This is a genomic window from Mycobacterium sp. DBP42 (genome assembly GCF_005924235.1).
Classification (GTDB): Bacteria; Actinomycetota; Actinomycetes; order Mycobacteriales; family Mycobacteriaceae; genus Mycobacterium; species Mycobacterium syngnathidarum.
Genome location: NZ_VCMY01000007.1, coordinates 110,237 through 165,431, shown reverse-complemented (window position 1 = coordinate 165,431; position 55,195 = coordinate 110,237). Strand labels below are relative to the sequence as shown.

Below are 55,195 nucleotides of genomic sequence, written 5' to 3'. Positions count from 1 at the left end.
GGTGTGATGTCGGCGACATCGACGTAGAACTGCTGGTACCAGCGGCGCATCTGGTAGACGGCGCCGTCCTCCTCGACCAGCAGCGGGTTGTCGATACGGGTCTTGTGCTTCCAGATCTCCACGTCCTGCAGGAAGCCCTGGCTGACGCCGTCGGTCATCGCGTCGGCCAGTTTCTGGGTGGTCTTGTCGTCCATACCCTTGGGCTTTTCGACGATGACGCCCCACTGCAGCATGAACGAGTCCTGGGTCACCGGGTAGTGGCAGTTGATCAGGATCGACTCGGCCTTGTAGCCGGCGTAGTTGTTGTGCAGCCAGTTGATCATGAACGACGGCCCGAAGTAGGAGGCTTCGGAATCCAGGTGCGACTCGCCGTACTGGGTCCCCATGCCGCCGATGTCCTGGCGGCCGACGTTGTGCAGGTACTGCGAGGCGATGTGGCCCTCGAAGACGTTCTTGAAGTACGTCGGCAGACCGAAGTGGATGTAGAAGAAGTGTGCCATGTCGGTGACGTTGTCGATGATCTCGCGGCAGTTGCTGCCCTCGATCAGCATCGAGTTCCACTGCCACTCGGTCCACTCGTCGCTCGCGGCTTCGGGGATCTCGGGAACGCGCACCTCGGGCTGCGGGTCATTGCCTTCGTGGTCATGCCACACGAACAACAGGCCGCCGCGCACGTCGGTGTGCCAAGCCCGGGTGCGGGCCAGGCGCGGGGTGCGCTTGGCGTAGGGGACGAGCTTGCACTTGCCGTCGCCGCCCCAGCGCCAGTCGTGGAACGGGCAGGCCACCTCGTCACCCTTGATGGTTCCCTGCGACAGGTCACCGCCCATGTGCCGGCAGTAGCCGTCGAGAATCTTCACCTCGCCCTTGGAGTCGGCGAAAACCACCAGTTTGGTGCCGAACGCCTCCACGGAATGCGGCTGACCGTCAACGAAATTCTTGACCGGTCCCAGGCAGTGCCAACCCCGCGCGTAGCGGTCTGGCAGGGCGCCGGTGTCGATCTCTCTGATGCCGGCATGTTCGGTAGTCACGGTGGGCCTCCCGTATCGGTGCTCTTAACTAGAACACGTTACAGTTTTTTGAGCCCGGATGGCAATAATTCAGGCGTGACCTGCGGCATACCCGCCGTGAACGGGACTTACTCCCGCTCCGGAAGGCCAATTTTCAAGGCGATCTGTTGCATCCGACCAACGGCGGCCACCGTCTGTGGCGAGACCGGGTCGTCCGGATTGCTGTCGAACTCCAGGCGCACCACTGCGCGCCCCTGGGTGTACATCAGCAGCGTCACGGCCTTCTTGCCGTCGGGCGCCATGCCCGATATCACGGTGCCGTTGGTCCCCACCGGAACCGGTTGCGGCTGGCCCCCGGTCACCATGGTGCTGACTGCCGCGGAGGCTTGCTTCAACGTTGCCGATGCGGTCGCCACATCGGGGTAGATCAAGATCGTGTCGGCGATGGCCCGGGTGTCGTCGGCGTTGACGAACAGCGCGCTGGCACCTTCCTGCCCGTCCGGATTGACCTTGCTGGTGCGGGCGGTGAACACCTCCGGCGGAATGCTGACGTCCTCCGCCTGTAGCAACAGGTAGCTGTAGTCGGAGGCCTGCGATTTCGGCGTTTTCGATGCCGTGGCCGATGGCGAGGTGGACGGCGTGGCAACCCACGGCGTACTCGGCGAATCGCCGGTAGGCGAGCACGCGACCACCGTGCTGACGATGGCTGCAGCAAGGCCGGTGGAAATCAAGAACCTGGGGTGGTTTGTTGTCGTGAGCGACATAGTTACTGTTCAGGGTACGCGTCGCCGCGCCGGGACCGGTTTCCTGCGGTATATGTGGACGATGCCGCTGTATTCGTTCGAGGGCCGGGCGCCCGTGATCGACCCGAGCGCATTCGTCGCCCCGACGGCAACGTTGATCGGCAACGTCACGATCGAGGCCGGTGCCTCGGTGTGGTTCAACGCCGTGTTGCGGGGCGACTTCGCCCCGATCGTCATCCGCGAGGGCGCCAACGTCCAGGACGGTTCGGTGCTGCACGCGCCACCGGGGATCCCGGTCGACATCGGCCCGGGTGCAACGGTTGCCCACATGTGCGTGGTGCACGGTGCACACGTGGGCGAGGACGCGCTGATCGCCAACCACTGCACGGTGCTCGACGGGGCGGTGATCGGCCGGCGCAGCCTGATCGCGGCGCACTCACTGGTGGTCGGGGGCACCAAGATTCCCGACGAGGTACTGGTCACCGGAGCGCCTGCCAAGATCCGAGGACCCATCGCAGGCACCGGTGCGCAGGTATGGGTGCAGACCAACCCGGCGGCATACCGGGAGCTGGCCCAGCGTTACCTCACGGGTCTCGCCGAACTCTAGCCGTCGAGCTTTTCGGCGCTCGCGCGGTCCACTTCCCAGTAGGCCCGCAGGGCCACGAGTTGTCCCGCGTCGTTCGCCCGGTAGGTGAAGACACCCGGGGTGGTGATGCGGTGCCCGCCCATCGTGGTCACGATGCTGCCGACGTTGGCTTCCTCGCTGCCGCACTGGAACGTGTCGACGAACTTGAACTCGAGGTTGTCGGTCGGGGCGATCGCCTTGTCCCAGAACGCCGCGATGGCTTCTTTGCCCCGGTGGCCCTTGCCCTCGGGATCGAAGAAGGACGGCCCGATGGGATCCTGCACGATCGCGTCGTCGGCGAAATTGGCCAGCCAGGCTTGCTTGTCCCGGGCAGCCACCGCGTCCCGGGACCGCTTGCCCGCCAGGTGAGCTGGGTGTTCAGGATCGGTGATGGTCATCTCAGTCCTGCCATCCGGAGTGGATATAGGTGTCGGCGAACCGTTTCAGTGAATCCTGCTTCTTCTCCAGCGGGGCGTCGAAGCCCAGACCCTCGAGCATCCACGGAATGACGATGTTGTCCGTGATGCCGGCCTGTGCCAGCTCACGGTGCCCGTCGAGATCGAACTTGTCGATGCACACCGCCTGGAACTCGAACGGTTCATCGGCCCGGCCGTATTCGGCCCGCAGCTTGTTGATCGTCGTCACTGTCTCAGCCAGCTGTGTGCACGTCATCATCGCGCTGGTCCAGCCGTCACCGGCCCGAGCCGCCCGCTTGAGTGCGACCGGGGTGTGCCCGCCGACGTAGAACGGGACGGGCTTCGACGGAGCCGGGCTCATCTGCAAGCGCTCGAAATCGTAGAACTCGCCGTGGAATTCGACCATGCCGCCGCCGAGCACGAGCCTGAGCACCTCGATCATCTCGTCGACACGGGCGCCGCGCTTTGCGAACGGCACCCCGCACCACTCGAATTCCTCTGGTGCCCAGCCGATCCCGATGCCGAACCCGAACCGGTTGTCGGTGAGGTTGGCCACCGAACCGACCTGGCGGGCCAGAAGCAGCGGGTTACGCGACCCGAGCTTCATCACGTTGGTGTAGAAGCGCAGCGTCGTGGTGACCGCCCCCATCGAGGCCGCCGCGATCAGCGGGTCAACCCACGGCGTCTCGGCGTTCCACATCCGCGAACCATCCGGGGTGTACGGGTAGTCCGCGGCCTGCTTCTCCATGTAGAACAGCGAGTCCGGCAGCGCGATCGAATCGAATCCGACCTCCTCTGCGGTGCGGGCCAATCCGGTCAGATGCTCCAGTGGCCCCATGGCCACGCTGAGCGTGTACTTCATGCGGGCTGTCATTTGTCAGCCGGCTTGTCAGCCGAGACGACCCACATCGAGTAGTACTGCGCGCCACCGCCGTAGGCATGGCCCAGCGCCTTGCGGGCGCCCTCGACCTGATGATCGCCGGCCTTGCCCATCACCTGGATCGCCGATTCGGCGAACCGGATCATGCCGGACGCGCCGATCGGGTTCGAGCTGAGCACACCGCCGGAGGCGTTGAACGGGATCTTCCCGCCGATCGCGGTCTCGCCGGCTTCGGTGAGTTTCCAGCCCTCGCCTTCGGCGGCAAAACCGAGGTTCTCCAACCACATCGGCTCGAACCAGGAGAACGGTACGTACACCTCGGCCACATCGATCTCGTCGATCGGGCTGGTGATCCCGGCATCGCGCCACAACGCCGCCGCCGCGTCCCGGCCTGCCTGCGGGTTCACCTGGTCGCGCCCGGAGTAGGCCAACGGTTCGGTGCGCAGCGCGGTGGCGTGGATCCAGGCCACCGGGTGACCGTCGGCAACCCGTGCGTCGGAGGCCGCCTCGTCGCCGATCACCATGGCCGCGGCACCGTCGGATGACGGGCAGGTCTCATCGAACCGGATCGGGTCCCACAGCATCTGCGAGGCCATCACCTTTTCCAGTGTGATGTCGGGCTGGTGCAGGTGGGCCAGGGGGTTCTTGGCGCCGTTGATCCGGTCCTTGACCGCGACCATCGCGCCGATGTGGTTCGGAGCGCCGGAGCGGCGGATGTAGGCCCGCACGTGCGGCGCGAAGTAGCCGCCCGCGCCCGCGCCGACCGGCTTGGTGAATGGAACCGGAATACTCAACGCCCACATGGCGTTCGACTCCGACTGCTTCTCCCACGCCATCGTCAGCACCCGGCGGTACTTGCCGGACTTGACCAGGCTCGCGGCGACGATCGCGGTCGAACCACCCACGGAACCAGCGGTGTGGACGCGGATCAGCGGCTTGTTGGTGGCGCCCGTGGCATCGGCCATGAACAGCTCGGGCATCATGACGCCCTCGAAGAAGTCCGGCGCCTTGCCGACCACCACGGCGTCGATGTCGGCCATGGTGCAACCGGAATCGGCGAGCGCCTTGTCGATCGCCTCGCGCACCAGCCCGTTCATCGACACGTCGTGCCGTTTGGCGACGTACTTGGTCTGCCCGGTGCCGAGTACCGCTGCTTTGTTAGCCATGCTCAGGCTCCTCTGCTCTTCACGCAGGCGCTCATCGCCCGCCCTCCAGGACCGCGACCAGATTCTGTTGCAGCGCAGCGCCACTGGTGGCGTGCGCCAGCACGCGCCCGGCAGAGCCGGAGAAGATGTGCTGCGCGGCGAAACCGATGCGCTCCAGGCCGGCCGAGAACATCGGGTTGGCGGCCAACGCGCCACCGGAGGGGTTGACCTTCGTGCTTTCACCCAGCCCGATCGCCTCGGTGAGGATCAACTGCTGGTGGGTGAACGGGGCGTAGATCTCGGCGACCTCGATCGAGCTCACGTCACCGCCGGTGGCGGCCTGAGCCGACGCGGCAGTCGAGGTCGAGACCGTCAGATCGCGCGCACCGAGCACCGGGGTCTCGATGCGGTGCTCGAATCCGGTGATCCAGGCCGGGTTTTCGCGCAGTTCGCGGGCCCGGTCGCCGGCTGCCAGGACGATCGCCGAGGCACCGTCGGTGATCGGGGCGATGTCGTGGCGGCGCAGTGGTTCGGCGAAGTACGGACGGTCCAGCAATTCGCTGATGCTGCCGGTGACCTGCTCACGGTCGATGCGGCCACCCGCGGCATACGAGTCCAGGGCCACCTGAGCCATCTGCTCGGCGGTCCATTTACCGGCATCCAGACCGAACCGGGCCTGAAGTCCGGCCAGCGACACCGCATCCGGCCACAGCGGCGCGACGGTGTAGGGGTCGGTCTGCAGGGCCAGCACCCGGCGCAGCACACCCGCCGAAGACTTGCCGAAGCCGTAGACCAACGCGGTGTCCACCTCGCCGGTCAGGATCTTGATGTAAGCCTCGTACAGCGCCCAGGCCGCATCCATCTCGACATGCGATTCGTTGATCGGCGGAACCGCGCCGATCGAGTCGATCGCCGAGATGAACGAGAAGGCCCGGCCGGCAAGGTAATCGGAGGAACCCGAGCACCAGAAACCGATATCGGTCTGCTGGAGACCGAGCTCTTCGTAGAGGCTTGCAAAACACGGCATCAGCATCTCGACGCCGTTGGTGGTGCCATCAGTACGGCGCACATGCGGCGCATGCGCGAAACCGACGACGGCTACTTCACGAGAAGACATGTGGTCCCTTTACAGGTGGTGCTTGTAGCTGTCGTAGTCGGCGTCGGGCTCGCCCGTCGGCCGGAAGTGTGAGATGTTGTCGATGCCGAGATCCCATTCCTCCTGGGGCTTCCACACCGCTTCGACCCGCATGCCCATCCGCACCTCGGACGCATCGATGTCGGTGACCAGATGCAGGAACGGGATGTCGGCGCCGTCGAGCAGCACGTATGCCGCGACATATGGCGGCTTGATGCGCTGGCCGGCGAACGGGATGTTGATGATCGCGAAGGTGGTGACCGTGCCCTTGTCCACCAGCTCGACGAACTGGTCGAGTTCCCGGCCGGTGGCCGGATCGGCTTCCTTGGGCGGGAAGTACACCTTGCCGGTGTCGCCGGAGCGCGCGCCGAGCAGCTTGCCGTCGCGCAGGCCGCGCAGATAGGTGCTCTCCGGACGCGAAGCGGTGTGCTGGATCTCGATGGCCGACGGGACCACCAACATGGTGACCGGGTCACGGTCGTCGGCCGCCACGGCGGGGACGTCCTCGGCGGTTTCGCCGGGGACGAAGTACGCGATGTCGGTGATCGCACCCACCGGCTCGTCGACCCAGTGCACGTGCACGCGGGCCCCGGTGGTCAGCTCACCTTCGGCGACGTCCACGGCATGCAGCAGCGGTGTGTCGGCGCCGTCGAGCTTGATCAACGCCCAGGCGAACGGCCGGTCCAGCGGCTGCCCTTCGAGGGGTTCGGGTTGCCAGGTCCAGGACATCACGGTCCCGGTGCTGGAGACGGGTACGACCTCGGTCAACGCCTCATAGGTGACCGGGTCATACTCAGCGGGTGGCACATGCACGCGTCCGTCGGACCCGCGCACGCCGACGATCCGGCGCTCACGCAGGGCAGTGAAGAACTGGCTGAGCAGCGGACCGACTGAACGGGTGTAGTCAAACGACAGTTTCAGTGGCGCGGAAAGTGGCGGCTCACGGTGATCTGTCGAGGCCGGGCGGCTTTGGCTGGCTGTCACACATCGAGTAGAACAGGTTCTAACAATCGTGGCAAGGACACGTGGGAAGGCAATCTAAATGAAGCTCGGTCTGCAACTCGGGTACTGGGGCGCGCAGCCGCCCACCAACCACGCCGAACTCGTGGCCGCGGCCGAGGCGGAGGGCTTCGACACCGTCTTCACCGCAGAGGCCTGGGGCTCGGACGCTTACACCCCGCTCGCTTGGTGGGGGCGGGAAACGACCCGCATGCGCCTGGGCACGTCGGTCATCCAACTCTCGGCCCGTACGCCCACCGCGTGCGCGATGGCCGCGCTGACGCTGGACCACCTCTCCGGTGGCCGCCACATCCTCGGCCTAGGGGTGTCCGGCCCGCAGGTGGTCGAGGGCTGGTACGGCGCGAAGTTTCCCAAGCCGCTGGCCCGCACCCGCGAGTACATCGACATCTTGCGCCAGGTATGGGCGCGCGAGGCTCCGGTCCACAGTGACGGCCCGCACTACCCGCTGCCGTTGACCGGTGAGGGTACGACCGGCTTGGGAAAGAACCTCAAGCCCATCACGCATCCGCTGCGTGCCGACATCCCCGTGATGCTGGGCGCCGAGGGGCCCAAGAACGTCGCGTTGGCGGCCGAGATCGCCGATGGCTGGCTGCCGATCTTCTACTCGCCGCGCATCGCCGGCATGTACAACGAGTGGCTCGACGAGGGATTCGCCCGCCCCGGCGCCCGGCGTACCCGCGAGACCTTCGAGATCTGTGCCACCGCGCAGGTGGTGGTGACCGACGACCGGCCGGCGATCATGGAGTTGATGAAGCCCCATCTGGCGCTGTACATGGGCGGAATGGGTGCCGAGGACACCAACTTCCACGCCGACGTGTACCGCCGGATGGGATATGCCGAGGTCGTCGATGACGTCACGAAGCTGTTCCGCAGTGACCGGAAAGACGAGGCCGCCAAGATCATCCCCGACGAACTGGTCGACGACTCCGCGATCGTGGGGAACCTCGACTACGTCAAGGAGCAGATCAAGGCGTGGGAGGCCGCTGGCGTCACCATGATGGTCGTGGGTGCCCGCTCCGCCGAGCAGATCAAGGACCTCGCGGGTCTCGTCTGAAACCCGACTAGACACTTTCTTGCAACCTGTCTACTCGAGGTTCTAGATTTATGGCGTGAGTCACAGTGCCTCCGCCTCCGGGCCCTCGCAACACACCGTCGCCGGCTCCGTGCTGACGATGCCGGTGCAGATCCGTACCGCCGAGCAGCACATGGCGATGTTCTCGGTGGACGCCGATGCCGCGCAGCGCATGATCGAGTACAGCGGCATGCGCGTATACCGGCATCGACCACGCCGCGCGATCGTGGTGCTGATGCTGATGCGCTACATCGACGGCGATCTGGGCCCGTACCTGGAGTACGGCACCAACGTCATGGTGAACCGGCCGGGAGCCGAAGGTTCGGGGCTGCGCGGCATGGGCTCGGCCGGTGCCCTCGTGCATCACCTCCCGGTCGACGGGGAGTTCACGCTGCAGGCCGGCCGCCAAATTTGGGGTTATCCGAAAGTCCTGGCGGACTTCACCGTTCATGAGGGCAAGCCGTACGGGTTCGAGGTGAATATCGACGGCCGGCTGGCGGTCGGGATGGAATTCAAGCCCGGCCTGCCGGTGCCGTCGGCATTGACCGCCAGGCCTCAGGTGCAGTCCACCTTCTCCTGTCTCGACGGGGTGCTGCGCGAAACCGAAGGCCAGATGCGGCTTTCCGGCGTGCGCTACCGGCCGGGCGGAGCCCGGATCCGGCTCGGTGACCATCCGTACGCCGCAGAACTCGCGGAGCTGGGCCTGCCCAAGCGGGCGATGCTGTCCAGCTCGGCCCGCAATGTGCAGATGACGTTCGCTGACGCCAAGGAGATTTCGTGACCCAGGTCCTTCCCTCTACCAAGCCTGATGTCGACCTGGCCGACGGGAGGTTCTACTCCGACGGCGGCGCGCGCGAGGCTTACCGCTGGATGCGGGCCAACGAGCCGGTGTTCCGCGACCGCAACGGCCAGGCAGCCGCGACGACGTATCAGGCCGTCCTCGATGCCGAACGCGCGCCGGAGCTGTTCTCCAGTGCCGGCGGCATCCGTCCGGACCAGCCCGGCATGCCGTACATGATCGACATGGACGATCCGGCCCACCTGCTGCGGCGCAAGCTGGTCAACTCCGGCTTCACTCGTAAGCGGGTCATGGACAAGGTGCCGTCGATCGTGACCCTGTGCGACACCCTGATCGACGCGGTGTGTGAACGCGGGGAATGCGACTTCGTCCGCGACATCGCCGCGCCACTGCCGATGGCGGTGATCGGCGACATGCTCGGGGTGCTGCCCAGTGAACGCGAAATGCTGCTGAAGTGGTCCGACGACCTGGTGTGCGGGCTTTCGTCGCACGTGGACGAGACCGTGATCCAGAACCTCATGGACACCTTCGCCGCCTATACCGCGTTCACCAAGGAAGAGATCACCAAGCGGCGGGCCAATCCATCCGACGACCTGTTCTCGATCCTGGTCAACGCTGAGGTCGAGGGTCAGCGCATGAGCGATGACGAGATCGTCTTCGAGACGCTGCTGATCCTGATCGGCGGCGACGAGACCACTCGGCACACGTTGTCGGGCGGCACCGAACAACTGCTGCGCCATCGCGATCAGTGGGAAGCGCTCGTCGCGAACGGAGAGGCGCTGCCCGGCGCGATCGAGGAGATGCTGCGCTGGACCTCGCCGGTGAAAAACATGTGCCGCACGCTGACTGCCGACACGACGTTCCACGGAACCGACCTCAAGGCCGGCGAGAAGATCATGCTGATGTTCGAGTCGGCCAACTTCGACGAAGCGGTCTTCGGGGATCCCGATGAATTCCGGATCGACCGGAACCCCAACAGCCACTTGGCTTTCGGCTTCGGCACCCACTTCTGCCTGGGTAACCAGCTGGCCCGCCTGGAGCTGCGGCTGATGCTCGAGCGCCTGCTGGTCCGGCTGCCCGACCTGCGGCTGGCCGAGGCTGCAGAGGTGCCGCTGAGGCCCGCGAACTTCGTCAGCGGACCCGAGGCCATGCCCGTGGTGTTCACCCCGACGGCGCCGATCGGGTCGTAGGTGATCGGGCTCTAGGAAGGCCGCTCGACGCCCTCCGGCGGTCCGATCAGCGCCGGTGTGCGGTCACCAGCCACGCCGGTAGCTGTGCCCGGCCGTCCGAGCCGATCGTCACATTGCGGTACTCGAAACCGGCCGGCAGGCGCCGTGGCGCATTGACCCGCGCCCTCGCCGGCCTCACCGCATCGACGGTGAGGTGTTCGCCGACAATGTCGCGAAGCTCTCGCTCGGTGAACGATCGTGGACCGAATTCGGCATCGGGAGGAAAGGCGTCGCTGGCGAATACCAGGGAAAAGAAATTACCGCCTCGCTTCAGGGACCGCGCCGACGATCGCAGGTAACGAGCCCTATGTTGCTGCGGCAAACAGTGGAGCACCAGTCCGTCGATCACGGTGTTGAAGTATTCTTCGAAACCTGTGGATTTGCTCAAATCGGCTGTGCTGAAGCTGGCATTCAATCCACTTCGTGATGCGGCTCGCCGGGCTTTGGCGATGGCGTCCCTGGACAGGTCCAGCCCGATCACTTCATAGCCGAGCGCGGCAAGACTCAGTGTCGTCACGCCAACCCCGCACCCGGAGTCGAGGACCGGGCTCGCTAGCCGGCCCTGTCGATGAAGGGCGCTTATTTCCGGCTGCATTTCCCCGATATTCCAGCCAGGTTCACCCGGGGCGTAGTCGGCCTCGCCGCGGTAAATCTCATCCCAGTCCACGGAATTTACATTGAAAGTAGGCATATTGCCGATGGTACTCGCGCGGGACTTTCCAATTCCCACTCGACTTTCAACGATGGTGAAATTCGGAATTGCGAATAATACTACCGGCGGCTGAATGGGGGCGCTGAAGAATATATCGAAATCCTGAGGCAATCCCGATAAATGGTTGAGTTTGTTCGGGTAATGGTGGCGTGGGCCCGTCGGCACGGCGATGTGGCGATCGTCATCAGTGGCATCTGGCTGAATCGTTTCCGGCGTGACATGATCCGGCCCGGTAGGCGAGTAAGGCCGGATTCTGACCTAAGTGCGGGCGTCGGTCAGGTGCCAGATCGTGGCCGCGCCGTCCTGCCCACTCGTCGCTGCGACTGTGTACTCCTATGTGCCAGCTAGGTATTCGCTGTGCAACCTGTACACGGGGTTCGCATAGGTCATCTAATTATACAGCCTCGCGACATCGGGGGATGTGACGCGACGATTAGAGGAGTGCACGTGATGGCACGACATTTGACTGGGCGAAGCGTGTTGAGCGGAGTGGTGCTGGGTGGGGCGTTGTTGGCCGGAGCCGTCGGAATAGCCGGTCAGGCCAGTGCGGCGCCGGTCCCAGCGCCCACGAGCGTTCAGGTTGGGGGACCGGCTCCGCTGTCCTCATTCCCTGCTCCGCCCTTGCGGCCGTGGGGCCCGCCACCGCCGCCGCCGGGGCATTGGGGACCGCCCCCGCCCGGACATTGGCGCTGAGAGCCTGAGATGAACCGAGGCCCTGCTCGAAATATCGAGCAGGGCCTCGGTTTTGCCGTGCGGGAGCCGATGACAACGCTGAAGATTGCGGCTTGATGCCGACCGAAATCTTCAGCGCAACGTCGTCCGGCGCTACTTCATCTGGAAGACGGGCGCACGCTTCTCCTTGAAAGCCAGCGGGCCCTCCTTGGCGTCCTGGGACAGGAACACCGGGATGCCGTTGGCGGTGTCGGGCTTGAACGCCTCGTTCTCGTGCATGCCCTCGGTCTCGCGGATGGTCTTGAGGATGGCCTGCACGGCCAGCGGGCCGTTGTTGTTGATCACCTCGGCGATCTCCAGGGCCTTCTCCAGTGCGGTGCCGTCCGGCACGACGTGACCGATCAGGCCGTACTCGAGGGCCTGGGCGGCGGTGATGTGCCGTCCGGTCAGCAGCATGTCGCACGCGATGGTGTAGGGAATCTGGCGCACGAGGCGCACAGCCGAGCCACCCATCGGGTACAGGCTCCACTTGGCTTCGGAGATACCGAACTTGGCACTCTCGCCCGCGACGCGGATATCGGTGCCCTGCAGGATCTCGGTCCCGCCGGCGATGGCCGGGCCCTCGACCGCGGCGATCAGCGGCTTGGTGAGCCGGCGGCCCTTGAGTAGACCATCGATGCGCGACGGGTCGTAGCTGCCGTCCTTGAACGAGTCGCCCGGCGGCTTCTTGGTTGCCCCCTTGAGGTCCATGCCCGCGCAGAAGTACCCGCCGGCACCGGTGAGGATGCAGGTGCGGATCTCCGGATCGTTGTCGACGCGGTCCCAGGCGGCCACCATGATCGAGAGCATCTCGGTGGAAAGGGCGTTGCGCGCCTCCGGCCGGTTCAGCGTCAGGATCAGAGTGTGTCCGCGCTGCTCAATGAGGGCATCGGGCCCTTTTTCGGTATCGCTCACGAGTGTCAGCTCCTATGCATTTTCAACCCAGACTTGTCTCGAAATGTAACACGTTCTAGTTTAGGTTCTGTGGCTCTGAATATTGCTGATCTTGCCGAGCACGCCATCGACGCTGTGCCGGACCGTGTCGCGCTGATTTGTGGCGAGGAGCAGTTGACCTATGGCCAACTGGAGGAGAAGGCCAACCGCCTGGCTCACTACCTGATTTCCCAGGGCGTCAAGAAGGACGACAAAGTCGGCCTGTACTGCCGCAATCGCCTCGAGATCGTGATCGGGATGCTGGGCATCGTGAAGGCCGGCGCAATCCTGGTCAACGTCAACTTCCGTTACGTCGAGGGCGAGTTGAAGTACCTCTTCGACAACTCCGACATGGTCGCGCTGATCCACGAGCGTCGCTATGCCGATCGCGTGGCCAACGTGCTTCCGGAGACGCCGTTGCTGAAGACCGTTCTGGTCGTGGAGGACGGAACCGACGACGACTACCAGCGTTACGGTGGCGTCGCCTTCGAGGATGCGCTGGCCCAAGGCTCGCCCGAGCGTGACTTCGGCCCGCGCAGCGCCGACGACATCTACCTGCTCTACACCGGCGGCACCACCGGATTCCCCAAGGGCGTCATGTGGCGTCACGAGGACATCTACCGGGTGTTGTTCGGCGGCACGGACTTCGCCACCGGCGAGCCCGTGGCCGACGAGTACGACCTGTCCAAGCAGGCGGTCGCCAACCCGCCGATGGTCCGGCTGCCCATCCCGCCGATGATCCACGGCGCGACACAGTCGGCTACCTGGATGGCGTTGTTCACCGGCCACACCGTGGTGCTGATGCCGGAATTCGACGCCGACGCCGCGTGGCGGCTGATCCACGAGCACAAGGTGAACCTGCTGTTCTTCACCGGTGACGCGATGGCACGGCCGTTGCTCGACGCACTTATCGCCCACCAGGACGCCGGCAACGAATACGACCTGTCCAGCCTGTTCCTGCTTGCCAGCACCGCAGCCCTGTTCTCGACGAGCCTCAAGGAAAAGTTCCTCGAACTGCTGCCCAACCGGATCATCACCGACTCGATCGGCTCCTCGGAGACCGGCTTCGGCGGTACCTCGGTGGTCGCCAAGGGCCAGTCGCACACCGGCGGCCCGCGCGTCACCATCGACAAGAACACCAAGGTGCTCGACGAGGACGGCAATGAGGTGGTCCCGGGTTCAGGGGTGCGCGGCATTCTCGCCAAGTGCGGCCACATCCCGGTCGGCTACTTCAAGGACGAGAAGAAGACCGCCGAGACGTTCCGGACCTACAACGGCGTCCGCTACGCCATCCCCGGTGACTACGCCGAGGTCGAGGCTGACGGCAGCGTGACCATGCTGGGCCGTGGCTCGGTATCGATCAACAGCGGCGGCGAGAAGATCTACCCCGAAGAGGTCGAGGCAGCGCTCAAGGGACACCCGGACGTGTTCGACGCGCTCGTGGTCGGGGTTCCTGACGAGCGCTTCGGTCAGCATGTGGCAGCCGTCGTGCAGCCGCGCGAGGGGGCGCGCCCGACCCTGGCCGAGCTCGATACCTTCGTGCGCAGCGAGATCGCGGGCTACAAGGTGCCGCGCAGCCTGTGGTTGGTCGACGAGGTCAAGCGCTCGCCGGCGGGCAAGCCCGACTACCGGTGGGCCAAGGACACCACCGAGGAGCGGGCCGCCGATGACGTGCACGCGAATCATGTTGGAGCGAAATGATGAAGACCGATCTCTGCGAGAGGTTCGGGATCGAATACCCGATCTTCGTGTTCACCCCGTCGGAGAAGGTGGCCGCCGCGGTCAGCAAGGCCGGCGGTCTGGGCGTGCTGGGTTGCGTGCGATTCAACGACGCCGACGACCTCGAAGAGGTTCTGCAGTGGATGGACGCCAACACCGACGGTAAGCCGTACGGCGTCGACGTGGTGATGCCGGCCAAGATCCCGACCGAGGGCACGGCCGTCGACATCAACAAACTCATCCCGCAGAGCCACCGCGACTTCGTCGCGAAAACCCTTGCCGATCTCGGAGTTCCGCCGCTGCCGCAGGACGAGGAGCGCAACGAGGGTGTGCTGGGCTGGCTGCACTCGGTGGCCCGCAGCCACGTCGACGTCGCCCTCAAGCATCCGATCAAGCTGATCGCCAACGCGCTTGGTTCGCCACCCAACGACGTCATCGAACAGGCGCACGCCGCAGGTGTTCCGGTGGCCGCGCTGGCCGGCAGCGCCAAGCACGCGCTGCGCCACGTCGAGAACGGCGTGGACATCGTCGTGGCCCAGGGCCACGAGGCCGGTGGGCACACCGGCGAGATCGGGTCCATGGTGCTGTGGCCGGAAATCGTTGATGCCCTTGACGGCAAGGCCCCGGTGCTGGCTGCCGGCGGTATCGGCACCGGCAAGCAGGTGGCGGCCGCTCTGGCGCTGGGAGCCTCGGGTGTGTGGATGGGCTCGGCCTTCCTGACCGCGGCCGAGTACGACCTGGGCCACCGGCTGCCTGGCGGCACCTCCACGATCCAGGAGGCGCTGCTCAAGGCGACCACGGCTGACACCGTGCGCCGCAAGATCTACACCGGTAAGCCGGCCCGGTTGCTCAAGACCAAGTGGACCGACGCCTGGGATGCCCCGGACGCACCGGAGCCGCTGCCCATGCCGCTGCAGAACATCCTTGTCAGCGAGGCCCACCAGCGGATGAACGAATCCGACAACCCCGACACCGTATCCATGCCGGTCGGACAGATCGTGGGCCGGATGAACAAGATTCGCCCCGTGGCCGACATCATGGCCGAATTGGTGAGCGGTTTCGAGGCGGCGACCAAGCGCCTGGACGGCATCGCCGGAAGCTGAGTCTTCGCGCAGGCTCGACGACGTCGAGGCTCGGTATGGTTGGACCGGTGAACGAAGCACAGGCGCTGGCAGCGAACCGGGACAACTGGGACGACCGGGCCGATGTGCATGCCCAATCCGAGATGTATGACGTTCCAGGGTTTCTCGCCGACCCCACCGATATCTCCTGGGTGGTGCGCAATGACCTTGAGGTGCTCGCGCCGCACCTGCCGGAGAGCGGGGTGAGCGACCGTTCGCTGCTGCATCTGCAGTGCCATATCGGCACCGACACCATCTCCTGGGCGCGGCTCGGAGCCCGTGATGTGCACGGAGTAGACCTCTCGCCCAACTCGCTGCGGCACGCGGCCCGGATCGCCGAGGCCGACGGCCGCCGTGACATCACCTGGGTCGAGGGCGACGCGCGGTTCGCCTCGACGCTGATCCGGCGACGCTTCGAAATCGTGGTGACCAGTACCGGAACCATCGTGTGGCTGCCGGAACTCGCGAATTGGGCTCGGTCGATCCATGACCTGCTCGAGCCGGGTGGAGTGTTCATGATCCGCGACGACCATCCGCTCCTGAGTGCCATGGACTGCGAGCCGTGGGACGTCACCGACGACTATCTCAGTGGCGGGGGCGTCCGAACCTACGACGACGCAGGGACTTACACCGAGAATTCGGCCGGTCAGATCACCAATGCGCGCAACCACGAGTGGCGCCACGACCTGTCCGAAGTCGTGATGTCCTTGCTGCGTGCCGGGCTCGTCATCGAGGCATTGGCCGAACTGCCCTACATGGACTGGCAGGCATTCCCGGCCCTGTTGCCCTGCGAACAAGGCTGGCAGCTACCGCCCGGCGCGCCGCGGATCCCGCTGAACTTCGCGGTCGTCGCACGGCGCCCCCGGTAGCGGGAGGACTCTAACGCCCGGGCAGCTTCTGTACCGCCTGGATCATCGGCGTCAGCGCCTTCTGCCAGAAAGTTTGCGAAATGCCCAGCGGCGGATCGAGATTGATCACCCGGGCAGTAGAGACGGTCTGCGACTCGGTGTACTTGAGGATACCGTCGGCCCCGTGTCGGCGTCCGACGCCGGAGGCCTTCATGCCGCCCATCGGCGCCGCGGTGCTGCCGAACGCCAGCGCGTAGCCCTCGTCGACATTGACCGTGCCCGAATTGATCTGCGCGGCAATCGCCTCGCCCTGGGCCTTCGATCCGGCCCACACGCTGGCGTTCAGGCCGTACTCGGTGTCGTTGGCCTTCTCGATGGCTTCGGCCACGGAACCGACCGGATAGATCGACACCAGCGGGCCGAAGGTCTCGTTGCGGGCACATTCCATCTCGTCGGTGACACCGGTCAGCACGGTCGGCTCGAAGAAGAGCGGCCCGATGTCGGGGCGGGCGTTGCCACCGGCAACCACCTTGGCACCCTTGACCTTTGCGTCGTCCACGTGGCCGGAGACGGTCTTGACCTGGTCCTCGGAGATCAGGCTGCCCATGTCGGCGGTGAAGTCGTAGGCGCCCGACAACTTCATGTTGCGCACCTGCTCGCCGAACTTGGCGGTGAACTCGTCGGCGACTTCCCGTTCGACGTAGATCCGCTCGATCGAGATGCACAGCTGGCCGGCGTTGGAGAAGCACGCGCGGGTGGCGGCCTTGGCGACCACGTCCAGGTTGGCGTCCTTGGTGACGATCATCGGGTTCTTGCCGCCGAGTTCGGCGGAGAAACCGATCAGCCGGCGGCCGCACTGCTCGGCCAGCGTCCGCCCGGTCGCGGTGGAGCCGGTGAACATCAGGTAGTCACAGTTCTCGACGATCGCGGTACCTACCACCGAACCCGGCCCGGGCACCACCGCGAACAGGTCGCGCGGCACCCCGGCCCGGTAGAGCAGCTCGGCGTTGGCCAGCGTGCAGTACGGGGTCTGGCTGTCCGGCTTGACCACCACGGCATTGCCGGCCAGCAGGGCCGGGATGGAATCCGAGATGGACAGGGCCATCGGGTAATTCCACGGCGAGATGACGCCGATGACGCCCTTGGGGTGGTGGTTGACCACGGTCTTGACCAGGCCGGGCAGCAGGCCCTGGACCCGCTTGGGGGAGAGCAGTTTGGTGGCCTGCCGTGCGTAATAGCGCGAGTTCAAGATCATGTCGACGATCTCTTCCTGCGCGGCCGAGCGGGCCTTCCCGGTTTCGGCCTGAGCCACGTCCATCAGGAAGTCGCGATTCTCGGCCACCAGTTGGCCGAAGCGGGCGATGACCGCGGCGCGCTCGGAGACCGGACGCTTGGCCCACTGGGTCTGCGCGGCCCGGGCTTTGGCGAAGGCGGCGCTCACATCGTCGGCGGTGCCGACCGGGATGGTGGTCAGCTCCTTGCCGGTGAAGACCTCGTCGATGGTCTTCGTCGGGCGCGCACTGACTTCAGCGTCATCGATTGCGACGAGTGCGCGCAGGCGAGCGAAATCCGCAGCGGACGGAGCAGGCATCGGAACTCTCCCTACTGGCAAGTAACTAACAGTCAACGCCAACCTACTCGGTACCCACGGTCCGACAAAGGCCCAGGTTGTCCGATTTGTTCACGACTGCACCGAGCGCAACCCCCTAACCTGCGGATATGGCCTTGAACCTGAACGCGGCGGTCTTCGAGATCGTCGCAAAAGATCTGTCCCGATCCCTGGATTTCTACCGGCACCTCGGTCTGGACGTGCCCCAACCGGACGGACCGCACGTGGAGGTCACATTGCCGGGTGGAAATCGGCTGGCGTTCGACACCGAAGAGGTGATCGCCTCGATGCATCCCGGCTGGTCGCCCCCGGCCGGGCCCGGGCGCGTGGCGCTGGCGTTCGGACTCGACGCCCCCGCTGCCGTCGACGAACTCTATGAGCGGCTCACCGCAGCCGGTCATCCGGGAACGCTCAAACCGTTCGATGCACCCTGGGGGCAGCGCTATGCCACGGTCGAGGACCCCGACGGGACCTCGGTGGACCTGTTCGCGGCCTTGCCGGATTGACCGAGCCCGCGCAACGGCACCCCGGCCAGGGCGCGGAACTCGCGGTGCAGGTGCGATTGATCGGCATAGCCGGCCTGCGCCGCGGCCGCGCTCGAACTCATGCCCCCGCCGAGCAGGTCGACGGCCCGGCGAAACCGCAGAATGCGCCGCAGCGTGGCGGGCCCGTAGCCGTACACCGTCGCGCACTGCCGCTGCATCGTCCGGTTCGACCAGCCGAGGCGGCGTGCGGCGCTGGACACCGATGCGCCGGCCCCCATTAGACGCGTGACGTCATGAAGCGCGAGTAGAGGCCAGGGAGCGGTCTGGTCGCGAGGTGGCTGCGAGGCCAGGGAGACCGCGAGTTCTCCGAGTGAGCCGGCCCGGCTGATCCTGCGTAGTTCGCGCAGATCGACGCGGGTGTTGCGGACTTCGGATGCCGGGACGCCGAGCAGGCGCGGCAGGACACCGGGTCGAAATCGCAGCCCCTGCACCGGGTCCGGGCTGCCCACGGTGATGAACGCAGTGGTGTCGGGGCCGGCGACGACGATCCTGTCGTCCATTTCGATCAGGTCCATGCATCCATCGGGAAGGACCCGGCCCGGTTCGGCCGGCCCGGTGCGGACCCAACGACACTCCACGAGCTCGCCCAGACGCGGTGGCGGATCGAATTCGCGGTAGCCCACGTCTGCGACGCTACTCGCGCCGCGATGCGGTTGAATCGGGGAATGGCCGGGCGACCACGCGACACGTCGATCGACGAGCGGGTGCTCGCGGCCACGCGGGAGCTGCTGGTCGAGGTGGGCTGGGACGACCTGAGTGTTCGGCTGGTTGCGGCGCGGTGTGGGGTGGGCCGGTCCAGCCTGAACCGGCGGTGGGCGTCGAAAGCCGAACTGGTGCTACACGCGATACTCGGCGAATCGCCCGACATGTCACCGTTTTCCGGCACCGACCTGGCCGGCTGGGTCGACTGGGTGGTCCGCGGCAGCCATCAGCTGTTCGTCCGGCCCGATGTGAGCGAGGCGGTGCCCGGGCTGTTGCTGGCGCTGCGGGAGAACCCCTCCTTGCGCAAGGCGCTGTGGGACGGGTTCAGCGGCCCGGCGATCGAGATGTTCGCCGCGAGGGGGTATGGCACAGAATCGGATGCGAAGGCTGTGCTGTCCATGGCCGCGGGTGCGGCCCTGTTCGCTACCACGGTCGCGGTTGACGACGATTCTCCCGAGCTGCAGCAGCGACTGGTGCGGCTACTGGGCCGGGCACTGGGTGTGTCACCGGCCGAATGAGGCCAACATGGCTTCCTGCGGCGACCGCCACGCCTCGATGTCCAGATCGGCGAGCGTGCTCGCGTCGTCGGTGGGGGTGGCCGCGGTCAGCAACAGCGCTGCCTCGTGGCTGATCCCGTCACCGAGCGGCAGCACCGCGCCCAGCAGATCCGAGCAACGGCCGATGCCGCGGAAGATGCTCCCCGGCAACGGGATTCGCCGGACCCTGCGCGCCGCCCCCTGTTCGAGCACATCGATCATCTCGTTGAACGAGACCATCCGGCCGCCGCAGACATAGCGCTTGGGTCCTCGCCCCGGGGCCATGAGTCGCTCGTGCACCAGTGCGACGTCGCGCACGTCGATCATCTGCATGCCGCCGGTCATCCGGGGTGCCAGCCCGGCCTTCACGATCGGCGCCCAGCCGCGCTCGGTGACCCCGGCGGCGGTGAAGTAGGCCGGTCCCACCACGCTCGACGGGTAGGTGACCACGACCGGGGCTCCGGCATCCTGCAACCGTCGGGCCACTCGGTCGGCGTATGCCTTGGTCTGGGCGTAGGGGCTGCGTCCCGGCGCCGGTGGGGTGTCGGCGGAGATCACCCCGGTCGGCGGTGGAAACAGTGAGCTGTAGCTGCTGACCGAGACGATGGGGTCGAGCCCGGCCTCGGCGGCACGGTTCAGCACGGCTTCGGTTGCGTGCGCGTTGATCTCCCACATCAGCTGTTCGCGCCGGCGGTCGGTGCCGACGATGCCCGCGGCGTGGATCAGCGCATCGCAGCCCGAGATCAGGTCTCCGATGGTGTCACCGTCGCGGATATCGCCGGCCAGAACAGACATCTCGCCGAGCTCGGCGAGGCGGCCGATCACCTCGTCGTCGCCGCAGCCGGGTGCGACGAGCAGTCGGATGCGATGGCCCGCGGCGAGCAGGCCTCGCACGGTATGGGCCCCGAGATAGCCGGTGCCCCCGGTTGCTGCGATGTGCATGCTGCGCCTCCCAAGTTTCGATGCCAATGGTATCGAAATAGTTGGAGCGGGTGCCGCGCGGGTGGTCCCTCGGTGGCGCGGCGGCTGTTATGTCTCAGGACATCGGTGACAGTTCCAGTGGTCTTGGTGGTGACACTTCTGGCTCCAGGCTCGGGTGGTGGCCGTTAATGAACCTATCGATCCTCGTGTTCGCCTCGCCATCTCGCAGTGGCCTGACGATGCACCTCGCGGGGCGGTAACGACGTTCTGCGCCGAGCACGGTATTTCTCGAAAGGCGTTCTACGCGTTGCGTAGACGCGCCAAGGTCGACGGGCCGGCCGCAGTGCTCGAACCCAGGACTCGACGCCCGAAGACCAGCCCGTCGACATGGAGCGATGAGATCAAGGATCAGGCCATCAAGGTTCGTACCGCGCTTGAGCAGTCCGGTCTGGATCACGGGCCGATCAGCGTGCACGAGAAGATGCGCGTGATGGGCCTGGAGCAGGTCCCGTCCACGGCGTCACTGGCACGCATCTTCCGCGAGGCCGGTGTGGCACGCCTGGAGCCGAAGAAAAAGCCCCGCTCAGCCTGGCGGCGGTTCGTGTATCCGGCCCCGAACGCGTGCTGGCAACTCGACGCCACCGAATACGTCTTGACCCGTGGACGCAAGTGTGTGGTCTTCCAACTCATCGATGACCACTCCCGCTACGCCGTGGCCTCGCACGTGGCCTGGGGTGAAACCGCCGAGGCTGCGATCACCGTCTTCGACAAAGCTGTCGCCAATCATGGTGTGCCCCAACGGCTCCTGTCTGATAACGGAGCAGCGCTGAACCCGTCGCGGCGCGGGTGCATCGGCCAACTCGTCACCCACGTGGGCGCTCTGGGCGTGGAGGCGATCACGGGTAAGCCCTACAAGCCCACCACCCAAGGCAAGAACGAACGCTTCCACCAAACCCTGTTCCGCTACCTCGACAAACAACCCCTCGCCGAGACACTCGACGAACTGCAAGCCCAGGTCGACGAATTCGACCGCATTTACAACGCCGAACGCCCCCACCAAGCACTGCCCGGCCGCGTGACCCCCGCTGACCGCGTGGGAAGCGACCCCCAAGGCCGATGCGCCCCGACCGAAACCTGACCGACCCCTCTTCCAGCGCGTCCCCAGCCGGCGCCAACGCCCCCGGCCGCAGCTGCCCGCCGACCTGCCTGCCGGCACGCTCCTCAGAACGGTGACCACATCAGGCACGATCGGCCTGGACTCGGTGTCCTACAAGGTCGACGTGAACCTCGCGTTCGAGCAGGTCCTCGTCGTCAGCGCCGGCAACAACACTGGCGATGCGGTCATCATCACCGACCTGTACGGCGAAGTCCTCGCCGAGCACACCCGCCCCGCACCCGGCATCACCTACGTCGGCAACGGCCGACCCCCAGGAACCCGCCCCAAGACCACAGAACCGTCACCGAAGTCCTGATACACCAACTGTCACCCATGTCCTGATGCAGAACTGTCACCGATGTCCTGATACATCACAGCGGTTGAGGCGATTGCGGTGTTGCGGGCCGCGTTCGACACCTTCGCCGCGTGTGATCTCGAGATGCTGTCGCGGGCTGAACTGCTGGCGGTCATGGATGAGTACGAAGCCCTGAGCTGCCCTCGCCGTGGCATCGACTGCTGGCGCAGTTGCAGGCTGAGTCCACACCCCGAGAGTTGGGGGCCAAGTCGTGGAACGAGGTGCTGCGCATCCGGTGGCGCCTGTCGAGCACCGAAGCCGGCCGACGCGTAGCCGAGGCCGCCGAGCTGGGGCCGCGTCGCGCCTTGACCGGCGAACCCCTACCGCCGGTGCTGCCCGCAGTCACCGCCGCCGAAGCCGCCGGCCTGATCAACGCCGATCACGTCAAAGTGCTGCGCGACGCCGTCAGTCGGTTACCCGGGTTCGTCGACGTGGCGACCCGTGACCAGTTCGAGGCCGACCTGGTCCGGGTCGCGGTCGGGGTGGGCCCCAAGGAACTCAAAGACACCGCCGAACTACGACTGTTCCTGCTCGATCAGGACGGGCCCGAACCCGATGACACCGAACGCGCCCGTAAACGCGGGGTCACCATGGCCAAACAGGGCCGGGATGCGATGACGGCTGTGATGGCCAATCTCACCCCCGAGGCGGCGGCGGTCATGGAGGTGCTGTTCGCCAGGTTCGCCGCCCCGGGCATGTGCAATCCCGACGACCCCGAACCCTGCACCAGCGGCACCCCTACCCAAGCCCAGATCGACTGCGACCACCGCAGCTTGGCGCAGCGCCAGCACGACGCGCTACTGGTGATCGGGCGCATCGCGTTGATGACGATATTGGGTCAGCTCAACGGGTTACCGGTGGCGGTGATCATCCGCACCACCCTGCAAGACCTCGAATCGCGTGCCGGGATCGGGGTGACCGGCGGGGGCACCAAGATCCCGATCAAAGACGTCATCCGCATGGCCGGTCACGCCAAACACCACTTGGCGGTGTTCGACCACGCCACCGGTGCGGCCCTGGATTATTTTCGGGCCCGCCGCACCGCCAGTCCGGCTCAGCGGATCATGTTGATCGCCCGGGACGGGGGTTGCACCAAACCGTGCTGTGCGGTGGGTGCCTACGGTTCCCAGGTCCATCACGCCACCGCGGACTGGGCCGACGGCGGCAACACCAATGTCGATGAGATGGCCCTGGCCTGCGGCCCGCACAACCGCCTCGTGAACGCCGACGGCGGCTACGCCACCACGATCAACGCCCACGGCGAGGTGGAATGGCACCCACCCCCAGGCCTGGACCACGGTCAACACCGCATCAACTACCACCACCGCCCCGAACTCCTGCTCACCCCACCCGAGCAGGAACCAGAGAACGACCTGACCCCGGGCCCCGAGCGGGACGAGAACCAGGAACTGGCACGGGACCCAGCATGCGACTTGGAGCGTGACCCGCAGTGGGGCAACGAGTGGGACCTGGCCCCGGACCTGACGCAGGACCCCGACTGGGACCTGGCCCCGGAACCGGGGTGGGACCTGGCGTGCGGCTCGGAGCGTGACCCGCAGCCCGGCCCGCAATGGAACTCGGAGAGGGACAACGACTTCGACTTCGAACCGCGCACCCTGACTCCACCCAACGTCGAACATCTTTGGGATCCCGAGCCGTTCGGCGCAGAACCGTTCGACCCGGAGCTACCGCCGCAACGGTTTCTGTTCGACTCGATTCCCCCAGATGGCGGCCCATCCGCGATCGAACTGGGCTGGGGCGCAAACACATCTGACGGCCCCGCCCTTTGGTCGCCCATCGACGACCACGCCCTCGAAGGCAAGGGAACGCGCGGCCCCTAGCGGACGACCGGCCACACCGGGTCGGCGCACTCGGTGCCCTCGGCCGACAACTGCCGCTTGATCACCTTGAACGTCTCGGTGCGCGGCAGCGTGGCGCCGACCCGCAGGTACGACGGCCACTGCTTGGGGCCGAGATCGCGCTGCTCGTGCAGAAAACGCCGGAACTCGTCGATGTCGAACGTCGCGTCCGGCGTCAAAACCAACGCGGCCATCACCTGATCGCCCACCGCGGGATCGGGGATGGGATAGACCGCGGCCTCGGCAACATCGGGATGGCGCGACAGGATTCGTTCGATCGGCGCGGTTCCCAGATTCTCGCCGTCGACCCGCATCCAGTCCCCGAGGCGCCCGGCGAAGTGCGCGAAGCCGTCCTCGTCGAGGTAGGCCAGGTCGCCGGTGTGGTAGACGCCGCCGGCCATACGGTCGGCCTCGGCGCCGGGATCGTTGTAGTAGCCGCGGAACCACCCGGCACCCGTCGGGTTCACCAACTCGCCGACGGTCCCGGGGGGACACGGTTCACCGGTGTCCACGTCGACGATCGCCACCTGGTCGGTGAGCGGGCCGAGGGCGCCTTCGGGGGTGTCGGGAGTGCGGGCGATCGCCACCCCGCCCTCGGTGGAACCGAATCCGTCGACCACCGTCACCCCGAAGCGCTCGGCGAACCGGTTCAGGTCCCGCGGTGCCCCCTCGTTGCCGTAGAGGATCCGCAACGGGTTGTCGGCATCGTCGGGCGCCGGTTGGGTGGCCAGGATGTAGGACAACGGCTTGCCGACGTAGTTGGCGTAGGTGGCGCCGTAGCGGCGGACGTCAGGTATGAAACCGGATGCGGAGAACTTGCGCCGCAGCGCAATTGACGCACCGGCGGCGGCCGCGACGGCCCAGCCGGCCATGATCGCGTTGGAGTGGAACAGCGGCATCGACAGGTACACGGTGTCGGCCGCACCCAGTCCGAACCGCTCGGCCAGCATCCGGCCCGGAAAAGCCACCTTGTCATGGGTGACCCGCACGGCCTTGGGATCCCCACTGGTGCCGGAGGTGAAGATGAGCATGAACAGATCGTCGGCCGCCAGCTCGGCGAACGTCACCGGGGTGTCCCGGTACGACGCGAGTTCGGCTGCCCAGTCGTCAGATTCGACGTCGATGAAATCCACCCCGGGCGGGACCGTGTCGGGATCGTCGGCCAGGACCAGCTGACAGTCCGCCTTGGCGATGTCACGGGCCAGTGCCTCACCGCGGCGGGTCTGGTTGAGACCGACGGGCACCAGTCCGGTCAGGCCCGCCGCCACCAGCAGGCTGGAGAAAAACGTGGTGTTGCCGAGGAGCGCCCCGACATGCGGGGGTTTGGCTCCAGCCCTTTGTCCTCCTCGCGTGCGGGAGTCCAACCGTGCCCGCAACGCCGCGGCCAGTTGTGCACCGGCGGCGATGTGGTCGGCCCAGCTGACGAACGAATCCTCTTGGTAGAGGCCACGGTCGGTGACCCCGGCAAGGGGGAGGAGCAGCTCGGTGACCGTCGGCCCTGCGGTTGGACCCCCCATCCCTAGACCGGGGTGTCCGCGAGCTCACGTCCGATGCGCAGCAGCTGCCCGGTGGCCCCGCCGACCCCGAACTCGGTCTGCTTGGCGGCCAGGAAGTACCGGTGCACCGGGTGATCCATGTCGATGCCGACGCCACCGTGCACGTGTACTGCCGTGTGCGCGACGCGGTGGCCGGCCTCGGCAGCCCAGAACGCCGCACTGGCGACATCGATGTCGGCGGGCAGATCCTCGGACAACCGCCAGGCGGCCTGGGTCAACGTCAGACGCAGACCCTTGACGTCGATGTAACCGTCGGCCAGCCGCGAGGATACGGCCTGGAAGCTTCCGATCGGCCGGTCGAACTGCTCACGCTCACGGGCGTACTCGGATGTCAACTCCAGGGCCCGCTCCAGCACACCGAGTTGGAAGGCGCTGTGGCCCAGCGCGGCGTGCGTGGTCAGCCAGGCCGCGACCTCGGCCCCACCGACGAGGCGGGAAGCGTCCACCGCCGTGCCTTGCAGCTCCAGATGGGCGACGCTGCCCTTGCCGGTCGTGCTCAGCAGGCTGACCGTCACGCCGGGATCGTCTCCGGAGACCAGGAAAACGTTGACCCCGGACTCGGTTTCGGCCGGAACGAGGAAGGCGTCGGCGATCGGACCGTAGTTCACCTGGGTGCGGGTCCCGGTGAGTTTGTAGCCGGAACCGTCCAACTGCGCCTGCACCGGACCCTGACCCATCTCGCCGTCGAGGCCGACCGCAAGGATCTTGTCGCCGGCCACGGCGGGCTGAGCCCACTCGGTGCGCAGCTCTTCGGACCCGAACGCGGCCAGCGCGCCCGCGCCCAGCACCACCGACTCCAAGTAGGGCACGGCGGCCAGCTGGCGACCCAGGGCGGTCAGCACGGCGGTCTGCTCGAGCACGCCCAGGCCACCGCCGCCCACCGACTCCGGAGCCGCGGCCGAGAGCACATCGGCCTCGATCAGCTTGGCCCACAGATTGGCATCGAAGCGCTGCTCCAGTCCGTCGAGCTCACGCTGACGCTCTGGTGTGCACACCGATTCGGTGATCGTGCGCACCAGGCCGCCCAGGTCGGCGGCCTCTTCGGTCGTCTTGAAATCCATGGTGTGCCGTCCTTACCGGTTCACTCGGGGCAGGCCGAGCGCGACCATGCCGATGATGTCACGCTGAATCTCGTTGGTGCCGCCGCCGAAGGTCAGGATCAGCGCCGAGCGGTGGAACCGCTCGATGCGACCACGCAGCAGCGCGCCCTTGCTGTCCGGACGCAGCGTCGCCGCGGTGCCCAGCACCTCCATCAGCAGGCGGTAGGCCTCGGTGGCGAGCTCGGTTCCGTACACCTTGGCCGCTGACGCATCGGCCGGAGACGGAGCGCCGTCGGCGGAGGCCAGCTCCCAGTTGATGAGCTTGAGCACCTCGGCCTTGGCGTGCACCCGAGCCAGGTTGAGCTGGACCCACTCGGAGTCGATGACCCGCTTGCCGTGCACGTCCTTGGTGTTCTGCGCCCACTCGCGGACCCCGTCGAGGGCCACATAGATCGGCTGGGCCGAAACGAGTGCGACCCGCTCGTGGTTGAGCTGATTGGTCACCAGCTTCCAGCCGGCGTTCTCCTCGCCGACCAGGTTGGTGGCCGGGATCCGCACGTCCTGGTAGTAGGTGGCGCTGGTGTCGACACCGGACATGGTGTGCACCGGCGTCCAGGAGAAGCCCTCGGCGGTGGTCGGCATGATCAGCATCGAGATGCCGCGGTGCTTCTTGGCCTCGGGGTTGGTGCGCACCGCCAGCCACACGTAGTCGGCGTAGGCGATCAGTGAGGTCCACATCTTCTGGCCATTGACCACGTAGTCATCCCCGTCGCGCACCGCGGTGGTGCGCAGCGCGGCCAGATCGGTGCCGGCGCCGGGCTCGGAGTAGCCGATCGAGAAATGCAGCTCGCCCGCGGCGATCTTGGGCAGAAAGAACTTCTTCTGCTCCTCGGTGCCGAAGTGCATGATCGTGGGCGCGACGCTGTTGATCGTCAGGAACGGCACCGGGGCGCCGGCGATCGCGGCCTCGTCGGTGAAGATCAGCCCGTCCATCGGCGGGCGCGCCTGGCCGCCGAACTCCTTTGGCCAGCTCAGGGTGAGCCACCCGTCCTTGCCCATCTGGGCGACGGTGTCGCGGTAGACGTTGCCTCGTCCCATCTCGCCCTCGGACGAGTTGAGTGCCTCGACACGTTCGGGCGTCATCAACTTGGAGAAATATGCGCGCAACTCGCGGCGCAGCTCCTCCTGCTCAGGGGTGTAACCGATCCGCATTCCGCTGCATCCTCACTGCTTGAAAGACCTGAGTTCTCACCTGGTTGTAACACGTTCTAGTCTTAGGATCCAGGCCGGTGTTGCACTGGTATCGGTCAGGTGGGGTCGTATTCTGTGGCTGCGCGCACGCAGCCCCGTGTGCGTACACGTGTTGAGGAGGTCGCCATGCGAGTTGAAGTGGACCGTGATCGCTGTGAAGGCAATGCGGTGTGCGTGGGTATTGCCCCTGATCTGTTCGATCTTGATGACGACGACTATGCCGTGGTCAAGTCCGATCCGGTGCCTGCCGGCCAGGAGGACCTGGCCGAGCAGTCCATCGCCGAATGCCCCCGCGCAGCCCTGATCCGAAAAGACTAGAGGTATTCATAAACCATGACTGACGACGCTCAGATCGATCTGTCCGGAAAAGTCGCCGTTGTCACTGGCGCGGCGGCGGGCCTGGGCCGCGCCGAGGCCATCGGCCTGGCCAAGGCCGGGGCGACCGTGGTGGTCAACGACATGGCCGGCGCGCTGGACGCATCGGACGTCTTCGACGAGATCGCGGCAGCCGGTTCCAAGGGTGTCGCGGTGGCCGGGGACATCAGCCAGCGATCGACGGCCGACGAGCTGGTTTCCACAGCGGACGGTCTGGGCGGCCTGGACATCGTCGTCAACAATGCCGGCATCACCCGTGACCGCATCCTCTTCAACATGAGCGACGAGGAGTGGGATGCGGTCATCGCCGTGCACCTGCGGGGTCACTTCCTGTTGACCCGCAATGCCGCGACCTACTGGCGTGCGAAGGCCAAGGCGGGCGATGGCACCGTCTACGGCCGGATCATCAACACCTCGTCGGAGGCCGGGCTGTCGGGCCCGGTGGGTCAGCCCAACTACGGGGCGGCCAAGGCCGGCATCACGGCACTCACGGTGTCGGCGGCCCGCGCCCTGGAACGCTTCGGTGTGCGGGCCAACGCGATCGCGCCGCGGGCCCGCACCGCGATGACCGCAGGCGTGTTCGGCGATGCGCCAGAAGAGGCCGGAGGTCAGGTCGACCCGCTGTCGACTGAGCATGTCGTCACCCTCGTCCGATTCCTGGCCTCGCCTGCGTCCGAAGCCGTCAACGCTCAGCTGTTCATCGTCTATGGTCCAACTGTCACGTTGGTCGCGCCCCCTACAGCGGAGAAGCATTTCACTGCGGACTCCGATGCGTGGAACCCGGCAGACCTCAGCGGGACACTGCACGATTACTTTGCTGGTCGTGACTTCGGGAGTGGATTCTCGGCGACCGAGCTGATGGATTCACGAGACTGACGGTCTCGTTGGCCGTGCTCGATAGAAGTAGAACGTGTTCTAACTTGTGGGTTCAGTCGGTGCGCCCTGAGCTGCAAAAACGGCGTCCGACATGAGAATTTTCATTTCTTTGACAGTGCGAACGTGTTCTAGTTAATATGATCCGGCTCACTAAGAGCACCGTAAGACCAAGGGGTGGGAGAGCGGCCACGTCAGGTGGCCGTCAGAATTTCGCTAAAACGAATTTCCGCGGAATTTCCCCCACCCGAGTACCCCGAGAACGGAGCCCAGGTTGATCGAACAGCTTGCGGTTCCGGCCCGGGCCGTGGGCGGCTTTGTCGAGATGTCCTTGGACACCTTCGCCAAGATGTTCCGTCGACCGTTCCAGTTCAAAGAGTTCCTGGATCAGACGTGGATGATCGCGCGGGTCTCCTTGGTGCCGACGTTGTTGGTCGCCATCCCGTTCACGGTCCTGGTCGCATTTACGCTCAACATCCTGCTTCGTGAGATCGGTGCCGCCGACCTGTCCGGCGCAGGCACCGCCTTCGGCACCATCACCCAGCTCGGCCCGGTGGTGACCGTGCTGGTGGTGGCCGGCGCGGGCGCCACGGCGATCTGCGCCGACCTCGGTGCCCGCACCATCCGCGAAGAGATCGACGCCATGCGGGTGCTGGGCATCGATCCGATCCAACGCCTGGTCGTGCCCCGCGTGCTGGCCTCGACGTTCGTGGCGCTGCTGCTCAACGGCCTGGTCTGCGCGATCGGCCTGGCCGGTGGCTACGTCTTCTCGGTGTTCCTGCAGGGCGTGAACCCGGGTTCCTTCATCAACGGCCTGACAGTGCTGACCGGGCTCGGCGAACTGGTGCTGGCCGAGATCAAGGCACTGCTGTTCGGCGTGGTAGCCGGCCTGGTCGGGTGCTACCGCGGCTTGACCGTAAAGGGAGGCCCGAAGGGTGTCGGTAACGCTGTGAACGAGACGGTGGTCTACGCCTTCATCTGCCTGTTCGTGATCAACGTGATCATGACGGCAATCGGGGTCCGGGTGCTTGTTCGATGAGCTATGACGCCACACTTCGCTTCCGCCGGCTGTTCCGCGGCGTGCCCAAGGCCGTCGACACCGTCGGCGAGCAGGCACTGTTCTACGGCGAGACCATGCGGTACCTGCCGAACGCGATCAACCGCTACCGCAAGGAGACCATCCGACTGGTAGCCGAGATGACGATGGGCGCGGGCGCCCTGGTGATGATCGGCGGCACCGTCGGCGTCGCGGCATTCCTCACCCTGGCCTCCGGCGGTGTCATCGCCGTGCAGGGTTATTCGTCGCTCGGCAACATCGGCATCGAGGCCCTGACCGGCTTCCTGTCGGCGTTCCTCAACGTGCGCATCGTCGCCCCGGTGATCGCCGGTATCGCGCTGGCCGCCACGATCGGCGCCGGCGCCACCGCACAGTTGGGTGCGATGCGGGTGGCCGAGGAGATCGATGCCGTCGAAGCGATGGCGGTCCACGCGGTGTCCTACCTGGTGTCCACCCGACTCCTGGCCGGCCTGATCGCGATCGTGCCGCTGTACTCACTGTCGGTGCTGGCCGCGTTCTTCGCCGCGAGGTTCACCACGGTGTTCATCAACGGTCAGTCCGCCGGTCTGTACGACCACTACTTCAACACCTTCCTGATACCCAGCGACCTGCTGTGGTCGTTCCTTCAGGCGATCGTGATGGCGATCGCGGTGATGCTCGTGCACACCTACTACGGCTACAACGCCTCCGGTGGGCCCGTCGGCGTGGGCATCGCCGTCGGTCAGGCCGTGCGCACCTCGCTGATCGTCGTCGTCACCATCACGCTGTTCATCTCCCTGGCCGTCTACGGCGCGTCCGGCAACTTCAACCTTTCCGGGTAGGTGGCAGGAATCTCTATGTCTGACGGAAATCCCAAGCACCGCCGCCATGTGAGGATCGCCGCCGCGATCCTGGCCGCGATCGTGGCCGCCGCGGTGGCCTTCACCTACCTGTCCTACACAGCAGCCTTCACGCCGACCGACACCGTCAGCCTGACCGCGCCGCGGGCCGGGCTGGTGATGGAGCGCGACGCCAAGGTGAAGTACCGGGGCATCCAGATCGGCAAGGTCACCGACATCGCCTATGCCGGCAACGAGGCGAAGCTGACGCTGTCCATCAAGCGTGGCGAGATGCGGTACATCCCGTCCAACGCCACCGTGCGGATCGCGGGCAACACCATCTTCGGGGCGAAGTCGGTGGAGTTCCTGCCGCCCGACCAGCCGCAGCAGACGTCATTGCGTCCCGGTAGCACCGTGGCCGCCAAGGACGTGCAGCTCGAGGTCAACACCCTCTTCCAGACGCTGTCGGATGTGCTGAACAAGATCGACCCGGTCAGCCTGAACGCCACCCTGACCGCGCTCGGTGAGGGTCTGCGTGGCCACGGGGACGACCTCGGGGCGGCTCTCACCGGCCTCAACGGCTATCTGGCGCAGATCAATCCGAAGTTGCCGACGCTGCAGGACGACTTCGCCAAGGCCGCCGTGGTGACCAACATCTATGGCGACGCCGGGCCTGACCTGGCCCGGGTGATCGACAACGTGCCTGCCCTGAACAAGACCATCGTCGACGAAAAGACCAATCTCAACGCCACGTTGCTGGCCGCGACCGGCCTGGCCAACAACGGCACCGCGACCCTGCAGCCGGCCGCGGACGACTACATCGCCGCCATCCAGCGACTGCGGGCCCCGCTGAAGGTGGCCGGTGAGTATTCGCCGGAATTCGGCTGTGTGCTGAAAGGCACCGCGACCGCGGTGGATCGCTTCGCGCCGATCATCGGTGGAATCCGGCCCGGCCTGTTCGTGTCGTCGAACTTCCTGCCTGGCTCCCCGGCCTATACCTACCCGGAGAGTCTGCCGATCGTGAACGCGTCGGGCGGCCCCAACTGCCGCGGTCTGCCCGACATCCCGACCAAGCAGTACGGCGGTAGCTGGTATCACTCGCCGTTCCTGGTGACCGACAACGCCTATGTGCCGTTCCAGCCGAACACCGAAGTGCAGTTCGACGCCCCGGCGACGCTGCAGTTCTTGTTCAATGGTGCGTTTGCGGAGAGGGATCGGTTCTGATGGCGGCGTCCAGTGCGGGCAAAGACCGGACCATGCTCAAGGTCAGCATCTTCACGATTGCCATGCTGCTGGTGGCGGCCATGCTCGTGGTGGTGTTCGGCGAATTCCGGTTCGCCTCGGAGAACGGCTATCACGCCACGTTCAGCCAGGCGTCGCGGCTCAAGGCCGGCCAGGATGTTCGTATCGCGGGTGTACCGGTGGGCACCGTCAAGGACGTCAAGCTGAACGCGGACAACACCGTCGACGTGAGGTTCCTGGTCAACAAGCGCTACCAGCTCTACACATCGAGCCAGGCCAAGGTGCGCTACGAGAACCTGGTCGGCGACCGGTACCTCGAGATCACTTCGGGCCCAGGGGAATTGCGCAAGCTTCCGCCCGGCGGGACTCTCCCGCAGCAGAACACCCAGCCGGCTCTGGACCTCGACGCGCTGCTGGGCGGACTGCGGCCGGTGATGAAAGGCCTTGACGGCAACAAGGTCAACGAGATCTCCAACGCGATCATCGAGATGCTGCAGGGTCAAGGTGGGGCGCTGGCGAACATGCTGACCAGCACGAGCGCGTTCACCCAGAATCTGGCCGCCCGCGATCAGCTGATCGGCGACGTGATCACCAACCTCAACACGGTGCTGGGTACGGTCGACGAGAAGGGCGCGCAGTTCGACTCAAGTGTCGACGAGCTGCAGAAGCTGATCAGCGGCCTCGCGGAGGGCCGCGACCCGATCGCAGGCGCGATCGCGCCGCTGGCCTCGGCGGAGAATGACCTGACCGACATGCTCGAGAAGTCGCGTCGCCCACTGCAAGGGGTCATCGAGAACGCGCGCCCGTTCGCCCAGCGCATGGACGAACGCAAGGCCGACGTCAACAAGGTCATCGAACCGCTCGCCGAGAATTACCTGCGGCTCAACGCACTTGGCGCCTACGGCTCATTCTTCAACATCTACTACTGCTCGATCCGGATGAAGGTCAACGGTCCGGCCGGCAGCGACATTCTGATTCCGTTCGGCGGTCCGCCGGACCCGTCGAAGGGGAGGTGTTCGGACAATGGCTAGGCGCGACGGCGACACAGCACTACGCACCGGGATCTTCGGCATCGCCCTGGTGGCGTGTGTGGTGCTGGTGTCCTTCGGCTATACCGGTCTGCCCTTCTTCCCGCAGGGCAAGCAGTACGAGGCGTATTTCAGCGACGCCGGCGGGATCGACCCGGGTAACGATGTGAACGTTTCCGGGATCGCGGTCGGCAAGGTCACCGACGTGGCGCTGGCCGGTGACGCCGCCAAGGTCAGCTTCACGGTGGATCGCAACATCAAGATCGGCGATCAGTCGCTGGTGGCGATCAAGACCGAAACGGTGCTCGGACAGAAGTCCCTGTCGGTGACACCGAAGGGCAGCGGGAGTTCGACGGTTATCCCGTTGGGGCGCACCACAACTCCTTACACGCTGAACACCGCGTTGCAGGATCTCGGGCACAATGCCGCTGAATTGGACAAGCCGAGGTTCGAACAGGCGCTGGCGACGCTGACCGACACACTGCGCGATGCCACGCCGCAGTTGCGGGGCGCGCTGGACGGGGTTGCCAACCTGTCGCGCAGCATCAACAAGCGCGACGAAGCCCTCGAGGGGCTGCTCGCACACGCCAAGCGGGTCTCGGACCTGTTGGCGGCGCGCGCCGGCCAGGTCAACCAGCTGGTCACCGACGGCAACCAGCTGTTCGCCGCGCTCGACGAGCGTCGACAGGCGCTGAGCAACCTGATCGCCGGCATCGACGATGTCTCCAAGCAGCTTTCGGGATTCGTCGCCGACAACCGCAAAGAGTTCAAACCGGCGCTCGACAATCTCAACCTGGTGATGGACAACTTGCTGGAGCGGCGCGAGCACATCGGTGAGGCGCTGCGCCGTCTGCCGCCGTACGCAACAGCGCTCGCCGAGGTGGTCGGTAACGGCCCGGGCTTCAACATCAACCTGTACGGCCTGCCGCCGGCAGCGATCTCCGAGGTGCTGCTCGATACCTACTTCCAGCCGGGGAAGCTGCCCGACAGCCTCGCCGACATGCTGCGTGGATACATTGCCGAACGGACGATCATTAGGCCGAAATCGCCATGACACAAGATAATCCGGTGTCCAGCCGGAGCCGCTGGGTACGTACCGCGCTGGCTGCGCTGCTGCTGGTCACGCTGGCAGTAGGTGTGTACCAGGTGTGGCCGTCGCGTACCGGCCCCAAACTCACGGCGTACTTCACCAACGCAGTCGGGTTGTACCCCGGTGACGAGGTGCGCATCGTCGGCGTTCCAGTCGGCACGATCGACTCGATCGAGCCGAGGCCCTCGGACGTCAAGATCGAGATGACTCTCGACCGTGGCATCAAGGTGCCTGCCGATGCCAAGGCCTTGATCTTGTCGCCGAACCTGGTGTCGGCCCGGTTCATCCAGCTGACACCGGCCTACACCGAAGGCGATGTGATGGCCGACGGTGCATCGATCGGGTTGGACCGTACGGGCGTGCCCGTCGAGTGGGACGAGGTCAAAGAGCAACTCACCCAGCTCAGTTCGCAACTGGGTCCGCAGCCCGGCTCGGTTCAGGGCCCGATCGCGGCGTTCGTCGATCAGGCGGCCACCACGTTCGACGGCAACGGCGACTCGTTCCGCGACGCACTGCGTGAGTTGTCCCAGACCGCAGGCCGGTTGGGCGATTCCCGCACCGACCTGTTCGGCACGGTGAAGAACCTCCAGGTTCTCGTCGACGCATTGTCCAACAGCAATGAGCAGATCGTGCAGTTCACCAATCACGTGGCATCCGTGTCGCAGGTGCTGGCCGACAGCTCCGATGGCCTCGACCAGACCCTGACCACGCTGAACCAGGCGCTGGGCGATGTCCGCGGTTTCCTCAACGAGAACAACGAGGCGCTGATCGCGCAGGTGGGCAAGCTCGCCGATTTCACCCAGATCCTCACCGATCACAGTGACGATATCGAGCAGATCCTGCACGTCACACCCAACGGTCTGGCCAACTTCTACAACATCTACAACCCGGCTCAGGGCACGGTGGGTGGTCTGCTGTCACTGCCCAACTTCGCCAACCCCACGCAGTTCATCTGCGGCGGCACGTTCGATGTCGGTGCCAACCCGGACAACTACAAGCGCGCCGAGATCTGCAGGCAGCGAATGGGCCCGGTGCTGCGGCGCATCACGATGAACTACCCGCCGGTGCTGTTCCACCCGGTGAACAGCATCACGGCCTACAAGGGGCAGATCATCTACGACACCCCGGAGACGGAAGCCAAGTCGGAGACGCCGGTGCCGTACCTGCAGTGGCAGAACGCCCCGGGCGTGACGCCGCCGCAGATCCCGCCGGACGCGACGCTGAGTTCGTTGATCCTGCCACCGGATGCACCCGCACCCGCAGCCGGAACAGGGGTGGGCCCCGCGCCCGGACCCGCGCCTGCTCCTGCCGAGCCCGCGCCAGGACCTGCGGCCGCTCCCGCTGAAGCTGGGGCCGGCGGATGATGAGGGGTAGAGCATTGAGGGGTAAGGCATCCCGGTTCGGCGGACGGACGCTGGCGATCGGCAGTGGTGCGATGCTGCTGGCCGGCTGCCAGTTCGGCGGACTCAACTCGCTCAACATGCCCGGTACCGCAGGGCACGGAGCGGGGTCCTACACGGTGACGGTGGAATTGCCCGATGTGGCGACCCTGCCGCAGAACTCACCGGTGATGGTCGACGACGTCACGGTCGGCAGTGTGTCGGGCCTGGACGCGATGCAGCGTCCGGACGGGAGCTTCTACGCGGCGGTGCAGCTGTCGCTGGACGGGGACGTGAAGCTTCCGGCGAATGCCGTTGCGCGCGTTGCCCAGACGTCGCTCCTCGGTTCGCAGCACGTTCAGTTGTCCGACCCGGTCGACGAGCCTCCGGAGGGGCAGCTGCGCGAGGGGGCCAACCTTGCGCTGTCGAAAGTGAGCCGCTACCCGACCACCGAGGAAGTGTTGTCCTCGCTGGGCATGGTGGTGAACAAGGGCAATCTCGGTGCGCTGCAGGACATCACCGATGAGGCGTACGCCGCGGTGGCCGGACGGGCCGGAAGCTTCGCCGAGCTGATCCCGCGCCTTGCCGAGCTGACCGCATCGTTGGATCAACAGACCAACGACATCATCGCCGCGGCGGACGGGTTGAACCGCTTCGCGTCGATTTTGGCCCGTAGCAAGGACAATCTGGGCCGCACGCTCGATACGCTGCCCGGCGCGTTGAAGGTGCTCAACGAGAACCGGTCCAACATCGTCGAGGCCTTCACCGCACTGCGCGGTTTCGCCCAGGTGGGTTCGCGGATCCTGTCTGAGACCAAGGACGATTTCGCGGCCGACATCAAGGATCTCTACCCGGTGATCAAGGCGTTCAACGACAATGCCGACGATTTCATCAAGGACCTGGAGTTCCTGCCGACCTTCCCGTTCCACTACAAGTACCTGCGCAACGCGGTTCGCGGTGACTACCTGAACGTGTTCGTCACGTTCGACCTGACGCTGCGCCGATTCGGCGAGTCGATCTTCACCACCGGCGGGTTCGACCCGAACATGAAGCACCTGGGTGAAGTGATCAATCCGCCGGACTGGCTGACCGGGCAGATGGCCAACCTGTCCGGGCAGGCTGCCGACCCGTTCAAGATCCCTGCCGGAACCGCCACCCAGCACGAGGAGAAGCCGCAATGATCGACCGGCTGACCCGTATGCAGTTGATGATCTTCGGGGTCGTCACGGTTCTGACCGTCGGTGCGATCTCGCTGTTCTATCTGCATCTGCCCGCCGCGGTGGGCATCGGTACCTATCACGTGAACGCCAACTTCGTGACCGGCGGCGGGATCTACGAGAACGCCAACGTGACCTATCGGGGCGTGACGGTCGGCCGGGTGGATTCGGTGGGGCTGGCTTCCGATGGCGTGGTCGCCCGGATGCAGTTGAACAGCAGTACGGCGATACCCAAGAACGTCACCGCGACGGTCAAGAGCGTCTCGGCGGTGGGTGAGCAGTACATCGATCTGATTCCGCCGGAGTCGCCTTCGACCGACAAGTTGCGCAACGGTGGCTCCATCGATCAGGCGAACACCCGCGTAGGCCAGGACATCGCCGGCATGCTGCACGAGGCCGACACACTGGTCAGCAGTATCGGGAACAGCCGGTTGCAGGATCTGTTGCGCGAAACCTTCAAGGCATTCAACGGGTCCGGGCCGGAACTGGCACGGCTCATCGAGTCGTCGCGCCTGCTGATCGACGAGGCCAATGCCAACGCGGGCGAGACCACCCAGCTGATCGACCAGGCCGGCCCCTTCCTGGAAGCCCAGATGCGCAGCGGTGACAGCATCCGGTCGCTGGCCGACGGACTGGCCCGGTTCACCGGCGAGGTGAACAAGGCGGACCCGCAGCTGCGCACCACCCTCAAGACCGTTCCCGGCACCACCGAGGCGGCCAACACCGCGTTCAGCGGCATCCGTCCGACGTTCCCGGTGCTGGCGGCCAACCTGGCCAACTTCGGCCGGATCGGCGTGATCTACAGCAAGTCGCTCGAGCAGGCGCTGGTCATCTTCCCGGCCCTGATGGCCGCGCTGAACACGGTGGCCGGTGGCGTGCCCACCGATGAGGGCGGCAAGCTCGATTTCAAGGTGGATCTCGGCGACGCGCCACCGTGCCTGACCGGCTTCATCCCCCCGACCCAGATCCGCTCCCCGGCAGACCTCACACTGCGGGATCTGCCGACAGATCTGTACTGCAAGACCGCACAGAACGATCCAGCCGTGGTCCGTGGCGCGCGCAACTACCCGTGCCAGGAGTTCCCGGGCAAACGTGCCCCCACGATCCAGTTGTGCCGCGACCCCAACGGCTACATTCCGGTGGGCTCCAACCCATGGCGCGGTCCGCCGGTGCCGTACGGCACCCCGATCGAGGACGGGCGCAACATCTTGCCGCCCAACAAGTTCCCGAATATCCCGCCGCAGGTGGATCCGGACCCGGGGCCACCGGTAGTGCAGCTGCCGCCAGGTGCCCAGCCGGGCCCCGGCCCCGCGCCGCATGCGCCGTTCCCGCTGCCGGTTCCGCCGAACAAGCCGGGCCCCCAACCCCCGCCGTGGCCGTACTTCGCGCCGCCGGACCAGATCGTGCCGCCCTACGGCCGGACGCCCCCGGGTGCACCCGAACCGGCACCGGCTCCGGCTCCGGAGGCGCCGTTGCCTGCGGAGGCACCACCTGTGGCCAGCGCACCCATGACGGGCACCTACGATCAGCACAGTGGGGTCTTCGCTGACGCCGACGGAGGCACCGGTGTCTATGCGGCTGGTGCTGAGAATCTGCGACCCGCGGAGACCTGGGTAGATCTGATGTTGGATCCAAGGCAGGCTTGATGACGGAAGAAACGGCCTCGAACCAGAGGCCGGCGCGTAGGCGCGCGTCCAGGGCGGCCGGCCCTACCGGTGCCGGCGTCGTCGCAGAGGTGACCACCACCAGTGTTGTGGCTGACGCTGCGACCACCACGGAGGCCAGGGCGCCGAAGCTGACGCCGGTCAAACCGCCGCCGCGGCGGCGTGCCCACAGCCGGCTGGTGGCGCTGGTGACGGTCCTGGTGCTGGCCGTGGCGACCGCGGCGCTGGGCGCGCTGGTTTACGTCATGCGCGACCAGCAGCGCAACGTCGACGCCGAGCAATCCCGCAATGAGCGCTTCGTCGACACCGGCAAGCAGACAGTGATCAACATGTTCAGCTACACGCAGGACACCATCGATGAGAGCGTCAATCGCTTCATCGACGGGACCAGCGGCCCGTTACGCGACATGATGAGCCAGGGCAACAACGCCGACAATCTCAAGGCACTGTTCCGCGACACCAATGCCAGCTCGGAGGCCGTGGTGAACGGCGCTGCGTTGGAGAAGGTGGACGAGATCGCCGGAAACGCGTCGGTGCTGGTGGCGGTGCGGGTGACGGTCGCCGACATGGACGGGGTCAATTCGCCGACCCGGCCGTACCGGTTGCGCGTGATCGTGCACGAGGACGACAACGGGCACATGACCGGATACGACCTCAAGTACCCCGACGGTGGAAACTGATGCGCTCTAAACTCACTGCCTTGCTGATCGGCCTGTTGACCGTGGCGTTCGTGGCAGCGGCGGGGGTCGGCGGCTCGCTGTACTGGAACCGGGTGATGCAACGCGCCCAGGCGGTAACCCGGGCCGAACTGCCTACCCTGGCGACCGATCAGATTCCCAAGGTGTTCGGCTACGACTATCAGACCGTCGAGCGCAGCTTGACGGAGACATATCCGCTGCTCGCCCCGGGCTTCCGGCAGAAGTTCGAAGAGGATGCCACCGCCAAGGTGATCCCTGAGGCACGCAAGCGTCAGCTCGTGGTGCAGATCAGCGTCGTGGGCGTCGGGGTGATGACCGCCCAACGTGAGTCGGGATCGGTGCTGGTGTACATGAACCGCACGGTGACCGACAAGTCCCGCCAACCGTTGTACGACGGCAGCCGACTGAAGGTCGACTACCGCAAGGTGGACGGCAACTGGCTGATCAACGCGATCAATCCGATCTGACGCGGCCCAGCGCTCACGCTGGGTTCGAGTTTCCCAACGCCTCGAGGAAGGCGCGGGCCCATCGGTCGACGTCGTGGGCCAATACCTGCCGGCGCAGGGCGCGCATGCGCCGCTTGCCCTCTTCGGGGCTCTGCTCCAGCGCAGCCTCCATGGCGTCTTTGACGCCCTCCAGATGGTGAGGGTTGATGAGGTAGGCCTGACGCAGCTCGGCGGCCGCACCGGTGAACTCGGACAGCACCAACGCCCCGCCGAGGTCACTGCGGCAGGCCACGTACTCCTTGGCCACCAGGTTCATCCCGTCGCGTAGCGGCGTGACCAGCATGACGTCGGCGGCGACGAAGAACGCGATGAGCTCGTCGCGCGGCACCGGGCGGTGCACGTAGTGCACGACGGGATGCCCGACCTCGCCGAACTCGCCGTTGATGTGCCCGACCTGACGCTCGATGTCCTCCCGCATCGCCTTGTAGCTCTCGACACGCTCGCGGCTGGGTGTCGCCAATTGGACCAGGACGGTGTCGTCGCGTTTGACCCGCTGCTCTTCGAGCAGCTCGGAGAACGCGTGCAGCCGGACATCGATGCCCTTGGTGTAGTCGAGCCGGTCGACGCCGAGGAGGATCTTGCGGGGGTTGCCGAGCTCGGCGCGGATCTGCCGGGCGCGTTGCCGGATCGCGCGGTTGCGCGCCCTGGCATCCAGATCTGCCGAGTCGATGGAGATGGGGAAGGCTCCGACCGTGACGGTGCGGAAGCCGTAGGAGATCTGGCCGAAGCGTGAGCGCACACCGATCGAGGCGCGTGAGGTGTTGGCCCCGATCAGGCGCCGCGCCAAGACCAGGAAGTTCTGCGCGCCGCCGGCCAGATGGAATCCGACCAGATCGGCGCCGAGCAGGCCTTCGACGATCTCGCTGCGCCATGGCATCTGCATGAACAGTTCGACCGGTGGGAAGGGGATGTGCAGAAAGAAGCCGATGGTGAGGTCGGGGCGGAGCATCCGCAGCATCTTCGGGACGAGTTGCAGCTGATAGTCCTGGATCCAGACGGTGGCACCGGGTGCGGCTGCGCGGGCCGTCGCCTCGGCAAAACGCCGGTTCACCTCGACGTAGGCGTCCCACCACTTGCGGTGGTACACGGGTTTGACGATGAGGTCGTGATACAGCGGCCACAGCGTGGCGTTCGAGAACCCTTCGTAGTAGTCCGCAACATCTTGGGCGGACAATTCCACCGGGAAGAGCTGCAGGTCTTCCTCGACGATCGGCTCGTCGCCACTGTCGGGGATGCCGGCCCAGCCGATCCATGCGCCGCGGCGTTTACGCAGCAGCGGTTCCAGCGCCGTCACCAGTCCGCCGGGACTGCGTTTCCATGTCGTGCTGCCGTCCGGCAACCGCTCCATGTCGATGGGCAGCCGATTGGCCACCACCACGAAGTCGGAGCTACCGGAGGCGGCCTTGCGGCCACCTTCCGGGCTCACCTACGCCTCGGTTTTCGAAGGCCCAATGCCGAGCATGGACAGGAACATCCGGCACTCGTCGGCGTCGGTGGCGTAGGTCGCCACGACCCGGCGGGCCTGGCTGGCCGTGCTGTCGGCCAGGGGCTCGACGTCGTCGATCTCGGCGGTTTCAGATTTCGCAGGCATGACACAACTGTATGCGACCGGGACAGGCCCGGCCGCCTCACGCCATCAGCCGATGGAACCGTGCACTGTCGGGCTGCTGCCGACGGTGGACTCCGGGACCGCCTGAGGCCCCTGGGACTGCTGTTCCTCGGCCAGGCCGATGCACTCCCCGGAGTTGGCACCGGTGCATGGGATGGAACCGCCGCCGCCGGGCTCGTTCACAGCGGGCAGGTTCGGGTTGCCCGGGATGCTGCTGAAGCTGCTCGGGGAATTCGGCACGGTGTGCGGAACACAGTTGCCGGTGTAGAGGTCTTCTTCTTCGCCGGTCGGGCAGGCCAGCACCGGGCCGGAGGACACCGGGGCGGAGAACGCGACGATCGCCGGCGCGGCGGCCGCAGCGAGTGCAAATCCGCCGGCAAAGATCAGTCGTCGCATCGAGATCGGGAAGGTTGCCATCGTCACGCTTTCTCTAGGTATTCGATTGTCTGTTGGTGAGATTCTATGGACGCTGTGGGATATCTGCATCCGATCTACGAGTTGGCTGGGAATCCGTCCCGAGGCGCTAGGGGCTGGCGCTGATCGTTGAACGCGGAATGGGTCGTGGACCTTCGGCCTCGTCCTCCTCGGCCAGGCCGATACATTCGCCGGCGTTGTGGCCGGTGCACGGGATGGCTCCGCCTCCGCCGGGCAGATTCACCGCAGGCAAATCCGGATTGCCCGGGATGCCGCTGAACGGCGACGGCGAATTCGGCACCAGGAAAGGCGTGCAGGTGGTCGTGTAGACGTCCGCTTCCTCACCGGTTGTGCACGTTGCCTGGGCGACCGGCGTCCCCAGCCACAAGGACAGTGCGCAACCGGCACCGGCTACAGCCAGCGCGACGGGCGCGACGACGGATTTCACACCAGCAGTCTAGGGCTGCTGGAGGTTTACTGTGCGGTCTCTGTCGTAGCGCTGTGTCAGCCGATGGAACCGTGCACGGTCGGGCTGCTGCCGACGGAGGACTCTGGGACCGGCTGCGGCCCCTGGGCCTGCTGCTCCTCGGCCAGGCCGATGCACTCACCCGAATTGGCGCCGGTGCACGGGATGGAGCCGCCACCATCCGGCGCGTTGACCGCAGGCAGGTTGGGGTTGCCCGCGATGCCGGTGAAATTGCCCGGGGAGTTCGGCACGATGTCGGGAACGCACACGTTGGTGAAGGTGTCCTCGGTCTCCCCGTTGGGGCACGAGGCCAGTGCTTGAGAGGGTGTCGACAGGGCCGTCAGGACCGGGGCCGCGGCGACGGCCGTGGCGATGCCCACCGCGACGGCGAAGCGGCGGGCGACAAGCGGGAGGATGGCCATGGCCGTGCTTTCTCTAGGGCGCTGTGCGATTTGCTGGACGACCGGCCGATGTGGTCTCCACGGCCGGTCGGCGGCGGGGCTGTGACATTCCGGAAGTCTACGCCCTACAAGGGAAAACGGGCGTGAATCGGCCTGGCGCCCAGGTTTCACCCGGCGGTGCTGTGAGGCGACTGCGTAGTAGCTGTGATCCCGGTGTGAGCGCGATTACGCGATACACGTAATCTGCATTCCGTAACTTACTTACCGTGCCTAAGAGGTGGTCCGAAATGGTCAGTCCCGATGACACAGCCCGCCAGGTCGAATACGAGACGCTCGACGACGGACGCATCGCCCGGATCTGGCTGAACCGTCCGGATGCGCAAAACGCCCAGTCCCGGACCCTGCTGGTGCAGCTCGACGAGGCGTTCGGGCGCGCCGAGGCCGATGACGCGGTCCGTGTGGTGATCCTGGCTGCACGTGGGAAGAACTTCTCGGCTGGGCATGACCTCGGTTCCGAAGAGGCGCTGGCCGAACGTCAGCCAGGGCCGACTCAACACCCGACCTTCCGCTCGCACGGCGCCACCGCCGCCGGTGTCGCCGAACGAACCTATTTGCAGGAGTGGCACTTCTACTTCGAGAACACCCGGCGCTGGCGTGATCTGCGCAAGATCACCATTGCCCAGGTGCAGGGCAACGCGATCTCCGCGGCCTTGATGCTGATCTGGGCCTGTGACCTGATCGTGGCCGCCGACGACGCCAAGTTCAGCGACGTCGTCGGGGTGCGGATGGGAATGCCGGGAGTCGAGTATTACGCCCACCCATGGGAATTCGGTGCCCGCAAGGCCAAAGAGCTACTGCTGACCGGTGATTCGATCGACGCCGATGAGGCCTACCGGCTGGGTATGGTGTCCAAGGTCTTCGCGCGCGACGAACTCGAAGACAAGACACTGGAATTCGCGCGGCGCATAGCCGACCGGCCGACAATGGCGGCGTTACTGGTCAAGGATTCCGTCAACGCAGCCAGTGATGCGATGGGCTTCACCGAAGCGCTTCGGCATGCCTTCCACATTCACGAACTCGGGCACGCGCACTGGGCGTCGGCCAACGAGAATCGCTGGCCGGTGGGTATGCCGCCAGATGTTCCCGACTGGCGGACATTGGGGGCTCCCAAGCCCGCCCGGCGTGATACACCATGACCATGCAGATTTCGTTAGAGGGTCGAACCTATCTGGTCACCGGCGGCGGCAGCGGTATCGGCAAGGCTTCCGCGGCCGCCATCGTCGCCGCCGGCGGCAACGCCCTGCTGATCGGGCGCAATGCCGACAAGCTCAGCGCCGCCACTGACGAGCTGAATGCCCAGGGGCCCGGATCGGTCCGCTATGAGCCTGCCGACGTGACCAACGAAGACGAGGTTCGCCGGGCGGTCGACGCGGCCACCGCATGGAACGGCCAGTTGCACGGTGTCGTGCACAGCGCAGGCGGGTCGCTGACCATCGGTCCGATCACCCAGATCGATTCCGAACTGTGGCGCCAGACCGTCGATCTGAACGTCAACGGCACGATGTACCTGATCAAGCACGCGGGCCGGGAGATGGTTCGGGGCGGCGGCGGCTCGTTCGTCGGCATCTCGTCGATCGCCTCGAGCAACACCCATCGCTGGTTCGGTGCATACGGGGTGAGCAAGGCCGCGCTCGACCACCTGCTCAAGCTGGCCGCCGACGAGCTCGGGCCGTCCTCCGTGCGGTTCAACAGCATTCGTCCGGGTCTTACCCGCACCGAGATGGTCGGCCCGGTATTCGAGCTCCCCGCAGCCCGCGACGATTACGAAGCTTGCACGCCTATGCCGCGGTTCGGCGAGGTCGAGGACATCGCCAACTTGGCGGTGTTCCTGCTCAGCGATGCCGCGGGCTGGATCACAGGCCAGGCCATCGGGGTGGACGGCGGACACGCGCTGCGCCGCGGGCCGGATATCTCGGGAATGCTCGAGCCGTTGTACGGCGCCGACGGCCTGCGCGGCGTCGTCCCCGACTGACTCGGTGGCGCGTGGCCGGGGCCTACACCGGAAGGCCGGCCCCGGCTTTCATGCGGTCGGTGCCGCCATGAGTCGGCCTACTGTTGACCGGCCGAGTCGAGCTCCGCGTTGCCGTCAGCGTGTTCGCAAACCCGGTGCACGGCGGTCACGATGCCCTGATACCCGGTGCAGCGGCAGAAGTTTCCCGACAACCCCTCGCGGATCTCGCCATCGGTGGGATTCGGGTTGTCGCGCAGCATCGCGGTGATCGAGGTGACGAATCCCGGTGTGCAGAAGCCACATTGCAGCCCGTGGCACTCCTTGAGCGCGGACTGCACCGGGGACAGCTCGCCGTCCGGTCCGGCGATTCCCTCGACCGTGGTCACTTCCTGTCCGTCCACCTGAACCGCGAACAGCAGGCAGGACCGGACGGCCTGCCCGTCCAGCAGAACCGTGCAGGCGCCGCAGGCGCCGTGCTCGCAGCCGAGGTGGGTACCCGTGAGACCGCAGGTGTCCCGCAGGAAGTCGGCCAGCGTGACGCGGGGCTCGACCACCCCCTGGTAGTCCCGTCCGTTGACCGAAACCGCAACCGGCAGTTCATGCATTGAGGGCCTCCTCGGCGTGCGTGGTTGCCTGGGTCCAGGCGCGGGATACCATGGCGGCCCCCACCCGGGCCCGGTATGACGCCGAGCCTTGCAGGTCGGCGGGGATGTCGCTGAGTTCGGGCATCGCCATCCGGCCGATCTCGTCGGCGGTGAGGCCGCCGATCGGGGTGCCGACCACCGCCGCTTCGGCCGCGGTGGCCCGCAGCGGGGTGGAGCCGAGCCCGAGCAGTCCGATGCCGCAGCGGGAGATCCGGTCGTCCTCATCGAGTTCGACTCCGACGACGGCGCCGGCGATCGCGAAATCGCCGTGTCGCCGTGCGAATTCGGCGATCCCGAAACCGCTGCGGCCCGATGCCACCGGGAAGCGCACCGCGGTGAGGATCTCGTCTGAGTCCAGCGCGGTCTCCCACAGGCCGGTGAAGAACTCGGCGGCCGGAATGGCCCGGGTGCCGCGGGATGAGGTCGCCTCGATCGTGGCGTCGAGTGCCAGGGCAACAGCCGCGTACTCTGCCGCCGGGTCGGCATGCGCGATCGCCCCGCCCAGCGTGCCGCGGCTGCGGATCTGGAAGTGGCCGATGTGCGGTGTGGCCAGGGTCAGCAGCGGCACCGAATCGGCGATCTCGTCGTCCAGTCCCACCATGGCGTGCGGGGTGGCCGCACCGATCCGAACCTCATTGTCCTGCAGCGCGATGTCGTTCAGTTCGGAGAGTCGTGAGATGTCGATCAGGTTGTCGAAGTGGGTCAGGCGCATCGACAGCATCGGCACCAGGCTCTGACCACCCGCCAGGACCTTGGCGTCTTCGCCGTACTCGCTCAGCATGCCGACTGCCTCGGCGACCGAGGTGGGCCGGTGATAGGTGAAGGGGGCGGGTTTCATGACACCAACCGCAGCAGTGCGGCCTGCAGGTCCTCGGTGCTCAGCCCACTGGACTTTCGCTTGTTACGTCCGGTCCGGCCGATCAGGAAGCCGAGCACGCCTGCGGCCGCGGCCGCGCCGATCGCCGGGGCGAAGCGTTTGGCCATCGGCACGGCCATCACTTTGGCCAGCGCGAGTGCGTTGATCGGGGCGGCCTCCTGGGCCGGCTGTTCGGCGGCTGTTGCGGCCGAGCCGGTTTGGGCCTGCGTCGTCTCGCCGACCAGCTCGGCCTCCAGGCTGCGGGCGAACTGGTCGATCAGGCTGCCGGCCACGTCTGCCAGCACGCCCCGGCCGAACTGGGCTGCCTTGCCGGAAATGGCGAGATCAGTGGTGACCACGACCAGTGTGGAATCGGCGCCCTCATCCTTGAGCTGTGCGGTCACGACCGCCGAGGCGGTGCCGCTGCCGCGGGTCTCCTTGCCGTTGGCCTTGAGGACCACCCGCTGTGCTGCCGCGTCCTTCTCCTGGAATGTCGCATCGCCCTTGTAGGACACCGTGATCGGCCCGACCTTCACCTTGACCGCACCCGTGAAGTCGTCACCGTCGACGCTCAGCAGGGTGGCGCCGGGCAGGCAGGGTGCGACGCGCTCGACGTCGGTGAGCACCTCCCAGGTTTTCGCCGCCGGCACCGCGACCCGGAATTCGTTGTTGAGCTCCACGATTGGTGGTCCCTTCCTAGAGGTTTCTACGAGTGGTGTTCCTGCGCCAACTCGATGGCTTCGACGATGGCTGCCGGAGTGGCTGGCAGGGTGGTCAGGGTGACGCCGAGCGGGGCCAGTGCATCGTTGACGGCGTTGATCACCGCGGGCGTCGAGCCGATGGCCCCACCCTCACCCGCACCCTTGTAGCCACCGACGCCGGGTCCCGGGATCTCGACATGGCCGTACTCGATCGTCGGGACTTCGGTGGTGGTGGGCAGCAGGTAGTCGACAAATGTTGAGGACAACGGGTTTCCGGCGTCGTCATAGGACAGCTTCTCCAGCAGCGCGCCGCCGATGCCCTGCACGGTGCCGCCGGCGATCTGGCCTTCGACCACGTTGGGGTTGATCATCGGACCAACATCCTCGCTGACGATGTAGCGCGTGAGGGTGACGTGCCCGGTGATCACGTCGACCTCGCACGTGCAGGCGTGGGTGGCGTTGGCCCAGTGGATCGGGGCGGTGGGCGGTGCGGTGTACCGGGCGGTGGCTTCCAGGGAGGCTGAGGTGCCGGGCGGAAGCATCTGCGGCTCGTAGTGGGCGCGGTAGGCCAGATCGGCGAAGCTGACGCTCTTTTCGGGATCGTGGCGCGTCGTCGCCTTGGACCCGCCGAGTTCGATCTCGGACTCCTCGACCTCGAGCCGGGCCGCGGCCATGGCGACGAGCTGTTTGCGCAGGATGGTTCCGGCCTCGTTGACCGCACCCGCGGTCATCGGGGCGCTGCGGCTGCCCTGGGTTCCTGCGCCGTACGGCGTCACCGCGGTATCGCCCTGAATGGTTGCGACATCGTCGATGTCGGCACCCAGGGCGTCGGCGGTGAGCTGGATAACGGTGGTTTCCAAGCTGTTTCCGGTGGAACCGCCGTTGACGTAGACGTTGATCTTGCCGGTCGGTTCCATCCGGATCGTGCAGCCCTCGCTGGCCAGGTGGCCGGTGGCTGCACCGGTGGGTTCGATGTAGGCCGAAAAGCCGAGTCCGAGGTAACGGCCCTGGGCCAGCGCCTCGGCCTGCTCCTTGCGGAAGCCTTCGTGGTCGAGGATCTTGACGGCCTGCTCGAACGTCTCGATCGGGGCGACGTGGTCATACGGCATGCCGTTGGGGTTGAAGTACGGCATCTCGTCGCGGCGGAGCAGGTTCTTGCGCCGCAGCTCGACGGGGTCAACGCCCATCTTGCGGGCTGCGATGTCGAGAAGTATTTCGCGGGTGAGGGTTTCGTACTGCCATGGACCGCGGTAGGCGTGCAGGCCGGCGGTGTTGGAGAACACGGTCTTGTAGTTGAAGCTGGCCTTCGGCACCCGGTACGGGCCGGGGAAGAACATGCCGATGGCCGCGGTGGTCAGCACGGGATAGGGGGTGGGGTAGGAGCCGACGTCTTGGATGAAGTCGATGTCGGCGGCCAGTATGGTGCCGTGCTCGTCGAAGGCCATGCGCACGTCGCCGTCGACGTGACGGGACTGCCCGGCCGACATCAGGTTTTCCCGGCGGTCCTCGATCCACTTGAGCGCTGTGCCTGATCGCGCGTGCGACGTCGCACTGGAAACTTTGCGGGCGGCCAGCATGATGCACATGTCCTCGCGCATCGGGACCACCTTCTGGCCGAATCCGCCGCCGGTGTCGCGCATGATGACTCGCACATGCTGGGCCGGGATGCCGAGCAGGCGGGCCGCGAAAGCGCGCAGTTCGTGCGGAGTCTGGGTGGAGGCCCAGATGGTCAGCTCACCTGAGGTCGCCGACCATTCGGTGACCATGCCCCGGCACTCGATCGGCACCGGCACGTGCATCTGCTGGTAGATGTGCTCGTTCACCACGTGCGCGGCTGAACTGAAGACCTCCTCGTCGGGAGGCATGCCGGCCATCCCGCCGGCGTTGTTGTCCGGAAAGGCTTCGTGGACGGACACTTCCGAGGTCAATGCCTGCCGGAAGTCGGCGATCGCCGGAAGTGGTTCGTAGTCGACGTCGACCAGGTCGACGGCATCCTCGGCGAGGTAGCGGCTCTCGGCGATGACCAGCGCCACGGGATCTCCCACGAATTTCACCTCGCCCTCGGCCAGGGGCGGGCGCGGGGTGTCGGGGACGTCCTTGCCCGCGACGGCATGCCAGGCCTCTTTGACCTCCGGGTTGAGGTCGGCGGCGGTGAGCACGCAATGCACCCCGGGCAGCGCCAGGGCGGCGGCTGCGTCGACGCGGGTGAATTTGGCATGCGCGTACGGGCTGCGGACGAAGCAGGCATGCAGCATGCCGGGCCGCGTGACGTCGTCGACATAGGTGCCGCGTCCGGTGAGCAGTCGGGTGTCCTCGACCCGTTCGACCCGTCGGCCGGCATAGCGGGTTGCGACGGTCTCCGGTACGGCTGACGCCATAGGATCGCTCCAATCCGTCGGTTCACGTATGCGCAGTACTTATGCGCATAACCTAGCGGCCGCCGGAGGCTCCGACGCCGAATCAAGAGTGTGGTTATCGTACATCGGAAAGCAATATGCCTGAAGAAGAGAGTGTCATTTCCGCAGGATTGCGGTTACTGACCGGCACGGTACTGACGACTATCGCCATCGTCGCTGCGGTGGCCTCGGCGCCGCCGACGTTCGCCAGGCCCGTTGCCGAAGCCGGACTGGTCGACGTGCGCACCGCGGTGCCGGATGCAGTGGTCGACCTGCGGTACGCGACTCCCGACAATTTCGTCGGCCGGCGGCTCTATCCGGCCGGGGCACCCTGCCTGGTGCACGAATCCCTGGCCGCCGGGTTGGCCACCGCAGCGGCCGTGCTGCGGCCGGACAAGCTCGTTTTCTGGGACTGTTATCGGCCGCATGAGGTTCAGGTGCGGATGTTCGAAGCGGTGTCGAATCCCAACTGGGTGGCGCGGCCGGGACCGTACGCCCGCAGCCACGAGGCCGGACGATCGGTGGACGTGACGATCGCCGGGGCCGACATGGGCACCGGTTTCGACGACTTCACCGAACGCAGCCGGGCTTATGCGACCGACGGGATCACCCCTGCCGCCCGAGCCAACCGGGCCCGGCTGCGTGAGGCGATGGGCGCCGGTGGGTTGACCGTGTATTCAGGGGAGTGGTGGCATTTCGACGGGCCGGGTGCGGCCGATCCGCGCCCCTACCTGGACGTCCCGCTGGGCTGAGTTTCCCCTGGGTACTTGAGCCTGTCGTCCGAGTTTGGAATGTGCCAGCATGGGGAACCGTAACGTTCGTCACGATCCGGTAGGCGTGGAGTCGAAATGAACGTCTTCAAATTGTTCCAGGGTGCAATGCTGATTGCCGCCTGCGCCCTTCCAATCGCACCGATGCCCACCGCGTCGGCGCAACCCCCGTGCCCAGACGTCGAGGTGGTCTTCGCCCGAGGCACCTATGAACCGCCGGGTGTCGGCGGACCGGGACAGTCCTTCGTCGATGCGCTGCGCGCCCGCGCCGGGGAGCGTTCGGTCGAGGTGTACCCCGTGAACTACCAGGCCAGTGGGAACTTCGGTGACCGGATCGAGTTCGCCAGAACAGTGGTCGACGGCATCCGTGACGCATCCGACCACATCAAGGCGACCGCAAGGGACTGCCCGAAGACGAAGGTGGTCCTGGGCGGCTACTCCCAGGGCGCCGCGGTAGCCGGCTACACCACCGCGGCCACCGTGCCGGATGGCATCCCGCCGGAATACAAGCAATATATCCCCGAGCCCATGCCGGCCGAGGTCGCCGACCACGTGGCATCGGTGGTACTGCTCGGTGCGCCGTCCGACGAGTTCATGCGCGACATCGGCGCCCCGCAGATGGTGATCGGCCCGCGGTACAAAGACAAGACCATCGAGTTGTGCGAGCCCGGTGACACCATCTGTGACGGGACACCGGCCGGTGTACCCAACTTCGCCCACACCGCGTACGTCTTCAACGGGATGCCGGGCCAGGCCGCTGATTTCACCGTGGGCCGGCTCTGACCGGCCACGTAGATAACGATATGAAACCTCAATGGTTGCAATGTGATACGTGAGCCCAGGAGTTTTGCCGGACGCCACTATGTTCGCTGAGTGCACCGTCGAACGGCCCTCAAGATCCCGCTGGTACTGGCAGCAGCAGCGGCCCTCCCTCAAGCACTGGCCCCTCTTCCGGTAATCCCACGCGCGACCGCGGCGCCAGGCCAATGGCCGGTAGAGCGCGCCAATGCGTGGTATCAGGCGCAGGGCTGGCTCGTCGGCACCAACTTCATCACCTCGAACGCGATCAACCAGATCGAGATGTTCTCTGCAGGTACCTACGATGCGCGCCGCATCAACAGCGAATTGCAGGCGTGTCGACTGCTCGGATTCAACACGGTCCGGGTCTTCCTGCATGACCTGTTGTGGGCGCAGGACCGTGCCGGATTCCAAAGCAGGCTGGCCAATTTCGTCGGGATCGCAGCGCGTCAAGGAATCAAGCCGCTGTTTGTCTTCTTCGATTCGTGCTGGGATCCGAACCCGCAGCTCGGGGCGCAACGAGCGCCGACGCCCGGCGTGCACAACTCCGGCTGGGTGCAGAGCCCGGGTGCGCAACGCATCGACGATCCGCGTTACCGCCCGGTGCTGCGCGACTATGTGGTCGGGGTGATGAGCCAGTTCCGCAACGACGATCGGGTGCTGGGCTGGGACCTGTGGAACGAACCGGACAACCCTGCCAAGCAGTACCGCAAGGTCGAACGCAAGGACAAGATCGACGCGGTCGGAGGCCTGCTGCCGCAGGTGTTCGCGTGGGCACGCTCCGTCAATGCCGCGCAACCGTTGACCAGTGGCGTGTGGCAGGGCAGCTGGGATCGTGGAAACCGAAGCGAGATGGACAATTTCCAACTCGACAACTCCGACGTCATCTCCTTTCACTCCTACGCCGGGCCTGCCGAATTCGAAGCCCGCATCGCCGAGCTCGCACCGTTGGGCCGGCCGATCCTGTGCACCGAATACCTGGCGCGCGACCAGGGCAGCACGCTCGAAGGCGTGCTGCCGGTTGCCAAGCGGCACAACGTCGGCGCCTACAGCTGGGGGCTGGTGGCCGGCAAGACCCAGACCTATTTCCCTTGGGACTCCTGGGACAAGCCCTACACCAAGGTGCCGAACGTGTGGTTCAGCGACCTGCTGCAGCCCGACGGGCGGCCATACAAGCAAAGCGAATACCAGACCCTGAAGAAGCTCACCACCCGGGTGTAGGCGTTTGAGCTTCGCCCATGTGGGTGACTCCATTGACTATGGATCAAAGCGACGGCGGCCGGCCGATACCGAAAGACGCGCGCAAAGTCACCGAGGGGCAAGCGGAACTGCAGGACGAATTCGACCGTCGGGGTGAGGATCCCGACGGTCCAGCGCTGCACGAGAGCCACGAGAACATCGCCGACGAGACGTGATCATCTAGAACGACTGGCCGTTGGCATAGCGCTGTCGGCGGAAGTAGCGGCCATTGCCTCGGTTGCGGCTCTTGTACGTCGGCAGTTGAGAGTCGCAGTTCGGACAGACCAACCTCAGGTTCTCCCGGCGATTGTTCGTCGGGTTCCCGTCGATGTGGTCCATGACGAACGTGAGCGGAAGGTCCTGCCACACACTGGTCGCGCTGCAGATGGCGCAACAGCCGGACTGGGCAACGGCGATGTATTCCCGGATGTAGTGATTCTGGCGGCTGTCCACCCATGCTTCGCCGGATTCGAGCCAGCGTTTGGTGCTTGCGTCGCGTCGGGCTGCCGCCTGACATGCATTACCGCAGTAGACCTTCTGACTGCGCTTCGTCAGTGGTGAACCACAGTTGCGACAGAGCCTCATGTGAGGAAGTTACTAACATGCACCGACAACAATCGATGCGTGTGGAGCCCCCTATCGGGATTGAACCGATGACCTACATATTACAAGTATGTTGCTCTACCACTGAGCTAAGGAGGCGGGTGGAACGCGCCCTAGCTTAACGGGTCACTCGTCGGCGTCGATAACTCGCTGGGAACTGACCGGCCGCGGGGAGCCCCGCCGGGACGAGCGACGGGGCAGCGGGATGCGGTCGGCGATGCTGCTGAGCGGGTTGACCACCTGGCTCAGTGTGATGACCGCATCGTGCAGTGCATCGATGGTGGGGGCCAGCGCCTCCAGTCCGGGCGCCAGCCGGTTCAGCGTGTCGGCCACGTCGGCGAGTTTGAGCAGCGGGCCATCGGGGTCGGTCAGGGTATCCAGCAGGCCGCCCTCGGCGAGCAGCCGGTCGGCCACGCCGTCCTCACGCAGCACCCGCTCGATGAGGCCGTCGTTTGCCAGCAGCTGATCGGCCAGCCCGCCTGGCGCGACCACCCGTGAGAGCGCGCCGTCATCGGTGGTGAGCCGGTCCAGCAGCCCGCCCTCCATGGTGACCTGGTCCACCAGCCCACCGGGGGCCACCGCCCGGGCCACCGCGCCGTTGTCCGCGGTCAGCCGGTCCAGCATGCCGCCCTCAGCCGTTAGCTGATCGACCAGCCCGCCTGGTCGCAGCAAACGGTTGATCGGGCCGTCGGGCGCCAGTGCCCGACCCAGCGGGGCGTCGTCGTCCAACAACCGCGCGAGCCGGTTCGCGCGCTCGACCGCATCATCGATCCCGAACAGCGAGGCCATCGATGACCTGCTGGTGAGCGGGTTCGCATCGGTGATTCCGCGTTGCACGGCGTTGAGCGTCTCGTTGGCGATGCCGAGTCCGGCGTCGGCCACGGCCAACCCGATGCGCACGGGCGCGGTAGCAACCTGGACCAGCGTCTTGCCGAGGTTCATGGGCGTCAGTGTAGTTACCCGCGTCACAGCTAAACTCACAGGAAGTGCACAGCGTGCATGCAGGTTGAGTTCAAGAGGCACGATCAACATCAGAGAATGGCCATGCCTGCAGTTCCTGAGAGCGTCCCCGAAGCCCGAATCCTCGTCGTCGACGACGAGGCCAACATCGTCGAGCTGCTGTCCGTCAGCTTGAAGTTCCAGGGTTTCGAGGTGCACACCGCGTCCAACGGTGCTGCGGCCCTCGACAAGGCCAGGGAAGTCCGCCCCGATGCGGTGATTCTCGACGTGATGATGCCCGGCATGGACGGTTTCGGGTTGCTGCGCCGGCTGCGCGCGGACGGCATCGACGCGCCGGCCTTGTTCCTCACCGCGCGCGACAGCCTGCAGGACAAGATCGCCGGGCTCACCCTCGGCGGAGATGACTACGTGACCAAGCCGTTCAGCCTCGAAGAGGTGGTGGCCCGGCTGCGGGTGATCTTGCGCCGGTCCGGCCGGGGAGTGGAGGAACCGCGCAGCGCCAAGCTGTCGTTCGCCGACATCGAACTCGACGAGGACACGCACGAGGTGTGGAAGGCGGGCGAGCCCGTCTCGCTCTCGCCTACGGAGTTCACCCTGCTGCGGTACTTCATCATCAACGCGGGCACGGTGCTGTCCAAGCCGAAGATTCTCGACCACGTGTGGCGCTACGACTTCGGTGGCGACGTCAACGTCGTCGAGTCGTACGTGTCCTACCTGCGCCGCAAGATCGACACCGGAGACAAGCGCCTGCTGCACACCCTGCGCGGGGTCGGTTACGTTTTGCGTGAGCCGCGCTGACGGCCGGCCAGTCAGCGGCATACTTTTACCGGTGTTGGACCGGGTAGAACGGCGCGGGGTGCCGTTGCGCGTCGGCCTGGTGGCCGTCGCACTGGTCTTGGTGGCATGCGGTCTGCTGGCCTCCGGCGTCGCGGTCACTTCGATCATGCGGCACACCGAGGTCAACCGCATCGATCAGACGCTGCTCGATGCCGCGGGCAGCTGGGCACAGGAGCCGCGCCAACTGCCCTCGACGCCGCTGGTAGGTCCGAATCCGGCGCGTCCGCCATCGAACTTTTACGTCCGCGGCGTCGATCAGGACGGCCGAACCTGGATCGCGATCAACGACCGCGAGGCCGAACCGGAGTTGCCTGACGACAACGATGTCGGCCCGGTCCCCGTGACCGTCGAGTCTGTCGGGGCCTCCGATGTGCAGTGGCGGGCCATGACGGTCCGGGGCCCGAACGGTGAGCGCACCACGGTCGCGATCGACCTGTCCGACGTCCAGTCGTCGGTGCGGGCGTTGATCTGGTCGCAGGTCGGCATCGGCACGGTCGTGCTGCTGGTGCTCGGTATCGTCGGCTACGCCGTCGTACACCGCAGCCTGCGTCCGCTCGTCGAAGTGGAACGTACGGCCGCGGCGATCGCGGCCGGCCAGTTGGATCGCCGTGTCCCCGAACGGGATCCGCGTACCGAGGTGGGCCGGTTGTCGTCCGCGCTGAACGGCATGCTCGCACAGATCCAGCGGGCGGTGGCCTCCTCGGAGGCCTCGGCCGAGCAGGCGCGTACGTCCGAGGAACGGATGCGCCGCTTCATCACCGACGCCAGCCATGAACTGCGTACCCCGCTCACCACGATCCGCGGATTCGCCGAGCTCTACCGCCAGGGCGCTGCCCGCGACGTCGAGATGCTGATGGGGCGCATCGAGAGTGAGTCCCGGCGGATGGGCCTGCTGGTC

56 protein-coding genes, 1 tRNA gene and 2 pseudogenes (2 of these 59 cut by a window edge) are annotated in these 55,195 nt (G+C 66.1%); 32 read left to right on the top strand and 27 right to left on the bottom strand.

Annotated features, from left to right (window positions below; translation table 11 throughout):
- Both E0T84_RS10785 and E0T84_RS10780 read right to left on the bottom strand, forming a co-directional pair.
- Positions 1-1,028: the 5' portion of a Rieske 2Fe-2S domain-containing protein gene (locus E0T84_RS10785; protein WP_070186743.1), read on the bottom strand. Its footprint begins 136 nt before the window's first position; the window shows 1,028 of its 1,164 coding nt (coding positions 1-1,028); it begins with the start codon at positions 1,026-1,028; the stop codon falls past the left edge of the window.
- Between the two features lie 107 nt (positions 1,029-1,135).
- On the bottom strand, positions 1,136-1,771 hold the full coding sequence (locus E0T84_RS10780; protein ID WP_171054978.1) for a hypothetical protein: 636 nt from the start codon (positions 1,769-1,771) through the stop codon (positions 1,136-1,138).
- Between the two features lie 61 nt (positions 1,772-1,832).
- Here E0T84_RS10780 and E0T84_RS10775 point away from each other — a divergent pair, with 61 nt between their 5' ends.
- Positions 1,833-2,357 carry a gamma carbonic anhydrase family protein gene (locus tag E0T84_RS10775; protein ID WP_070186755.1) on the top strand — a complete coding sequence of 175 codons (525 nt, stop codon included), beginning with the start codon at positions 1,833-1,835 and terminating at the stop codon, positions 2,355-2,357.
- On the opposite strand, the gene E0T84_RS10770 is transcribed toward E0T84_RS10775, so the two are convergent.
- The 5 genes from E0T84_RS10770 to E0T84_RS10750 are packed head-to-tail and all read right to left on the bottom strand — an operon-like array spanning position 2,354 to position 6,935.
- On the bottom strand, positions 2,354-2,773 hold the full coding sequence (locus E0T84_RS10770) for a nuclear transport factor 2 family protein (protein ID WP_070186741.1): 420 nt from the start codon (positions 2,771-2,773) through the stop codon (positions 2,354-2,356). The genes E0T84_RS10775 and E0T84_RS10770 overlap by 4 nt on opposite strands.
- A 1-nt stretch (position 2,774) precedes the next feature.
- A complete protein-coding gene (locus tag E0T84_RS10765; protein WP_070946195.1) occupies positions 2,775-3,653 on the bottom strand; it encodes a TIGR03619 family F420-dependent LLM class oxidoreductase in 879 nt (292 codons plus the stop codon).
- 8 nt (positions 3,654-3,661) lie between these two features.
- A complete protein-coding gene (locus tag E0T84_RS10760; RefSeq protein WP_070186739.1) occupies positions 3,662-4,837 on the bottom strand; it encodes a thiolase domain-containing protein in 1,176 nt (391 codons plus the stop codon).
- Positions 4,838-4,868: 31 nt separating this feature from the next.
- Entirely contained in the window at positions 4,869-5,933 is a 1,065-nt protein-coding gene (locus E0T84_RS10755) for a thiolase domain-containing protein (protein WP_138744443.1), read from the bottom strand.
- 9 nt (positions 5,934-5,942) lie between these two features.
- Entirely contained in the window at positions 5,943-6,935 is a 993-nt protein-coding gene (locus tag E0T84_RS10750; RefSeq protein WP_138744442.1) for a Zn-ribbon domain-containing OB-fold protein, read from the bottom strand.
- A 58-nt stretch (positions 6,936-6,993) separates the two neighbouring features.
- Here E0T84_RS10750 and E0T84_RS10745 point away from each other — a divergent pair, with 58 nt between their 5' ends.
- The 3 genes from E0T84_RS10745 to E0T84_RS10735 all read left to right on the top strand — a co-directional run bounded on the left by E0T84_RS10745 (position 6,994) and on the right by E0T84_RS10735 (position 10,032).
- Positions 6,994-8,025, top strand: a complete 1,032-nt coding sequence (locus E0T84_RS10745; protein WP_138744441.1) for an LLM class F420-dependent oxidoreductase — start codon at positions 6,994-6,996, stop codon at positions 8,023-8,025.
- A gap of 118 nt (positions 8,026-8,143) precedes the next feature.
- Complete coding sequence (locus tag E0T84_RS10740; RefSeq protein WP_138744471.1) at positions 8,144-8,824, top strand: acetoacetate decarboxylase family protein; 681 nt, start codon at positions 8,144-8,146, stop codon at positions 8,822-8,824.
- Entirely contained in the window at positions 8,821-10,032 is a 1,212-nt protein-coding gene (locus E0T84_RS10735; RefSeq protein WP_138744440.1) for a cytochrome P450, read from the top strand. Before E0T84_RS10740 ends, E0T84_RS10735 begins: the two co-directional genes overlap by 4 nt.
- 46 nt (positions 10,033-10,078) lie before the next feature.
- Here E0T84_RS10735 and E0T84_RS10730 read toward each other — a convergent pair whose 3' ends face one another.
- Positions 10,079-10,762, bottom strand: coding sequence for a class I SAM-dependent methyltransferase (locus tag E0T84_RS10730; protein ID WP_138744439.1), 684 nt, complete (start codon positions 10,760-10,762; stop codon positions 10,079-10,081).
- Positions 10,763-11,608: 846 nt separating this feature from the next.
- Positions 11,609-12,409 (bottom strand): crotonase/enoyl-CoA hydratase family protein, encoded by an 801-nt coding sequence (locus E0T84_RS10720; protein WP_070184937.1) that lies wholly within the window; start codon positions 12,407-12,409, stop codon positions 11,609-11,611.
- 33 nt (positions 12,410-12,442) lie between these two features.
- Here E0T84_RS10720 and E0T84_RS10715 point away from each other — a divergent pair, with 33 nt between their 5' ends.
- From E0T84_RS10715 to E0T84_RS10705, 3 genes are read left to right on the top strand one after another with little or no spacing between them, the layout of a single operon-like run.
- Positions 12,443-14,128 (top strand): acyl-CoA synthetase, encoded by a 1,686-nt coding sequence (locus E0T84_RS10715; RefSeq protein ID WP_171054977.1) that lies wholly within the window; start codon positions 12,443-12,445, stop codon positions 14,126-14,128.
- A complete protein-coding gene (locus E0T84_RS10710; RefSeq protein WP_138744436.1) occupies positions 14,128-15,249 on the top strand; it encodes a nitronate monooxygenase family protein in 1,122 nt (373 codons plus the stop codon). The genes E0T84_RS10715 and E0T84_RS10710 overlap by 1 nt, the downstream gene beginning before the upstream one ends.
- A gap of 47 nt (positions 15,250-15,296) precedes the next feature.
- Positions 15,297-16,136, top strand: coding sequence for a bifunctional 2-polyprenyl-6-hydroxyphenol methylase/3-demethylubiquinol 3-O-methyltransferase UbiG (locus tag E0T84_RS10705; protein ID WP_070946234.1), 840 nt, complete (start codon positions 15,297-15,299; stop codon positions 16,134-16,136).
- Positions 16,137-16,146: 10 nt separating this feature from the next.
- Here E0T84_RS10705 and E0T84_RS10700 read toward each other — a convergent pair whose 3' ends face one another.
- The gene (locus E0T84_RS10700) at positions 16,147-17,706 is read right to left on the bottom strand and encodes a succinic semialdehyde dehydrogenase (RefSeq protein WP_138744435.1); all 1,560 of its coding nucleotides are present in this window, start codon (positions 17,704-17,706) and stop codon (positions 16,147-16,149) included.
- A 128-nt stretch (positions 17,707-17,834) separates the two neighbouring features.
- Here E0T84_RS10700 and E0T84_RS10695 point away from each other — a divergent pair, with 128 nt between their 5' ends.
- Complete coding sequence (locus E0T84_RS10695) at positions 17,835-18,230, top strand: VOC family protein (protein ID WP_138744434.1); 396 nt, start codon at positions 17,835-17,837, stop codon at positions 18,228-18,230.
- Here the strand turns inward: E0T84_RS10695 and E0T84_RS10690 are convergent.
- Positions 18,167-18,892, bottom strand: coding sequence for a helix-turn-helix domain-containing protein (locus E0T84_RS10690; RefSeq protein ID WP_138744433.1), 726 nt, complete (start codon positions 18,890-18,892; stop codon positions 18,167-18,169). The two genes, E0T84_RS10695 and E0T84_RS10690, sit on opposite strands and share 64 nt — an antisense overlap.
- Positions 18,893-18,934: 42 nt before the next feature.
- Between E0T84_RS10690 and E0T84_RS10685 the strand changes: the two genes are divergently transcribed.
- The gene (locus E0T84_RS10685) at positions 18,935-19,489 is read left to right on the top strand and encodes a helix-turn-helix domain-containing protein (protein WP_070946204.1); all 555 of its coding nucleotides are present in this window, start codon (positions 18,935-18,937) and stop codon (positions 19,487-19,489) included.
- Here E0T84_RS10685 and E0T84_RS10680 read toward each other — a convergent pair.
- Positions 19,475-20,449, bottom strand: coding sequence for an NAD-dependent epimerase/dehydratase family protein (locus E0T84_RS10680; RefSeq protein ID WP_138744432.1), 975 nt, complete (start codon positions 20,447-20,449; stop codon positions 19,475-19,477). The genes E0T84_RS10685 and E0T84_RS10680 overlap by 15 nt on opposite strands.
- A 199-nt stretch (positions 20,450-20,648) precedes the next feature.
- On the opposite strand from E0T84_RS10680, the pseudogene E0T84_RS10675 reads away from it, so the two are divergent.
- The 3 genes and pseudogenes from E0T84_RS10675 to E0T84_RS10670 all read left to right on the top strand — a co-directional run.
- Positions 20,649-21,577, top strand: a pseudogene (locus E0T84_RS10675) (integrase core domain-containing protein); the annotation flags it as partial.
- Between the two features lie 80 nt (positions 21,578-21,657).
- The gene (locus E0T84_RS32265; RefSeq protein WP_249383617.1) at positions 21,658-21,900 is read left to right on the top strand and encodes a hypothetical protein; all 243 of its coding nucleotides are present in this window, start codon (positions 21,658-21,660) and stop codon (positions 21,898-21,900) included.
- A gap of 54 nt (positions 21,901-21,954) precedes the next feature.
- A pseudogene (locus E0T84_RS10670) lies at positions 21,955-23,309 on the top strand (DUF222 domain-containing protein); the annotation flags it as partial.
- A 467-nt stretch (positions 23,310-23,776) separates the two neighbouring features.
- Here the strand turns inward: E0T84_RS10670 and fadD17 are convergent.
- Genes fadD17 through E0T84_RS10655 form a run of 3 tightly spaced genes read right to left on the bottom strand, consistent with a single transcriptional unit; the run spans position 23,777 to position 27,606 of the window.
- On the bottom strand, positions 23,777-25,315 hold the full coding sequence (gene fadD17, locus E0T84_RS10665; RefSeq protein WP_138744431.1) for a long-chain-fatty-acid--CoA ligase FadD17: 1,539 nt from the start codon (positions 25,313-25,315) through the stop codon (positions 23,777-23,779).
- 2 nt (positions 25,316-25,317) lie between these two features.
- Complete coding sequence (locus E0T84_RS10660) at positions 25,318-26,415, bottom strand: acyl-CoA dehydrogenase family protein (RefSeq protein ID WP_138744430.1); 1,098 nt, start codon at positions 26,413-26,415, stop codon at positions 25,318-25,320.
- A 12-nt stretch (positions 26,416-26,427) separates the two neighbouring features.
- Positions 26,428-27,606: an acyl-CoA dehydrogenase family protein gene (locus tag E0T84_RS10655; protein WP_070185294.1), complete on the bottom strand. Its 1,179-nt coding sequence runs from the start codon at positions 27,604-27,606 to the stop codon at positions 26,428-26,430.
- Positions 27,607-27,771: 165 nt separating this feature from the next.
- Here E0T84_RS10655 and E0T84_RS10650 point away from each other — a divergent pair, with 165 nt between their 5' ends.
- The 12 genes from E0T84_RS10650 (at position 27,772) to E0T84_RS10595 (ending at position 39,553) form a co-directional block, all read left to right on the top strand.
- Positions 27,772-27,963, top strand: a complete 192-nt coding sequence (locus E0T84_RS10650) for a ferredoxin (protein ID WP_070185302.1) — start codon at positions 27,772-27,774, stop codon at positions 27,961-27,963.
- A gap of 15 nt (positions 27,964-27,978) precedes the next feature.
- Complete coding sequence (locus tag E0T84_RS10645) at positions 27,979-28,896, top strand: 3-oxoacyl-ACP reductase (RefSeq protein WP_138744429.1); 918 nt, start codon at positions 27,979-27,981, stop codon at positions 28,894-28,896.
- 271 nt (positions 28,897-29,167) lie between these two features.
- On the top strand, positions 29,168-29,932 hold the full coding sequence (locus tag E0T84_RS10640) for an ABC transporter permease (RefSeq protein WP_003879810.1): 765 nt from the start codon (positions 29,168-29,170) through the stop codon (positions 29,930-29,932).
- Positions 29,929-30,771, top strand: coding sequence for an ABC transporter permease (locus E0T84_RS10635; protein ID WP_138744428.1), 843 nt, complete (start codon positions 29,929-29,931; stop codon positions 30,769-30,771). Before E0T84_RS10640 ends, E0T84_RS10635 begins: the two co-directional genes overlap by 4 nt.
- 15 nt (positions 30,772-30,786) lie before the next feature.
- Positions 30,787-31,992, top strand: a complete 1,206-nt coding sequence (locus E0T84_RS10630; protein ID WP_138744427.1) for an MCE family protein — start codon at positions 30,787-30,789, stop codon at positions 31,990-31,992.
- Positions 31,992-33,041, top strand: coding sequence for an MCE family protein (locus E0T84_RS10625; RefSeq protein WP_138744426.1), 1,050 nt, complete (start codon positions 31,992-31,994; stop codon positions 33,039-33,041). The genes E0T84_RS10630 and E0T84_RS10625 overlap by 1 nt, the downstream gene beginning before the upstream one ends.
- Entirely contained in the window at positions 33,034-34,092 is a 1,059-nt protein-coding gene (locus E0T84_RS10620; RefSeq protein ID WP_138744425.1) for a virulence factor Mce family protein, read from the top strand. The genes E0T84_RS10625 and E0T84_RS10620 overlap by 8 nt, the downstream gene beginning before the upstream one ends.
- Positions 34,089-35,492, top strand: coding sequence for a virulence factor Mce family protein (locus tag E0T84_RS10615; protein WP_138744424.1), 1,404 nt, complete (start codon positions 34,089-34,091; stop codon positions 35,490-35,492). The genes E0T84_RS10620 and E0T84_RS10615 overlap by 4 nt, the downstream gene beginning before the upstream one ends.
- Before the next feature lie 71 nt (positions 35,493-35,563).
- Positions 35,564-36,688 carry an MCE family protein gene (locus E0T84_RS10610; RefSeq protein ID WP_138744470.1) on the top strand — a complete coding sequence of 375 codons (1,125 nt, stop codon included), beginning with the start codon at positions 35,564-35,566 and terminating at the stop codon, positions 36,686-36,688.
- Positions 36,685-38,370 carry an MCE family protein gene (locus E0T84_RS10605; RefSeq protein WP_138744423.1) on the top strand — a complete coding sequence of 562 codons (1,686 nt, stop codon included), beginning with the start codon at positions 36,685-36,687 and terminating at the stop codon, positions 38,368-38,370. Before E0T84_RS10610 ends, E0T84_RS10605 begins: the two co-directional genes overlap by 4 nt.
- Positions 38,370-39,068: a mammalian cell entry protein gene (locus tag E0T84_RS10600; protein ID WP_171054976.1), complete on the top strand. Its 699-nt coding sequence runs from the start codon at positions 38,370-38,372 to the stop codon at positions 39,066-39,068. The genes E0T84_RS10605 and E0T84_RS10600 overlap by 1 nt, the downstream gene beginning before the upstream one ends.
- On the top strand, positions 39,068-39,553 hold the full coding sequence (locus tag E0T84_RS10595) for a mammalian cell entry protein (RefSeq protein WP_138744422.1): 486 nt from the start codon (positions 39,068-39,070) through the stop codon (positions 39,551-39,553). Before E0T84_RS10600 ends, E0T84_RS10595 begins: the two co-directional genes overlap by 1 nt.
- Before the next feature lie 13 nt (positions 39,554-39,566).
- Here the strand turns inward: E0T84_RS10595 and E0T84_RS10590 are convergent, their stop codons facing one another.
- The 5 genes from E0T84_RS10590 to E0T84_RS10570 all read right to left on the bottom strand — a co-directional run bounded on the left by E0T84_RS10590 (position 39,567) and on the right by E0T84_RS10570 (position 42,503).
- Positions 39,567-41,018 (bottom strand): trehalose-6-phosphate synthase, encoded by a 1,452-nt coding sequence (locus E0T84_RS10590; protein WP_138744421.1) that lies wholly within the window; start codon positions 41,016-41,018, stop codon positions 39,567-39,569.
- On the bottom strand, positions 41,019-41,183 hold the full coding sequence (locus E0T84_RS10585) for a hypothetical protein (protein WP_097925806.1): 165 nt from the start codon (positions 41,181-41,183) through the stop codon (positions 41,019-41,021).
- A gap of 45 nt (positions 41,184-41,228) precedes the next feature.
- Entirely contained in the window at positions 41,229-41,618 is a 390-nt protein-coding gene (locus E0T84_RS10580) for an intersectin-EH binding protein Ibp1 (protein WP_138744468.1), read from the bottom strand.
- Positions 41,619-41,724: 106 nt separating this feature from the next.
- The gene (locus E0T84_RS10575; RefSeq protein ID WP_138744420.1) at positions 41,725-42,063 is read right to left on the bottom strand and encodes a hypothetical protein; all 339 of its coding nucleotides are present in this window, start codon (positions 42,061-42,063) and stop codon (positions 41,725-41,727) included.
- A gap of 56 nt (positions 42,064-42,119) precedes the next feature.
- Entirely contained in the window at positions 42,120-42,503 is a 384-nt protein-coding gene (locus E0T84_RS10570) for an intersectin-EH binding protein Ibp1 (protein ID WP_138744419.1), read from the bottom strand.
- Positions 42,504-42,769: 266 nt separating this feature from the next.
- Here E0T84_RS10570 and E0T84_RS10565 point away from each other — a divergent pair, with 266 nt between their 5' ends.
- Complete coding sequence (locus tag E0T84_RS10565) at positions 42,770-43,678, top strand: enoyl-CoA hydratase (RefSeq protein WP_070946215.1); 909 nt, start codon at positions 42,770-42,772, stop codon at positions 43,676-43,678.
- Positions 43,679-43,680: 2 nt separating this feature from the next.
- Complete coding sequence (locus tag E0T84_RS10560) at positions 43,681-44,514, top strand: SDR family oxidoreductase (RefSeq protein ID WP_070185301.1); 834 nt, start codon at positions 43,681-43,683, stop codon at positions 44,512-44,514.
- Between the two features lie 77 nt (positions 44,515-44,591).
- On the opposite strand, the gene E0T84_RS10555 is transcribed toward E0T84_RS10560, so the two are convergent.
- Genes E0T84_RS10555 through E0T84_RS10540 form a run of 4 tightly spaced genes read right to left on the bottom strand, consistent with a single transcriptional unit; the run spans position 44,592 to position 49,072 of the window.
- Positions 44,592-45,098: a (2Fe-2S)-binding protein gene (locus E0T84_RS10555; protein ID WP_138744418.1), complete on the bottom strand. Its 507-nt coding sequence runs from the start codon at positions 45,096-45,098 to the stop codon at positions 44,592-44,594.
- Positions 45,091-45,975, bottom strand: coding sequence for a xanthine dehydrogenase family protein subunit M (locus tag E0T84_RS10550; RefSeq protein WP_138744417.1), 885 nt, complete (start codon positions 45,973-45,975; stop codon positions 45,091-45,093). Before E0T84_RS10550 ends, E0T84_RS10555 begins: the two co-directional genes overlap by 8 nt.
- Positions 45,972-46,673 (bottom strand): SRPBCC family protein, encoded by a 702-nt coding sequence (locus E0T84_RS10545; protein ID WP_070185277.1) that lies wholly within the window; start codon positions 46,671-46,673, stop codon positions 45,972-45,974. The genes E0T84_RS10550 and E0T84_RS10545 overlap by 4 nt, the downstream gene beginning before the upstream one ends.
- 26 nt (positions 46,674-46,699) lie before the next feature.
- Complete coding sequence (locus tag E0T84_RS10540; RefSeq protein ID WP_138744416.1) at positions 46,700-49,072, bottom strand: xanthine dehydrogenase family protein molybdopterin-binding subunit; 2,373 nt, start codon at positions 49,070-49,072, stop codon at positions 46,700-46,702.
- Between the two features lie 116 nt (positions 49,073-49,188).
- Here E0T84_RS10540 and E0T84_RS10535 point away from each other — a divergent pair, with 116 nt between their 5' ends.
- From E0T84_RS10535 to E0T84_RS31810, 4 genes are all read left to right on the top strand, one after another.
- A complete protein-coding gene (locus E0T84_RS10535; RefSeq protein ID WP_138744415.1) occupies positions 49,189-49,842 on the top strand; it encodes a M15 family metallopeptidase in 654 nt (217 codons plus the stop codon).
- A 96-nt stretch (positions 49,843-49,938) separates the two neighbouring features.
- Positions 49,939-50,643, top strand: a complete 705-nt coding sequence (locus E0T84_RS10530) for a cutinase family protein (protein ID WP_138744414.1) — start codon at positions 49,939-49,941, stop codon at positions 50,641-50,643.
- 90 nt (positions 50,644-50,733) lie between these two features.
- A complete protein-coding gene (locus E0T84_RS10525; protein ID WP_070185273.1) occupies positions 50,734-51,879 on the top strand; it encodes a cellulase family glycosylhydrolase in 1,146 nt (381 codons plus the stop codon).
- Positions 51,880-51,911: 32 nt separating this feature from the next.
- The gene (locus E0T84_RS31810; protein ID WP_159437510.1) at positions 51,912-52,073 is read left to right on the top strand and encodes a hypothetical protein; all 162 of its coding nucleotides are present in this window, start codon (positions 51,912-51,914) and stop codon (positions 52,071-52,073) included.
- Positions 52,074-52,077: 4 nt separating this feature from the next.
- On the opposite strand, the gene E0T84_RS10520 is transcribed toward E0T84_RS31810, so the two are convergent.
- The 3 genes from E0T84_RS10520 to E0T84_RS10510 all read right to left on the bottom strand — a co-directional run bounded on the left by E0T84_RS10520 (position 52,078) and on the right by E0T84_RS10510 (position 53,442).
- Positions 52,078-52,482: an HNH endonuclease gene (locus E0T84_RS10520; RefSeq protein WP_070185272.1), complete on the bottom strand. Its 405-nt coding sequence runs from the start codon at positions 52,480-52,482 to the stop codon at positions 52,078-52,080.
- Positions 52,483-52,524: 42 nt separating this feature from the next.
- Positions 52,525-52,599, bottom strand: a tRNA-Thr gene (locus E0T84_RS10515).
- A 27-nt stretch (positions 52,600-52,626) separates the two neighbouring features.
- On the bottom strand, positions 52,627-53,442 hold the full coding sequence (locus E0T84_RS10510; RefSeq protein WP_070185271.1) for a hypothetical protein: 816 nt from the start codon (positions 53,440-53,442) through the stop codon (positions 52,627-52,629).
- Between the two features lie 96 nt (positions 53,443-53,538).
- On the opposite strand from E0T84_RS10510, the gene E0T84_RS10505 reads away from it, so the two are divergent.
- Positions 53,539-54,258 (top strand): response regulator transcription factor, encoded by a 720-nt coding sequence (locus tag E0T84_RS10505; protein WP_003879841.1) that lies wholly within the window; start codon positions 53,539-53,541, stop codon positions 54,256-54,258.
- Positions 54,259-54,289: 31 nt separating this feature from the next.
- Positions 54,290-55,195, top strand: the 5' portion of a protein-coding gene (locus tag E0T84_RS10500) for a cell wall metabolism sensor histidine kinase WalK (RefSeq protein ID WP_083283953.1). 528 nt of this gene lie beyond the right edge of the window; 906 of the gene's 1,434 nt are visible here — the first part of the coding sequence; it begins with the start codon at positions 54,290-54,292; the stop codon falls past the right edge of the window.

Coding starts and splice junctions, on each gene's coding strand:
- E0T84_RS10780 (WP_171054978.1), bottom strand. CDS start 1,771: ATGTCGCTCACGACAACAAACCACCCCAGGTTCTTGATTTCCACCGGC.
- E0T84_RS10775 (WP_070186755.1), top strand. CDS start 1,833: ATGCCGCTGTATTCGTTCGAGGGCCGGGCGCCCGTGATCGACCCGAGC.
- E0T84_RS10770 (WP_070186741.1), bottom strand. CDS start 2,773: ATGACCATCACCGATCCTGAACACCCAGCTCACCTGGCGGGCAAGCGG.
- E0T84_RS10765 (WP_070946195.1), bottom strand. CDS start 3,653: ATGAAGTACACGCTCAGCGTGGCCATGGGGCCACTGGAGCATCTGACC.
- E0T84_RS10760 (WP_070186739.1), bottom strand. CDS start 4,837: ATGGCTAACAAAGCAGCGGTACTCGGCACCGGGCAGACCAAGTACGTC.
- E0T84_RS10755 (WP_138744443.1), bottom strand. CDS start 5,933: ATGTCTTCTCGTGAAGTAGCCGTCGTCGGTTTCGCGCATGCGCCGCAT.
- E0T84_RS10745 (WP_138744441.1), top strand. CDS start 6,994: ATGAAGCTCGGTCTGCAACTCGGGTACTGGGGCGCGCAGCCGCCCACC.
- E0T84_RS10740 (WP_138744471.1), top strand. CDS start 8,144: ATGCCGGTGCAGATCCGTACCGCCGAGCAGCACATGGCGATGTTCTCG.
- E0T84_RS10730 (WP_138744439.1), bottom strand. CDS start 10,762: ATGCCTACTTTCAATGTAAATTCCGTGGACTGGGATGAGATTTACCGC.
- E0T84_RS10710 (WP_138744436.1), top strand. CDS start 14,128: ATGAAGACCGATCTCTGCGAGAGGTTCGGGATCGAATACCCGATCTTC.
- E0T84_RS10700 (WP_138744435.1), bottom strand. CDS start 17,706: ATGCCTGCTCCGTCCGCTGCGGATTTCGCTCGCCTGCGCGCACTCGTC.
- E0T84_RS10695 (WP_138744434.1), top strand. CDS start 17,835: ATGGCCTTGAACCTGAACGCGGCGGTCTTCGAGATCGTCGCAAAAGAT.
- E0T84_RS10685 (WP_070946204.1), top strand. CDS start 18,935: ATGGCCGGGCGACCACGCGACACGTCGATCGACGAGCGGGTGCTCGCG.
- E0T84_RS10680 (WP_138744432.1), bottom strand. CDS start 20,449: ATGCACATCGCAGCAACCGGGGGCACCGGCTATCTCGGGGCCCATACC.
- fadD17 (WP_138744431.1), bottom strand. CDS start 25,315: ATGGGGGGTCCAACCGCAGGGCCGACGGTCACCGAGCTGCTCCTCCCC.
- E0T84_RS10660 (WP_138744430.1), bottom strand. CDS start 26,415: ATGGATTTCAAGACGACCGAAGAGGCCGCCGACCTGGGCGGCCTGGTG.
- E0T84_RS10655 (WP_070185294.1), bottom strand. CDS start 27,606: ATGCGGATCGGTTACACCCCTGAGCAGGAGGAGCTGCGCCGCGAGTTG.
- E0T84_RS10650 (WP_070185302.1), top strand. CDS start 27,772: ATGCGAGTTGAAGTGGACCGTGATCGCTGTGAAGGCAATGCGGTGTGC.
- E0T84_RS10645 (WP_138744429.1), top strand. CDS start 27,979: ATGACTGACGACGCTCAGATCGATCTGTCCGGAAAAGTCGCCGTTGTC.
- E0T84_RS10635 (WP_138744428.1), top strand. CDS start 29,929: ATGAGCTATGACGCCACACTTCGCTTCCGCCGGCTGTTCCGCGGCGTG.
- E0T84_RS10630 (WP_138744427.1), top strand. CDS start 30,787: ATGTCTGACGGAAATCCCAAGCACCGCCGCCATGTGAGGATCGCCGCC.
- E0T84_RS10625 (WP_138744426.1), top strand. CDS start 31,992: ATGGCGGCGTCCAGTGCGGGCAAAGACCGGACCATGCTCAAGGTCAGC.
- E0T84_RS10620 (WP_138744425.1), top strand. CDS start 33,034: ATGGCTAGGCGCGACGGCGACACAGCACTACGCACCGGGATCTTCGGC.
- E0T84_RS10615 (WP_138744424.1), top strand. CDS start 34,089: ATGACACAAGATAATCCGGTGTCCAGCCGGAGCCGCTGGGTACGTACC.
- E0T84_RS10610 (WP_138744470.1), top strand. CDS start 35,564: ATGCTGCTGGCCGGCTGCCAGTTCGGCGGACTCAACTCGCTCAACATG.
- E0T84_RS10605 (WP_138744423.1), top strand. CDS start 36,685: ATGATCGACCGGCTGACCCGTATGCAGTTGATGATCTTCGGGGTCGTC.
- E0T84_RS10600 (WP_171054976.1), top strand. CDS start 38,370: ATGACGGAAGAAACGGCCTCGAACCAGAGGCCGGCGCGTAGGCGCGCG.
- E0T84_RS10595 (WP_138744422.1), top strand. CDS start 39,068: ATGCGCTCTAAACTCACTGCCTTGCTGATCGGCCTGTTGACCGTGGCG.
- E0T84_RS10585 (WP_097925806.1), bottom strand. CDS start 41,183: ATGCCTGCGAAATCTGAAACCGCCGAGATCGACGACGTCGAGCCCCTG.
- E0T84_RS10580 (WP_138744468.1), bottom strand. CDS start 41,618: ATGGCAACCTTCCCGATCTCGATGCGACGACTGATCTTTGCCGGCGGA.
- E0T84_RS10570 (WP_138744419.1), bottom strand. CDS start 42,503: ATGGCCATCCTCCCGCTTGTCGCCCGCCGCTTCGCCGTCGCGGTGGGC.
- E0T84_RS10565 (WP_070946215.1), top strand. CDS start 42,770: ATGGTCAGTCCCGATGACACAGCCCGCCAGGTCGAATACGAGACGCTC.
- E0T84_RS10560 (WP_070185301.1), top strand. CDS start 43,681: ATGCAGATTTCGTTAGAGGGTCGAACCTATCTGGTCACCGGCGGCGGC.
- E0T84_RS10555 (WP_138744418.1), bottom strand. CDS start 45,098: ATGCATGAACTGCCGGTTGCGGTTTCGGTCAACGGACGGGACTACCAG.
- E0T84_RS10550 (WP_138744417.1), bottom strand. CDS start 45,975: ATGAAACCCGCCCCCTTCACCTATCACCGGCCCACCTCGGTCGCCGAG.
- E0T84_RS10540 (WP_138744416.1), bottom strand. CDS start 49,072: ATGGCGTCAGCCGTACCGGAGACCGTCGCAACCCGCTATGCCGGCCGA.
- E0T84_RS10535 (WP_138744415.1), top strand. CDS start 49,189: ATGCCTGAAGAAGAGAGTGTCATTTCCGCAGGATTGCGGTTACTGACC.
- E0T84_RS10530 (WP_138744414.1), top strand. CDS start 49,939: ATGAACGTCTTCAAATTGTTCCAGGGTGCAATGCTGATTGCCGCCTGC.
- E0T84_RS10520 (WP_070185272.1), bottom strand. CDS start 52,482: ATGAGGCTCTGTCGCAACTGTGGTTCACCACTGACGAAGCGCAGTCAG.
- E0T84_RS10510 (WP_070185271.1), bottom strand. CDS start 53,442: ATGAACCTCGGCAAGACGCTGGTCCAGGTTGCTACCGCGCCCGTGCGC.
- E0T84_RS10505 (WP_003879841.1), top strand. CDS start 53,539: ATGGCCATGCCTGCAGTTCCTGAGAGCGTCCCCGAAGCCCGAATCCTC.